Origin of the sequence: Bradyrhizobium sp. Rc3b, assembly GCF_900114915.1 — a bacterium.
Lineage (GTDB): Bacteria > Pseudomonadota > Alphaproteobacteria > Rhizobiales > Xanthobacteraceae > Bradyrhizobium.
Window position 1 is genome coordinate 1 of the sequence record NZ_FOUS01000027.1, and the last position, 52764, is coordinate 52764.

General features: G+C 57.9%; 32 protein-coding genes and 12 pseudogenes. 30 read left to right on the forward strand and 14 right to left on the reverse strand.

Going from position 1 to position 52764, the window contains the following annotated elements; genetic code table 11:
* Positions 1-206 precede the first annotated feature (206 nt).
* The 7 genes and pseudogenes from BM190_RS41450 to BM190_RS37925 form a co-directional block, all read left to right on the forward strand.
* Positions 207-817 (forward strand): annotated as a pseudogene (locus BM190_RS41450) (CoA transferase); the annotation flags it as partial.
* Positions 818-2020: 1203 nt separating this feature from the next.
* Positions 2021-4114 (forward strand): 3-hydroxyacyl-CoA dehydrogenase NAD-binding domain-containing protein, encoded by a 2094-nt coding sequence (locus tag BM190_RS37895; protein ID WP_092262890.1) that lies wholly within the window; start codon positions 2021-2023, stop codon positions 4112-4114.
* Positions 4115-4558: 444 nt separating this feature from the next.
* Positions 4559-5746, forward strand: a complete 1188-nt coding sequence (locus tag BM190_RS37900) for an acetyl-CoA C-acyltransferase (RefSeq protein WP_092262892.1) — start codon at positions 4559-4561, stop codon at positions 5744-5746.
* A 165-nt stretch (positions 5747-5911) separates the two neighbouring features.
* Positions 5912-7102 carry a pimeloyl-CoA dehydrogenase large subunit gene (pimC, locus tag BM190_RS37905; RefSeq protein WP_092262894.1) on the forward strand — a complete coding sequence of 397 codons (1191 nt, stop codon included), beginning with the start codon at positions 5912-5914 and terminating at the stop codon, positions 7100-7102.
* A gap of 159 nt (positions 7103-7261) precedes the next feature.
* Entirely contained in the window at positions 7262-8404 is a 1143-nt protein-coding gene (gene pimD / locus BM190_RS37910) for a pimeloyl-CoA dehydrogenase small subunit (protein ID WP_092262896.1), read from the forward strand.
* Between the two features lie 298 nt (positions 8405-8702).
* Positions 8703-9688: pseudogene (locus BM190_RS41455) on the forward strand (aldehyde dehydrogenase family protein); the annotation flags it as partial.
* 232 nt (positions 9689-9920) lie between these two features.
* Positions 9921-10753 (forward strand): annotated as a pseudogene (locus tag BM190_RS37925) (LysR family transcriptional regulator).
* Between the two features lie 174 nt (positions 10754-10927).
* Here BM190_RS37925 and BM190_RS42015 read toward each other — a convergent pair.
* The 4 genes and pseudogenes from BM190_RS42015 to BM190_RS37950 form a co-directional block, all read right to left on the reverse strand.
* Entirely contained in the window at positions 10928-11299 is a 372-nt protein-coding gene (locus BM190_RS42015) for a gamma-glutamyltransferase (protein ID WP_502687026.1), read from the reverse strand.
* A gap of 451 nt (positions 11300-11750) precedes the next feature.
* On the reverse strand, positions 11751-12200 hold the full coding sequence (locus BM190_RS37940; protein WP_092262907.1) for a bile acid:sodium symporter: 450 nt from the start codon (positions 12198-12200) through the stop codon (positions 11751-11753).
* Positions 12201-12572: 372 nt separating this feature from the next.
* Positions 12573-13148: a GAF domain-containing protein gene (locus tag BM190_RS37945; RefSeq protein ID WP_143109179.1), complete on the reverse strand. Its 576-nt coding sequence runs from the start codon at positions 13146-13148 to the stop codon at positions 12573-12575.
* 254 nt (positions 13149-13402) lie between these two features.
* Positions 13403-13634 (reverse strand): annotated as a pseudogene (locus BM190_RS37950) (IS66 family transposase); the annotation flags it as partial.
* Positions 13635-13997: 363 nt separating this feature from the next.
* Between BM190_RS37950 and BM190_RS37955 the strand changes: the two are divergent.
* From BM190_RS37955 to BM190_RS37990, 8 genes and pseudogenes are all read left to right on the forward strand, one after another.
* Positions 13998-15587 (forward strand): ABC transporter substrate-binding protein, encoded by a 1590-nt coding sequence (locus BM190_RS37955; protein WP_210189104.1) that lies wholly within the window; start codon positions 13998-14000, stop codon positions 15585-15587.
* Positions 15584-16561, forward strand: coding sequence for an ABC transporter permease (locus tag BM190_RS37960; RefSeq protein ID WP_092262912.1), 978 nt, complete (start codon positions 15584-15586; stop codon positions 16559-16561). The genes BM190_RS37955 and BM190_RS37960 overlap by 4 nt, the downstream gene beginning before the upstream one ends.
* Positions 16558-17484, forward strand: coding sequence for an ABC transporter permease (locus BM190_RS37965; RefSeq protein ID WP_092262914.1), 927 nt, complete (start codon positions 16558-16560; stop codon positions 17482-17484). Before BM190_RS37960 ends, BM190_RS37965 begins: the two co-directional genes overlap by 4 nt.
* A gap of 2 nt (positions 17485-17486) precedes the next feature.
* Positions 17487-19205, forward strand: coding sequence for a dipeptide ABC transporter ATP-binding protein (locus BM190_RS37970; protein WP_092262917.1), 1719 nt, complete (start codon positions 17487-17489; stop codon positions 19203-19205).
* 214 nt (positions 19206-19419) lie between these two features.
* On the forward strand, positions 19420-20730 hold the full coding sequence (locus tag BM190_RS37975) for a CapA family protein (protein WP_092262919.1): 1311 nt from the start codon (positions 19420-19422) through the stop codon (positions 20728-20730).
* Positions 20731-21641: 911 nt separating this feature from the next.
* Positions 21642-22925 carry a methylaspartate ammonia-lyase gene (locus tag BM190_RS37980; RefSeq protein WP_092262921.1) on the forward strand — a complete coding sequence of 428 codons (1284 nt, stop codon included), beginning with the start codon at positions 21642-21644 and terminating at the stop codon, positions 22923-22925.
* Positions 22922-23573 (forward strand): annotated as a pseudogene (locus tag BM190_RS37985) (CaiB/BaiF CoA transferase family protein); the annotation flags it as partial. The gene BM190_RS37980 and the pseudogene BM190_RS37985, both read left to right, overlap by 4 nt.
* Before the next feature lie 35 nt (positions 23574-23608).
* Positions 23609-23950, forward strand: a pseudogene (locus BM190_RS37990) (NAD(P)-dependent oxidoreductase); the annotation flags it as partial.
* A 386-nt stretch (positions 23951-24336) separates the two neighbouring features.
* Here the strand turns inward: BM190_RS37990 and BM190_RS40965 are convergent.
* Positions 24337-24441, reverse strand: a pseudogene (locus BM190_RS40965) (ATP-binding protein); the annotation flags it as partial.
* 1107 nt (positions 24442-25548) lie between these two features.
* Between BM190_RS40965 and BM190_RS38000 the strand changes: the two are divergent.
* Together BM190_RS38000 and BM190_RS41805 are read left to right on the forward strand one after the other, a co-directional pair.
* Positions 25549-25740: pseudogene (locus tag BM190_RS38000) on the forward strand (transposase domain-containing protein); the annotation flags it as partial.
* Between the two features lie 93 nt (positions 25741-25833).
* Positions 25834-25977 carry a hypothetical protein gene (locus BM190_RS41805; protein WP_349516947.1) on the forward strand — a complete coding sequence of 48 codons (144 nt, stop codon included), beginning with the start codon at positions 25834-25836 and terminating at the stop codon, positions 25975-25977.
* Positions 25978-26454: 477 nt separating this feature from the next.
* Here the strand turns inward: BM190_RS41805 and BM190_RS38015 are convergent, their stop codons facing one another.
* On the reverse strand, positions 26455-27837 hold the full coding sequence (locus tag BM190_RS38015; RefSeq protein WP_092262979.1) for an amidohydrolase family protein: 1383 nt from the start codon (positions 27835-27837) through the stop codon (positions 26455-26457).
* Positions 27838-28138: 301 nt separating this feature from the next.
* On the opposite strand from BM190_RS38015, the gene BM190_RS38020 reads away from it, so the two are divergent.
* Positions 28139-28714: a LysR substrate-binding domain-containing protein gene (locus BM190_RS38020; protein WP_349516949.1), complete on the forward strand. Its 576-nt coding sequence runs from the start codon at positions 28139-28141 to the stop codon at positions 28712-28714.
* 113 nt (positions 28715-28827) lie between these two features.
* Here the strand turns inward: BM190_RS38020 and BM190_RS38025 are convergent, their stop codons facing one another.
* The 5 genes from BM190_RS38025 to BM190_RS38045 all read right to left on the reverse strand — a co-directional run bounded on the left by BM190_RS38025 (position 28828) and on the right by BM190_RS38045 (position 35694).
* Complete coding sequence (locus BM190_RS38025; protein ID WP_092262931.1) at positions 28828-29796, reverse strand: CobW family GTP-binding protein; 969 nt, start codon at positions 29794-29796, stop codon at positions 28828-28830.
* 9 nt (positions 29797-29805) lie between these two features.
* Complete coding sequence (locus BM190_RS38030; protein ID WP_092262935.1) at positions 29806-31452, reverse strand: amidohydrolase; 1647 nt, start codon at positions 31450-31452, stop codon at positions 29806-29808.
* 334 nt (positions 31453-31786) lie between these two features.
* Positions 31787-33442, reverse strand: coding sequence for an amidohydrolase (locus BM190_RS38035; protein WP_143109180.1), 1656 nt, complete (start codon positions 33440-33442; stop codon positions 31787-31789).
* A 28-nt stretch (positions 33443-33470) separates the two neighbouring features.
* Complete coding sequence (locus BM190_RS38040; RefSeq protein ID WP_092262943.1) at positions 33471-34517, reverse strand: CobW family GTP-binding protein; 1047 nt, start codon at positions 34515-34517, stop codon at positions 33471-33473.
* Between the two features lie 556 nt (positions 34518-35073).
* The gene (locus tag BM190_RS38045; protein ID WP_092262982.1) at positions 35074-35694 is read right to left on the reverse strand and encodes a helix-turn-helix domain-containing protein; all 621 of its coding nucleotides are present in this window, start codon (positions 35692-35694) and stop codon (positions 35074-35076) included.
* A gap of 243 nt (positions 35695-35937) precedes the next feature.
* On the opposite strand from BM190_RS38045, the gene BM190_RS38050 reads away from it, so the two are divergent.
* From BM190_RS38050 to BM190_RS40115, 9 genes and pseudogenes are all read left to right on the forward strand, one after another.
* Positions 35938-38415 carry a GcvT family protein gene (locus tag BM190_RS38050; RefSeq protein ID WP_092262946.1) on the forward strand — a complete coding sequence of 826 codons (2478 nt, stop codon included), beginning with the start codon at positions 35938-35940 and terminating at the stop codon, positions 38413-38415.
* A 12-nt stretch (positions 38416-38427) separates the two neighbouring features.
* On the forward strand, positions 38428-39357 hold the full coding sequence (purU, locus tag BM190_RS38055) for a formyltetrahydrofolate deformylase (RefSeq protein ID WP_092262949.1): 930 nt from the start codon (positions 38428-38430) through the stop codon (positions 39355-39357).
* Positions 39358-39382: 25 nt separating this feature from the next.
* Positions 39383-40273 (forward strand): bifunctional methylenetetrahydrofolate dehydrogenase/methenyltetrahydrofolate cyclohydrolase FolD, encoded by an 891-nt coding sequence (folD, locus tag BM190_RS38060; RefSeq protein ID WP_092262951.1) that lies wholly within the window; start codon positions 39383-39385, stop codon positions 40271-40273.
* Between the two features lie 407 nt (positions 40274-40680).
* A complete protein-coding gene (locus BM190_RS38070) occupies positions 40681-41925 on the forward strand; it encodes a D-2-hydroxyacid dehydrogenase (protein ID WP_244550892.1) in 1245 nt (414 codons plus the stop codon).
* A gap of 556 nt (positions 41926-42481) precedes the next feature.
* Positions 42482-42979: a GNAT family N-acetyltransferase gene (locus tag BM190_RS38075; RefSeq protein ID WP_092262957.1), complete on the forward strand. Its 498-nt coding sequence runs from the start codon at positions 42482-42484 to the stop codon at positions 42977-42979.
* A 280-nt stretch (positions 42980-43259) separates the two neighbouring features.
* Entirely contained in the window at positions 43260-44276 is a 1017-nt protein-coding gene (locus BM190_RS38080; protein ID WP_092262959.1) for a cysteine synthase family protein, read from the forward strand.
* 726 nt (positions 44277-45002) lie between these two features.
* Complete coding sequence (gene tnpB, locus BM190_RS38085) at positions 45003-45233, forward strand: IS66 family insertion sequence element accessory protein TnpB (protein ID WP_092262961.1); 231 nt, start codon at positions 45003-45005, stop codon at positions 45231-45233.
* Between the two features lie 135 nt (positions 45234-45368).
* Positions 45369-45523: pseudogene (locus BM190_RS40110) on the forward strand (IS66 family transposase); the annotation flags it as partial.
* A 624-nt stretch (positions 45524-46147) separates the two neighbouring features.
* Positions 46148-46876, forward strand: coding sequence for a hypothetical protein (locus tag BM190_RS40115; RefSeq protein ID WP_143109181.1), 729 nt, complete (start codon positions 46148-46150; stop codon positions 46874-46876).
* A gap of 95 nt (positions 46877-46971) precedes the next feature.
* On the opposite strand, the pseudogene BM190_RS38095 reads toward BM190_RS40115, so the two are convergent.
* From BM190_RS38095 to BM190_RS41470, 3 genes and pseudogenes are all read right to left on the reverse strand, one after another.
* A pseudogene (locus tag BM190_RS38095) lies at positions 46972-47915 on the reverse strand (IS3 family transposase); the annotation flags it as partial.
* A gap of 441 nt (positions 47916-48356) precedes the next feature.
* Positions 48357-48572: a hypothetical protein gene (locus BM190_RS41680; protein ID WP_092262968.1), complete on the reverse strand. Its 216-nt coding sequence runs from the start codon at positions 48570-48572 to the stop codon at positions 48357-48359.
* 212 nt (positions 48573-48784) lie between these two features.
* Positions 48785-49096 (reverse strand): annotated as a pseudogene (locus BM190_RS41470) (transposase); the annotation flags it as partial.
* A gap of 986 nt (positions 49097-50082) precedes the next feature.
* Here BM190_RS41470 and ectB point away from each other — a divergent pair.
* The 3 genes and pseudogenes from ectB to BM190_RS38120 all read left to right on the forward strand — a co-directional run.
* The gene (ectB, locus tag BM190_RS38110; RefSeq protein WP_092262985.1) at positions 50083-51336 is read left to right on the forward strand and encodes a diaminobutyrate--2-oxoglutarate transaminase; all 1254 of its coding nucleotides are present in this window, start codon (positions 50083-50085) and stop codon (positions 51334-51336) included.
* On the forward strand, positions 51333-52175 hold the full coding sequence (locus BM190_RS38115) for a 2OG-Fe(II)-dependent halogenase WelO5 family protein (protein WP_092262972.1): 843 nt from the start codon (positions 51333-51335) through the stop codon (positions 52173-52175). The genes ectB and BM190_RS38115 overlap by 4 nt, the downstream gene beginning before the upstream one ends.
* Positions 52176-52435: 260 nt before the next feature.
* Positions 52436-52764 (forward strand): annotated as a pseudogene (locus BM190_RS38120) (transposase); the annotation flags it as partial.

Here is a 52764-nt window from a genome sequence, read left to right on the forward strand (position 1 = left end):
TTGCGGAATCATGCAAGCAAGCGCGATGGCGCCTCGTAATATTTGCATGAGTCGGCTCGATTGATTCCGGGGTAGCGCTACTGACCAGGAACAGGGCACTCCTGGTTCAGGCGATGCGGGCCATCGAATTCGAACAAGATTACGAACGGAGCTGGAGGCGCGAACGGGCGTGTTCCGCCTCAGAAGAGTCATTAGGGAAAGCCTATATGTCGGCCCTGGCGCTTTCTGGCGTCGAGATCCTTGATCTCACGCGTGTGCCCGCCGGGCCCTTGTCGGCCCAGATGCTGGGCGATCTCGCCGCGGAGATGATCAAGATCGAGCGGCCCGGCACCGGCGACGACGCGCGTGCCTACGGACCTCCTTTCCTGGTCGATCCATCGGGCAAGGAGAACAACAAAAATTCGTTCTATCTCTGCCCAAACCGGTCGATCGTGGACTACATGACCGGCATGAACCCTCGATCGACATCTGTCGGCCCTCTATCACCGCAAGGTCAATGGGGGGGCCGGGCAGCACATCGACTCTCCCTGCCCGACACCGTGATCGCCTCGCTGAGCCACTATCTCCAAATGTATCTGGTGAATGGACTAGCCCACCCCGCCGCGGCACATGGGCAATGGTGCGTTGCCAGTCGGCGTGTTTCGCTGCGCGGACGGTGGGCTGATGTTGGTGTTTGGCAATGACGGTCAGTTCGCCCGGACATGCGCCGTTCTCGAAGCCACCTGAACTCGCTACCAATCCAAAATTCCTCAAGAACAATGATCGCGTCGCCAATGGCAAGGAGATCCTGGCGATCTTTGCTGCTCTTCTATTAAAAATACGGTCGCACGTCTTCCATTCCGCCCCTAGGTACAAGCTCCAAAGCGCCGCACACGTATCGCGCTGGCAGCGGAGCCCTCATCGCTGTCCTGCTTGTCGTGAGTGCAAGCGCTTGAGGGGGCATAAAAATCGCAGAGCCGCCTTAAACGCAAGCGCTCGTCCGAACATACGGATTTGAGACGTTGGCTGATCTCTGTGAGTACGGACCTAAAGCCGGACCCCGCTGGACGGGGGCATTGACTTGCCTGATCCTGGAAGATCCGCGTCCCAACGATTCTTCGAACTATCAATCCAGCTGTATCGCGGCCGCATCGACCGCATAATCATTCTCTCGCTCGTGTTGATGGCCGGTGCCGAGTGGCTCCTGCCGTCGCGCAGCGGCCAGCAATGACCGACACTTGCCCATAGGAACCACCAAGCTGATTCGGAGCCGCGCAGGCGCCACCTCAGGCTTGGCCGCTGCTGTAGATCGTATGTGCGAATTGCTGGCGAGTCGCATTTAACCTCATCAGGCGGCGCAAAAACTGTCCGCGCTAGGATGATGGTACAGAGTTTCGCCGACACAGCGCATCAGCTTGACAGAGTTCAGTGCGCGGTCCCACGTAACGCCGCGACGGACGTAGGCAATCGGCACTTCGCAAAGGGCTCAAAATCCTTCGAATGGGATTGCTCGGAATCGACTAGCTCGGACAGGCTCAGATCAACGTAGGCCCAAAAAGGGCAGCTTGTGCAGAATTTAAGCGTAAATCTCCGGGCCATTGCATTAATCGATATGGGCACCCTGTTACTTTACTACCTCCCAGCCGACCATGTTCGGATGGGTTCCAATAGGGACGGTTGTCCGAACGACATGGTAACTGGGCATGGTTAGACGCTTTCACCGCTTCCGCATGGTCAAGTATGCCGAGTGTTCTGGAGCAGCAGGCGGGATATGCAGCAAATGATCCGGTGGCGGTGCAACCTGATGCTGCTCGGAAACGAACAGCGCGGCTCCGGGTGGCCCAACAGAGCGACCCAACTAATCCGGCAATGAATCACTCTCCCGGAAATCGTCCCTTCGCGACTCATGCGACGGCAGATCGCAGTCGGGCACGTCACCATCGCCACCCTAGCTCGAAGCATCGCACAGAGCCTTTGAGTCTTGCTAGCTAGACTGATCCGCTACCCACCCGATTTTTATTGTTTCACCGAGGAGCCCAGCGTGAGCGAAGTGGTCAAGCTTGAGCGTCATAATGAGATCGGGATTGTCACGGTCGACAGCCCTCCGGTCAACGCGCTGAGTGCCGCCGTTCGCGGCGGCATCCTGGAGTGCATCAAGGCTGCGATTGCCGATCCCGCCATCAAGGGCATCGTGCTGACCTGCGCCGGCCGCACCTTCATTGCCGGTGCCGACATCACCGAATTCGGCAAGCCGCCGAAGGCGCCCGCCCTCAACGACGTGCTGTCCGAGATCGAGAATTCGCCCAAGCCCGTGGTTGCCGCGATCCACGGTACCGCGCTCGGCGGCGGCCTCGAGGTCGCGCTCGCCTGTCATTTCCGCGTCGCGGTGAAAGAGGCAAGGCTCGGCTTGCCCGAGGTGAAGCTCGGTCTTCTGCCGGGCGCCGGCGGCACCCAGCGCCTGCCCCGCGCGGTCGGTCCCGAGCTCGCCGTCAAGATGATCGTCGGCGGTGATCCCATTGGTGCGGCGGAAGCGCTCAAGAACGGCCTGATCGAGGAAATCATCGAGGGGCCGGCATCGGGCGGCGAGGCCTTCGTGCGCAAGCTGCTGGCCGAGAAGCGCCCGCTGCGGCGCCTGCGCGACGACGATTCCAAGATCGCGGCGGCCAAGGCCGACCGCTCGATCTTCACCAATGCAGTCGCCGCCATGACCAAGAAATCGCGCGGCCTGGAGGCGCCGTTCGCTGCCGCCGACGCCGTGGGCTACGCCATTGACCTACCTTTCGACGAAGGCCTGAAGAAGGAGCGCGAGGGTTTTCTGAAGCTCGTCGCCAGCGATCAGTCGAAGGCGCAGCGTTATGCGTTCTTCGCCGAGCGCGAGGCTGCCAAGATCGCGGGCGTTCCTGACGGCACCAAGTCGCGTCCCGTGAACCGGGTCGCCATTCTCGGCGCCGGCACCATGGGCGGCGGCATCGCGATGTCCTTTGCCAATGCCGGCGTTCCCGTCACCCTGATCGAGACCGGCGAGGAGCAGCTCAAGCGCGGCATGGGCATCATGCAGAAGAACTGGGAAGCGACCGCCGCGCGCGGCGGCATTCCGGCCGACGCGCCCGCCAAGCGCATGGCGCTGATCAACGGCGTCGTCGGCATCGAGAATGTCGGCGATGCCGACCTCGTCATCGAAGCCGTGTTCGAGACCATGGCGGTGAAGAAGGAAGTGTTCGGCAAGCTCGACCAGTACGTCAAGCCCGGCGCCGTGCTCGCCTCCAACACCTCGTATCTCAACATCGACGAGATCGCGAAGTCGACCAAGCGTCCGCAGGACGTGCTCGGCATGCACTTCTTCTCGCCGGCCAACGTCATGAAGCTGTGCGAGATCGTGCGCGCCGACAAGACCGCGCCGGACGCGCTGGTCACCGCGGTGAATATCGCGCGAAAAATCGCGAAGGTGCCGGCCGTGGTCGGCGTCTGCGACGGCTTCGTCGGCAACCGCATGTTGGCCCAGCGCGGCAAGCAGTCCGAGAAGCTGCTGTTCGAAGGCGCGCTGCCGCAGCAGGTCGACGCTGTCGTCACCAAGTTCGGCATGCCGATGGGGCCGTTCGCGATGGGCGACCTCGCCGGCCTCGACATCGGCTGGCGCTCGCGGAAAGACCGCGGCATCAAGTCGGAGATCGCGGACGCGCTGTGCGAAGCCGGCCGCTTCGGCCAGAAGACCGGCAAGGGCTACTACAAGTACGAAGCCGGCAGCCGCTCGGCGCTGCCCGATCCGGAAGTCGAGAAGCTGATCGACGAGACGCTTGCCCGCCTCGGCCGCAAGAAGCGCGTCGTCAGCGACGACGAGATCCTCGAGCGCATGATGTATCCGATGATCAACGAGGGCGCGAAGATCCTCGAAGAGGGCATCGCGGCGCGTCCCTCCGACATCGACGTGGTCTGGCTCTATGGCTATGGCTGGCCGATCTATCGCGGCGGCCCGATGTTCTGGGCCGACAGCGTCGGCCTCAAGCACATCGCCGATCGCCTGGCCTTCTACGCCAAGGAGACCAACGACCCCAGCCTCGAGCCCGCACCGCTGCTGAAGAAGCTCGCGGCCGAAGGCAAGACGTTTGCCTCGCTCGCGGCGTCGAAAGCGGCGTGATGGCGACTGCCAATTCATTCATTGTTCAACGTTGCGCGATTGCGCGTCGTGGGGGGCTCGAAGGGTCTGCCCGCGAAAGCATCTCGCCTTCGAGTAGGCTGCTCGCTGGACTCTCTGATGCGCATTGCGCGTTAGAGCTCGCGACCGAGCTTGTCATCGAGCGCGCTTTGCGGGGGGGCGGTGGTCGCACCCTGGAATGATGAGTGATGTGTTGCGGACCATGACCCATCCCGGCGACCAATGTTATCCTGAAGGCGCGCGTTCGGACAACAATATCGTGCAGGGCACCCTCCTTAACCAATTGTCAAAGGCCGCCCCTGACTACGGCTCGCGCACGCGCTGGAGTTTCGCGGCCGCCAGATCAGCTGTACCAAACCCACGGCGATGGCCAACGCGGCAGCAGAAATGGTCACAATCTACCCAACTCGCATCAGGAGATCGTTCTTGACCGACGCTGTCATCGTTTCCACCGCCCGTACTCCGATTGGCAAGGCTTATCGCGGTGCGCTCAACGCCACCGAGGGCGCGACGCTGCTCGGCCACGCAATCGGCGAGGCCGTCGCCCGCGCCAAGATCGATCCGAAGGAGATCGAGGACGTCGTGATGGGAGTAGCGCTCCAGCAGGGTTCAACCGGCAGCAACATCGCGCGCAAGGCACTGCTGCGCGCGGGGCTGCCCGTCACCGTTGCCGGTAGCACGGTCGACCGGCAATGCGCCTCTGGACTACAAGCCATCGCGCTCGCCGCGCGTTCGGTGATCTTTGACGGGGTAGAGATCGCCGTCGGCGGCGGTGGCGAGTCAATCAGCCTCGTTCAGAATGACAAGATGAATTCGTTCCACGCGCGAGATCCGGCGCTGCTCAAGATCAAGGGAGATGCCTACATGCCCATGATCGACACCGCTGAAGTCGTAGCGAAGCGCTATCGTATCTCGCGCGAGCGGCAGGACGACTATTCGCTGGAGAGCCAGCGCCGCACTGCGGCCGCCCAACAGGGCGGCAAGTTCAAGGAAGAGATCGCGCCGATCACGACGCAGATGGCAGTCACCGACAAGGCGACCGGCGCTGTGTCGATGAAGGACGTGACGCTGTCGCTGGACGAGGGGCCCCGCCCCGAAACCACGGCCGAAGGACTCGCCGGGCTCAAGCCCGTGCGGGGCCAAGGTCATACCATCACAGCCGGCAATGCCAGCCAGCTCTCAGACGGCGCCAGCGCTTGCGTGATCATGAGCGACAAGGAAGCGGCCAAGCGTGGCCTGCAGCCGCTCGGCATCTTCCGCGGTTTCGTCACCGCCGGCTGCGAGCCGGATGAGATGGGCATCGGCCCGGCCTTCGCCGTGCCGCGCCTGCTCAAGCGCCACGGCCTCACCGTCGACGACATCGGCCTCTGGGAGCTCAACGAAGCCTTCGCGGTGCAGGTGCTCTATTGCCGCGACAAGCTCGGCATCGACCCCGAGAAGATCAACGTCAACGGCGGCGCGATCTCGATCGGCCATCCCTACGGCATGTCCGGCGCGCGCCTGACCGGCCACGCCTTGATCGAGGGCCGTCGCCGCAAGGCCAAATACGCGATCGTCACCATGTGCGTCGGTGGCGGCATGGGCGCGGCAGGTTTGTTCGAGGTCCTGCCGTAAGTCTCATCGTCACTGCCAAGTTGCGCAGTTGCGTTCGCGCGGCCGGGCCCCATACTCCGCAGCCGGAGTTTGGGGGCAGGGACGGAAGCGGCTTTCGTAACAACGAACGCTGGCGGTTATGGATCCAGCCTTCGGGACGCCGCAGGAATCTCACAGGAGGATCCAATGGATCTCGCATTCACCAAGGAAGAGCAGGCGTTTCGCGACGAAGTGCGGCAGTTCTTCCGCGACAACGTGCCGCCGGATACAAGGCGCAAGCTGGTCGAGGGCCGCCCCCTCTCCAAGGACGAGATGCTGACGTGGTGGCGCATCCTCAACAAGAAAGGCTGGGGCGTCAGCCACTGGCCCAAGGAATATGGCGGCACCGGCTGGACAAGCGTGCAGCAGTTCATCTTCACTGAGGAGCTACAGTCCTATCCGGCGCACCCACCGCTCGCCTTTGGCGTCGGCATGGTCGGTCCCGTCATCTACACCTTCGGCAACGATGAGCAGAAGAAGAAGTACCTGCCGCGCATCGCCAATGTCGACGACTGGTGGTGCCAGGGCTTCTCCGAGCCGGGCTCCGGCTCCGACCTTGCCTCGCTTAAGACCAAGGCCGAGCGCAAGGGCGACAAGTGGATCATCAACGGCCAGAAGACCTGGACCACGCTGGCACAGCATGCCGACATGATCTTCTGCCTCTGCCGCACCGATCCTTCCTCCAAGAAGCAGATGGGCATCTCCTTCATCGTCTGCAGCATCAAATCCAAGGGAGTCACGGTACGTCCAATCCAGACCATCGATGGCGGCACCGAGGTCAATGAAGTGTTCTTCGACGACGTGGAAGTTCCTTACGACAACCTGATCGGCGAGGAGAACAAGGGCTGGGATTACGCAAAATTCCTGCTCGGCCATGAGCGGACCGGCTTGGCTCGCGTCGGCCTCTCCAAGGAGCGGCTGCGCCGCATCCGCGATTTGGCCTCAAAGATCGAGTCCGGCGGCAAGCCGCTCATCCAGGATGCCGCGTTCCGCGAGAAGCTGGCGGGCTGCGAGATCGAGCTAAAGGCGCTCGAGCTGACGCAGCTGCGCGTCGTCGCCGACGAAGGCAAGCACGGAAAGGGCAAGCCCAATCCGGCGTCCTCGGTGCTGAAGATCAAGGGCTCCCAGATACAGCAGACCACCACCGAGCTCTTGATGGAGGTCATTGGCCCGCTCGCCGCGCCCTACGATGTGCACGGCCATGATGCCTCGAACGAAGCCATGGACTGGATCGCCCAGATCGCGCCGAGTTACTTCAACAACCGAAAGGTCTCGATCTACGGCGGCTCCGACGAGATCCAGCGCAACATCATTGCCAAAGCGGTGCTAGGACTTTGACCCGCGAATTACGCAATTGCGCGGTGGAGCGGGGACCCAGCACGCCTGGCCGTCCCGAGCACGGCGGGCAGCCGCCTTTATTGGATCCCCATCTTCGCGGGGTTTGACGTCTCAGGGTGAGGCGACGGCAGGGCAATTCCCGCCGATTTGGAGAGCAACATGGATTTTGACTTGAACGAGGAGCAGCGGCTTCTCAAGGAAAGCATCGACGGCCTGCTGACCGATTCCTACGATTTCGAACAGCGCAAGAAATACATGGCGGAGAAGGGCGGCTGGAGCAAAACCGTCTGGCTCAAGCTCGCCGAGCAGGGCCTGCTCGGTCTGCCCTTCAGCGAGGCCGACGGCGGCTTCGGTGGCGGCGGCGTCGAGACCATGATCGTGATGGAAGCGCTCGGCAAGGCGCTGGTGCTCGAGCCGTATCTCGCGACTGTTGTGATCGGCGGCGGCTTCCTGCGCCATGCCGGCACCGATGCGCAGAAGGCCGCGCATGTGCCAGGGATCATCAACGGCAGCAAGACGCTGGCCTTCGCCCAGCTCGAGAAGAACTCGCGCTACGATTTGTTCGACGTCACCACCACCGCGAAGAAGAAGGGCGACGGCTGGGTCATCGACGGCGAAAAATTCGTCGTGCTCAACGGCGAGAATGCCGACACCTTGATCGTCACCGCGCGCACCAAGGGCGACCGTCGCGACAAGGCGGGCACCGGCGTGTTCCTGGTGCCGGCCAATGTCAAGGGTGTCGCGAAGAAGTCTTACCCGACTCAAGACGGCCTGCACGCCGCCGACATCACCCTCACGGGCGTCGAGGTGGGCCCCCACGCGGTGCTTGGCAACCCCGAGGATTCCCTGGCGCTGATCGAGCGCGTGGTCGACGAGGCCCGCATTGCGCTCTGCGCCGAAGCGGTCGGGCTGATGGACGAGTCGCTCAAGACCACGGTCGACTACATCAAAACGCGAAAACAGTTCGGCGTCGCGATCGGCTCGTTCCAGTCGCTGCAGCATCGCGCCTCCGACATGTTCGTCGCGGCCGAGCAGGCCCGCTCGATGTCGATGTTCGCCACCATGGCGAACGATTTCGAGGACGCCAGGGAGCGCGCCAACGCCGTCGCCGCGGCCAAGGTGCAGATCGGCAAGTCGCTGAAATTCGTCGGCCAGCAGTCGATCCAGCTCCACGGCGGCATCGGCATGACCATGGAGGCCAAGATCGGCCACTACTTCAAGCGCCTGACCATGATCGAGAACACCTTTGGCGACACCGACTACCACCAGTGCCGCGTCGCGGACGCGGGTGCGTTGATCTGACACTGGTCGTCATCCCGGGGGCATCGCGACTTGTTCGCCGAAGCTCAAAGAGCGAAGGCGGAAGCGCTGAGCCCGCGTTCTGGCGGTACATCGTTATTGCGAGCGAAGCGATCCAGTATCTTTCCCGCGGAGACAGTCTGAGATTGCTTCGTCGCTTGCGTTTCCGGCAAGGGTGGAGCGGGCGGAATCAGGGTCGACTGCAGTTTCTGCACAACAGAGCCGCACATTCGCTCGTTGATGCACAATTCTATGCGCTGCATACCAACGGCGATCAAGCTCTGTTTGCAGGGAATGCGCAATGTCGACGAAGATCCCGAATTTCATCAATGGCGAGCTGGTGCCGAGCCGCGGCACTCGCACCGCAGCCGTATACAATCCCGCGACGGGTGAACAGTCGGGAACGCTTGGATTGGCTTCGGTCCAAGACGTTCGTGCGGCGGCAACGGCGGCGCGAAAGGCGTTTCCGACCTGGGCGAACCCCTCCGTTGCGCGGCGCCCGAATTCTCAACCATTTCCTGCGAATTCTGGAGGATCGGATCGACGAACTCGCCCAAGTGATCACGGCCGAGCACGGCAAGGTGCTCTCTGACGCAAAGGGGGAGATCCAGCGCGGCATGGAAGTCGTGGAGTTCGCCACCGGCGTACCTCAGCTTCTCAAGGGAGAGGTCACCGAGAACGTCGGAAGTCGCGTCGACAGCTTCTCTCTACGTCAACCGCTCGGCGTTGTTGCCGGGATTACACCATTCAATTTCCGGGATGTGGATGTTCCCGGACGCCCTCGCGTGCGGCAACACTTTCATTCTCAAGCCGTCCGAACGCGATCCGTCCGCCTCGCTTATACTGGCGAAGTGGCTGAAGGAGGCCGGATTGCCTGATGGCGTCTTCAATGTCGTTCATGGAGACAAGGAAGCGGCCGACGCCATCTTGTCCGATGCCGACATAGTGGCCGTGAGCTTTGTCGGCTCCACTCCGATTGCCCATTACATCCACGAAACGGCCACTCGAAACGGAAAGCGCTGTTAGGCGCTTGGCGGCGCCAAGAACCACATGATCATCATGCCGGACGCCGACATGGATCAGGCGGTTGACGCGCTGATGGGCGCCGCCTACGGCGCCGCGGGCGAGCGTTGCATGGCGATTTCGGTCGCCGTCCCGATCGGAGACGCGACCGCCGACAGGCTAATCGAAAAACTTGCGCCCAAGGTTCGCGCTCTGAAGATCGCCCCGGAAACGGATCCCGATGCGGAGATGGGGCCACTTGTGACCAAGCAGCATATCGATAAATGCTTCGTGCACTGGGCGTTCCGATGTCTCCTACGCCGGGCGGCCCAGGGAAGTCCGCTTCTCGTTCTTCCCAGGCGTCCTTGCAAAGAAAATGCACAGTTCATGGCGCGGCTGGAGCACGTAACGACGGCCACCTTAGCTGGGAGATCGAACGGGTCATTTTCATTGTTGTTGCCTTCGGGACTGGGAACGGGTTCGAATATTTCTTGAGGTCGCGCGAGCTGGACAAATCCTGAAGGCCTCGAAGAGTCTTCGATTGAATCATGCAACGGTAGCGCGTCAACTTAGTGCCCCAGAGCGAAGCTTGAACGCCAAGCTGCTCGAACGACATACGTCCGGGTGCATCCCAATCGCGGCGGGCGAGTCGTTGGTTACGGCAGCGGAGCACGCGGAGAGCGAATTTCTCAGAGTAGGTTCCGGCAGCAGCGGTGCGAGCCAGGCCATCACAGGTACTGTGCGCGTCGGTGCACCTGACGGTCTTGGCAACTATTTCCTTGCCGATCGGCCCGGCATGCTCGCCGCGAAAAATTCGAGGCTCGTCATTCAATTGGTGCCGTTACCACGAACATTTCCGCTGTCGCGGCGAGAGGCCGACATCGTTGTGACGTTGGATCGCCCCAAACAGGGGCGACTAATCCTGTCGAAGCTGACCGACTACACACTCAGCGTCTATGCGGCGGAGCAATACCTCAGGCGCGAGGGCCCGATCATAAGCCAGGACGAACTAGCCGGCCGTTTGTTCGTGACGCATGTCGAGGACATGACTTACAGCCGCGCCTTGGACTATGCTTCCGTTCTCGGTCGCCTCATGTCACGTCGATACGAATGCGGCAGCGTGGTCGCGCAATTGGAAGCGGTTCGCGCCGGGCATGGCATAGGAATCCTCCACGACTATGCAGCGCAACGGTATCCGGAACTGAAGCGCTTGCTACCCGAGGTCCGGTTCGTGCGCAATTACTGGATCACCTCTCATCCCGATACGCACGACACTCGCCGGGTCCAAAGGTGCATCGGTTCATCTCCGAATCCGTGAAGGCCGCGAGGGCCTCGTTCGTATCAGACTGAGATGGCCCCACCAGAGGTTGATGCATCGAACGGCTTCTCAGATTGTCACCCGCTTAGTGGACAAGGCGGCGTCAGATGGCGATCAAAAGCAGAAGGGATTCAGGTGCATCGGCTCGGTACGGCTGGCCCGGATCGAGAGAGATATCGTCATCACCAGGACTATCGCGAAACAATCTAGACGAACGTTCGTTCGCGCGATGTCGCCGCGATAGAAGGCGTCCCGAGCAACCTCAGGCCTTCGACGCGCCTCCGGCTTCGTGCCGCCGTCTGGCGGACGACTATGTACTGCAGAGTCCGGCCAAGATCGGACTGGACGAGCACATCACGGACCTCGGGCCGTCCCCCGGCCAGATAGATCGCCGCGGAGCTGGGCCATCTCGCATAGCTGTTGGCGTAGGTGTGCAGCAGCTCCGCCATCCGCGGATACGTCACGAAGCCATCACGTGCGAAACCGATGGCGCTTCGCACCACCTCCGAGAAGCTCATGGTGCCGTAGCGGGCCAGAGCCGTGATGCAGGCTCTCGCGCGGCTGGAGCGACAGTCCACAGGCCCCTCCGGGTCGCGCCGCCGTGCTCGTGCATGAAAATATCTGGATCGAGGGCGCGAGGCCAGCAGCCCAGGCTGCTGATGGTGATTACCTCGTCGCGTTCGGCCAGGTAGAGAATGATCGGCGCGACGTCGGCGAGGTTAACAAGCTCGTTCTGCACGACGCCCAATACCGGGCTCGCGGCCACACCAGCGTCGATGGCGTTGCAAACGCTTTCGAGGATCTGCAGCGTGGACTGCGCCGTAGACAGTGGCCCGCGGAGACGACATGGCTCGTCCCACGATGGTCGGACGTAACGAGGGTAAGCGGTGGGCCGGGTCCAGCCCCGACAGGGAAACGATACTCATCGCGCGACCTCGCCCGGGATTGCCGCCGCGCGAGCGGTGTGGCACTGAGCCAGTGCGGCGCGGACGGCGAGCTGGATCTGGCGGAAGACCACGAGCGGCAGGATCACCCCGGCTTGACGACCGCGGATGGAAAGAACGCGCCTGCGATCGGCACACCGGGCGCCGGGCTCTTCTTGGAGCCACGGGAGGCGATGGCGATCTCGTCCTCCCGGGAAGAGCCGAGGTGGCGCGCGCCCCTGATCCTGCCGACCAGCATAACGGCGAGCAGCATGCCACCGAGAACCCCGACCGGCATCAGGTCGCCCACGGAAACCCGCGCACAAAGGCCGTGGACCGCCCCGGCGCCGAATGCCCCGTAGGCAACCAGCAGGATCGATCCGCGATCAATAAGGCTCAGTAGTTGAGGAGGGCGGTCAACCCAGCCGCGGATGAGGGGCCGCAGGGCGTGCCCGGCGGTGAACGGGCCAGCAGTTCGAACAGGATGATCCGCACCGGGCTCCAGGAGAGGCCGGCGCCGCGGGCGCTCATGTACAGACGACCAAGAGCGACGCATTGAACAGGCCGAAGACGTAGGGAAGCGAGGCGCTGCAAACTGCCGCCGACACACTGCTGCGGGCGATGGGGCGAAGGCGATCGACGACGGCACGGGCGACGGAAGCACGGTCAGGTACAGAAAACCGGCCGCCAGCCTTGGGCCGAGAACGGGTGCGGGCAGGCGCCCGATGGCCAATCCCACTAACCGCGGCACAGGACAGCCTCGCCCCGTGCAGGAAGAACAGCAGGCCGATGCCGGTTTTCGAGGCCTAGCCGAGCATGTGTGCGGCCTCGCCGCGACTGGGGACCAGGAGCCGAACACGAGAGGCGCCAGAATGCCGGCGGTGAGCGAGCCGCGCCTCCGGCGGCGGAGGGTGGTGACAAAGCGTGGTCATGCGGCGAGCAGCAGTGGGGTCAGGAGATAGGCGAGCGGCTTGGTGACCGCGTCGTCGCCAGGGTGATACCGGCCGGGCTCGTGCAGAAGGTTCAGGGCGCCCAGGCAGCGTCCGTCGAACAGGATCGGCGTATTGATCACCGAGCCCAGCCCGAGATCCGCCAGTTTCGCATGGTCATCGAAGGCCCATTCAAGGTCGGGGGGGTGGGTTCCGATGAACACCTCGCCCCGCACCAGCACATGCTCGGTCCAGGGCAGGCCGCGCTTCGACTTCCTGCCTCCGGCGGGATAGGCCTCGGCGTGGCTGCTGTAGAGGCGCTCGAGCTCCACGGTCGCAGCGTGCAGACGCATCACGGTCAGCAGCCGATGCCCCAATAGACATTGCGCGATCTCGTCGATGACCGGCAGAATCGCCGCTTTCGGGCCAGTCCTCGCCGCCTCCGTGACCCGCGCCAGGTCGTCGCCGCCGATCACAGGAGCATCACGCGCAAAAGGGCCTCGATTGGCGTGGGCGGCAGCGAGACCGTGTTCGGCTCGTGCATCATCTCCGCGATCACAAATTTTCTGCGCCATGCCTCAGTTTCCCTTTCCCGCATTCCTGACATCCCGCTCCACGGACGTCCAGCCCTGCCGGAGATCCATCGCTGATCCGCTGTCCACGGCTGGCTCGGGCATAGCAACCCGGGCGCAAGGCAAAATACATCTGGGCCGCACGGTTTTCGGGCGAAGTTCATCCATCAGCGCGGGATTGCAGCCGGGCCGCCACGCCTAGCGCTGGAAATGATCGACAGCGGGCGTTGCCACACCTGGACGAGCTGGGGCGCTGATTGGTCGGCGAGCGTCGAGAAGCTTAGCTCGACACGTTCCCACGCATTCGCGCACGGCCTGTCGGTTGAGCGGCTGGTGCTGCCCGTACTTCTCGAACAGGATCAGCGCCAGCAGGCTCGGCCCGGCAAAGAGGACATGGAACGGCGCTGGCACATGAGTGATCTTGTTACAATGCCGGCAAGTCAACTTCTCACGCCCGTGTTGCATCAGCTTCCACTGCCGCGGATCTTCGCCGTCGCGCGTGACGTCGATGGCCACACGAACTCGCCGCGTTCAGCACCCACCCGCGGGACTTACTTTCGGCGGAAAGATGGCCTTCGGGTCTGCAACAATTAGCGGCCGAATGACAGTAGTAGCCCGCCGGCTTTTGCGGCCCCGGCCTAGAGGTGGCGACGACCGGTAGCGACCCGGCTAGCCACTAGCCACACAGAGATCCGGCGTCATTGCGGCGAAGTCTGCACAATTTCTGCAAAAAGCTGCTTTAGTTCGCAGACGACGGCCGACCCCGAAGGGGCAGACTGCAGCAAAACAAGAAAAGGCTCGACCCACAGGTTGGGGCTTTTTGACCCAATCGTCCAGAGAGAGGAAATGTCAATGCTCAAATATATGGCGCGTCGTGCGAACGTGCGCCTTGCACGCTTCCTGGGCGCGGCGGCGCTGCTTGCGATTGCCTCTTCCGCGAACGCGGAAACGCTGAAATGGGCTCGCCGTTTGGACGTTCAAACGCTTGACCCCTATGCGTATAACGAGGGCACCACCTATACGTTTAATCAGCAGATCTATGAACCCCTCGTCTCACGAGACGATAATGGCAAGCTCATCGGTGTGCTGGCGACAGAATGGCGCATGCTCCCCGACAACCCTGACATATGGGAGTTCAAACTTCGCCAGAACGTCACCTTCCACGACGGGACTCCTTTCACGGCAAAAGACGTTGTATTTTCGATCCGACGAGCGATGGCGCCGACGTCGAACGTGCGGACATACGTAAATGCGATCGAGTCCGTCGTGGCAAAGGATGCCGATACCGTGCAGATCAAGACCAAGGGTCCTAGCCTCCTGATGGCCGAGAATCTGACAGCCGTCTTGATAATGAACGAAGCTTGGGCCGAGAAGAACGATTCCGCGGCCCCGCAGGACTATATGGCGAAGAAGGAAAACTATGCGGCGCGCCATGAAAACGGCACAGGCGCATACCGGCTCGTCAGCCGCGAGTCCGATCGCCGGACAGAACTGGTAGCATATGATAAGTACTGGGGTATCGGTCAATTCCCGCTGAGCATCGATCGAATTATCTATACCCCTATCCAGTCGGACGCGACACGCGTATCCGCTTTGATCAGCGGCCAAGTCAATTTTCTGCAAGACGTTCCTCCCCAGGATGTTTCGCGCCTCGAACAGAACCCCGATCTGCGAGTAGTTAAGGGCCCTGAATCCCGTACCGTTTTTCTTGGCGTCAACATGGGGGAGGACAAACTTATAAGCGGAAACGCGAAGGGAAATCCGTTCGCGGATAAGCGGGTCCGTCAAGCCATGAATATGTCTATTGATCGTCAAGCTATCCAGACGACGATCATGCGGGGTCAGTCCATCCCACTTGGGACGATCCTTTCGCCATTTGCCAGCGGCTTTACTCAAGAAATGGGAAGAGTGCCAAAGTACGATGTCGCAAAAGCGCGGCAACTCATGATGGAAGCGGGCTACGGCGATGGTTTTTCTGTAACCCTTAATTGCACCAACGATGGCATGGTGAGCGATGAGCGCATTTGTGAGGCGCTAGTGGCGATGCTGGCGAAGATTGGCATAACTGTAAACCTGGACGTTCAGCCCTCCGCCGCAGTCTGGCCGCTCGTTCTTCACCGGAAGACCGACTTCTACCTTATGACTTGGGGGGGGGTTAATTCTCAAATTCTTTTTGAAAACCTTGTGCGCTCTCGGGGCACTTGGGCCGGGGTTGAATTCAAGAACCCAGAGATCGACGCGAAAATTGATTCGCTTAGCTCGGAGGCCAGCATTGAAAAGTACAATGCCACCGTCGCTGAAATCTGGAAGGTCGTCCAGGACGAATGTTTCTACCTTCCGATTCACGCGCAAATGTTAGCGCGTGCAATGCAGAACAAGATTCACGTCACATCACACGTCGGCAACATGATCTACGTAAAGAACGTCAAGGTAGTTAAATGACTGGCTTCTTCCTGCGCAGACTGGCGTCTGTTTTTCCGGTGATGCTGGTAACGGCCTTCCTGTCCTTCGCCGCCTTTCATTTTATCGGTGATCCGCTGCAGAACATGCTGGGGCAGGAGGCCAGCGCGCAGGACCGCGCACGCTTGGCGGCCGAACTGGGTTTCGACCGCCCCTTTTACATCCAATTCCTCAAGTTCGTCGGCTTTGCACTTCAGGGTGATTTTGGCATTTCTACTCGCGTGGGACGGCCGGTATTGGATCTAATCCTTGAACGGCTGCCTGCGACACTCGAGCTAGCGCTACTGTCGTTTTTCTTCGCGATGTCGGCAGGCATCGCGCTGGGGGTGATGACTGCGTTGCGTCCGAGCTCCGCACTGTCTCGGGTGAGCATGACCGGCTCGCTGATTGCGGTATCGTTACCTAACTTTCTGATCGGCATCGGCCTGATCTATGTCTTTTCGATTAAACTTGGGTGGCTGCCGTCATTCGGGCGTGGCGACACAGTAAAGATCGGCTGGTGGACAACTGGATTACTGACCAAAAGCGGTTGGAAGGCCATTCTCCTGCCGGCAATTTCACTGGCGGCTTACCAGCTTACGCTGATCTTGCGACTGGTTCGCGCTGAAATGCTTGAAGTCATGCACTCCGACTACATTCGGTTCGCGAGAGCGCGGGGCTTACCTAAGCGGCTCATCTATTTCTCGTATGCATTGAAGAACACCATGGTCCCGGTGGTCACGGTTGCAGGCCTGCAGTTAGGATCGATTATCGCATTCGCCGTAGTAACGGAGACGGTGTTCCAGTGGCCCGGCGTCGGGCTGCTCTTCATTAATTCGATTCGATATTCAGATGTGCCGATCATGGCAACATACCTTCTCATTGTGTCGTTTATTTTTGTTGCCATCAATATGGTGGTGGATTGCATCTACTACCTCTTAGACCCTCGTTTGCGCGCAGTAGGGGGCATCAAATGAAGAGATTGACCAGAAAGTTTGCGGCGCTGTTCGGTTCAGATATCGGCCACTCTTACTTGCGCTCTCCCGGGGCACTTTTCTCGACCATGGTCCTGCTGATCCTCATTGCTGCCGCCTTGGGCGCCCCTCTGCTGGCTCCCCAGAACATTCTCGACCCGCGCACGCTCGACCTCTTATCGGCAAACACACCCCCGTGGAGCGCAAACGCTCTTACCGGACATTTTTACAGTTTTGGCACAGACGACCAGGGTCGCGATGTTCTCTCAGCGACTCTTTACGGAACGCGAGTTTCCCTTCTGGTGGCCCTTGTCGCTGTCCTGTTGTCCATGTCGATCGGCGTCACACTAGGTCTGATATCAGGGTATTTCGGCGGGCGTACCGACGCGGCAATCATGCGTATTGCAGACGTTCAGTTGTCTATCCCTGCGATCTTCATTGCTCTGTTGATTTCGGGCTTGTCTCGCACTCTTTTGGCTCCCGGAGTTCGCGATACGCTCGCGATCTACATGGTCATTTTGGCCATTGGAATTTCCGGATGGGTCACCTACGCACGCACGGTGCGCGGCGCCGTCATGGTGGAAAAGCAGCGCGAATATGTCCAGGCAGCGCTAATGATCGGGCTGCCCACGCGCACGATGCTTCTGCGGCACATCCTTCCCAACGTGCGCCGTCCCATTCTCGTTATCGCAACAATCTCGCTTGCGCTTTCCATCATTACAGAAGCCACCTTGTCCTACCTCGGCGCGGGTCTGCCTCCCACCCAGCCCTCTCTGGGAACGTTGATACGCAGCGGTCAGGACTTTCTGTTCGCTGGGGAGTGGTGGATTCTATTTTTTCCTGCCGCAACACTCCTGACGCTTGCGCTCGCAATCAACGTTCTAGGGGACTGGTTGAGGGATGTGCTGAACCCGAGGGGCCTTTGAACATGACATCCGGCCGCCCCCCCGTTCTTTCAATTCGCGGGCTCTGCGTTGACTTTCCTAGCCGTCATGGCACGCTTCGTGCTGTCCGCGATGTCAGCCTCGAGATAGCACCTGGCGAAATTCTTGGGATTGTCGGCGAGTCCGGCGCAGGCAAATCAACCGTAGGGGCGGCGATCACGGGCTTGCTCCAGGCTCCAGGACAAATTAGCGCGGGCGAGGTTCGGCTTTCCGGCGACATCATCGATACGCGAGACGCCAACGCTATGCAGGCGTTGCGCGGGAGACGCATCTCGACCATTTTCCAGGATCCGTTGACCAGCCTCAATCCACTCTTCACGATTGAGAGGCAACTGGTTGATACGATCCGGGCTCATCGGGCTTTGTCACGGGCTGAGGCGCGAGTCGAGGCGGTGCGTCAGTTGGAGGCCGTCGGCATCCCTGAGCCTGCCCAACGAATGACGAACTGGCCGCATGAATTTTCAGGCGGCATGCGACAGCGCGCGGTCATCGCGCTCGCGCTCTGCTCGCAACCCGAACTAATCATTGCGGACGAGCCGACGACTGCACTCGATGTAACCGTCCAAGCACAAATTTTGAAATTAATTCAGAACTTGGCTCGTGAACGTCGGGTAGCGGTGATGCTTATCACCCACAACATGGGAGTGATTTCCCAAATCACCGACCGTGTCGCGGTAATGAAATCAGGGGAAGTCGTTGAGCTAGGAAAGACGTCGACAGTACTAAGTCGTCCATGTCACGAATACAGCCAAGCGTTGCTATCGGTCGTTCCGCGTGGTGACGTGAAGCTTAGTCGTTTTCCGGTCGCTGGGTCCGCTAGGAATATCGATGCCGCCATGAAGTGGTTGCTGGAATCTAACTCGCAGCACGGCTCTGGAGGCGCTGATGCACTTGTGGAGCTGCGCCGAGTCAATCGGGTTTTTGGAGTTCCGCGGCTGTTTGGAAGTGTGACGCACGGGGCATTCAAAGCGTTGGACAATGTGAGCCTATGCATCCGCCGCGGAGAGGTGATGGGGCTTGTCGGCGAATCCGGGTCCGGGAAAAGCACGATCGCCAAGATTGTCGCTGGCCTGAACCCTCCGAGTACCGGTGAGCTGCTTTTCAATGGGGAGGATGTGTACGCCGCGAGGTTCGAGGTGCGCCAACATATCCGCCGCCAGACCCAGATGGTGTTCCAAGACCCATACTCGTCGCTAAATTCGCATATGCGGGTGGCAGACATAATCATGGAGCCAATGATTCACTTTGGACTCGAAAAGAATAGGCAACTGGCAGAACCATTAATGTTGGAACTCCTGAACGCTGTCGGGTTAGAAGCAAGCGCGGCCCGCCGATATCCGCATGCGTTTTCGGGCGGCCAACGGCAACGCATTTCAATCGCCCGTGCCTTGGCTAGCCGTCCGAGCTTTCTGATTTGTGATGAACCGACGTCGGCATTGGACGTCTCAATTCAGGCTCAAATTTTGAATCTTCTGAAGGACCTACAAGAAAAGCTATCGCTGACCATGCTGTTTATCAGTCACGATCTGCCTGTGGTTCGTCAAATGTGCGACAGAGTCACGGTGCTGCAAAAGGGTCAAGTCTGTGAGATTGGGGAGGCGGATGATGTGTTTAATCATCCGCGACATCGTTACACCGAGACGCTCCTTTCGATGATACCGAGCATGCATCGTCCGGTCGAGCTCATCCAGGCGACTTCCTAAGGAGCGTATCGATCGAGCTGGCTCGTGATGCTTAACGACCTAACACCATATTCGTAGGCTCCTGCAGCCTCTCTCAAGTTGCTGCGCTGATGGAAGCAGCAAAATCTTGCGCAGAGACAATCAATCCTCCTAGTCCAACCCAATCCCAAGTCCATCGCGCACCGGGTTCCCCCTAGAAGTACAACCCTCTCAAACTGACCCGGAGATCTAAGCTATGCCCCCAAAACTTCCACGCACCGCTATCGACATTTTTCGCGCGAGTCCCGAAGTTTTGGAGACTATTCGGAAGGCTAAGCTATTCGGCTGGTGGGATTATCCGCTTGAGGGTGCCGCCACGGACAAGCCAGAAATGAATGACGTCGATCGGGCGTACTGGTTTTACAAGTGCGCTAACCCCATTACGCGAACTTCAAAGGAGGTGTCTGACGCGCTCTTTTTGAATGATAGTTCGATCATCAAACTGCCTGATCGGTTCGAAAAGAGCAGCTCAGTGACCATGAGCGCGGTTGGAGACTTGATCCAGGCCAACGGACTAGAACACTCCAAGGACCTACTCTTCGACGGCGTTGAAGATGTTGTTTTTGGGAAAGACATATCGTTCGGAAACTATGAGTCTCCTGTGGCAGAAGAAGCTGTCGTCAGGGATGCCATGGGGGATGGTCGTTCAGCCACGACGTGTTGCTCGCCCGCCCAATATTCGGCGCTGACGCAGCATCTGGGGAGGCACTTTTCAGTGCTCAACTTGGCGAACAATCACTCACTTGACTTGGGCGTTAAAGCGCTCCAGGTCACCCAAGATCTCTGCTCGCAGAACGGAATTCTAGATATTGGCGCACCGCGACGTGCCGAAGAGTATGGCAAAGGTCGGCTTCTTACCAAACAAGGCATCAAGATCGGGTTTGTGTCGGCCACTTTTGGTCTTAATGCCCATCAACTGCCGGACGGTCATGGCCATCGAGTCCATGTTTCAAGGCTCGTCTCGAAACACGTGCCAGCTGACTTGGAGCTTCTTAAAGCACAGATCAGAGATTGCAAGGAGCAGGGCAGTGACTTCATCGTGGCGTCCGTCCATTGGGGTTTCGAGCATGAATTTTTTCCTAGACTCTCACAAATTGAGGCCGCCCATGCGTTGGTTGAGGAGGGTGTCGATCTACTGCTTGGACATCACCCGCACGTGGTTCAGCCGGTCGAATATTACAGAACACAAAGGGATCCGTACCGTGTGGCCACCATTGCGTACTCCTTGGGAAGCTTGACTTGGGACTGGTGTACGGCACCACATCTCATTCTGAGCCTAATTTTGGATATCGAGTTGGCCAAAGGCCAGATAGATGGCGCAAATCGTACTTACATCGCGAAATGTGAGATAGTCCCTGTCTTCCGAAGCATCTTTTACCGTGGTGACAAGAAACTGATGCGCATCGAAAAACTACGACAGCACATCGCCGCCGAGAGCAACGGCGTAGGCGGCTTGAAGGAAATGGAGCACTACGTCAATCTGATCTCCGGCCAAGCTGGATCCTGACTGCCACAGTCTCGATTGACCCACATTCAGTGTTCGTATGACCTGATCGCGGAGCCGGCTGCACGCTCGCGGCTCCGCGCGTCGAGCGGAGCCATGCCGTAGGTAGCCTATGGCTACCGTGCGGCCGCGCTGGGGTAGTCTGTCGCCAGTTGTCTCGATCGATGCTCCATGTCCGTGAGGCTCGCATCAATACTGCCGTCGCATTGACCGGCCGTGCTTACATCCGCGTCACCTTTGCGCCGCTGAAATCGCCGATGGCTGGGTCGCCGGTCGCTGCCACCACGGCGGACGATCGCCGTAGTGAAACGGTCGCTCGAACGCTGAACTCAAGCGTCGACACCTCATTCTTCGGTCGAGGGGTTCTACTTCGTCTCTGTTGTTCCGTGCAGCAGCGATCGGAAAATTCTTGTGTAATGAAGTAATCAGGCGAAAACTGAAGCGACAACGCACGGAAACGAAGGAGAAGCTTACGATCGAGCGGTTTCCTGCTGGCTTTTACCATTATCCTGACGGCACATGAATCGTCGCAGCGCACGGCGAATGCGGGTGATCTGGGTCCCGCAAAAAGGGTAAGCCGCTGGCAACAGCTAAAGCTGAAATCCTATGGCTCAGATTTTCATGGAAACGGTGACGGTTAGGGAAGGCGGAGTGGAAGGGTTGAGGATCTTCCAAAATCTAAAGCGCGTTAACTCGACCAATGCTTGGCCGCTGAATGAACCGCCTCGTCTTTTCCTCGACAAAAATGGCGCGCGAGCGGCGACAACGTGGAATGCATCGGGGGTGTAAAACTAGACTCTGTCCTGCACGCTTTGAACGGGCTTGGAACGCTTATTCCACGCCGTCAGAAAGGCATTTCCGTTCTTTGCTTCAAAGGCACTGCAGCCGGCAATCGAACTTAGAGTGAGCACGCGATGAGCATCTTCCCCACAATAAGAGACGTTATCCTTGCTTCTGGGAACGGAAGCTTCTTTTATGATGATCAAGCTGCGATACGGGCTGGCGTTGTTCAGGATGGTTTTCGTTATCTCGGGGCACCGGTGACGCCAGGATTCACCACGATTCGTATGCCATCTCGGTCGCTCAGCATTGGCCTTGTGTTGTCGGACGATGCGATCGTCTGGGGCGATATGATGAGCGTACAATACTCAGGCGCAGGCGGTCGTGACCCACTGTTTCAAGTCGACGCAATTGAAAGACTCGCCAGATCTGTCGTAATCCCGCGGCTTCTTTCCGCTGACGTGTCTAGTTTCCTCGGTGCTTGTGACCGCGTCCTCGCAAGCCACAACGAGACGCGATTACCGCTTGCCATCGAATACGGTGTGAGCCAAGCTTTGCTTCGCGCTACTGCTCATTTTGCACGGACCACACTCGCCGAGGTGATCTGTTCGGAATTCTCTTTGCCATTGCCGGATCAGCCTGTTCCAATCTACGCTCAGAGTGGGGATTCGAGAGAAGTCAACGTCGATAAGATGATCCTCAAGTCTGTCGACATCCTTCCGCACGGATTGATCAACTCGCGAGAAAAATTCGGCGCTTCCGGCGAGACGTTTCGTGACTTCGTCAAATGGGTCGCCAAACGCATAGCGGAAGTTGGAGAGCCCGGGTATCGTCCTATCTTGCATTTTGACGTTTATGGTTGGATCGGTCTCGAGATTGGAATGGAAGCGGTGAAAATCGCTGATTTCATCGCGCGGCTTGCGGACGAAGTCCCCGGTTACCGAATTCATATTGAATGTCCGGCAGACTTCGGGTCAACGGAAGCTCAGCTTGACGAATATGCAAGGATCGTCGCGCTTCTCGACAGGCGCGGCACAGAAGCTCGGATTGTGGTCGACGAGCGATGCAATACGCTTGACGAAATCCGGCTCTTCGCTGAAGCAAAAGCGGCTCACCTGGTTCAGATTAAGATGCCGGACGTCGGTTCGATCGCCGATAGTGCCAGCGCCGTCCTGGTTTGCAGGGAAAATGACGTCGGCGCATACGTTGGGGGAAGCTGTACCGAAACAGACCTGTCGGCGAGGGCGGCGGTCAACATCGCAGTTGCGACACAGGCTGATATGATGCTCGCGAAGCCTGGGATGGGGGTTGATGAGGCCATCTCAATCGTCGGGAATGAGCAGAACAGATTGCTTTCCGTTCTTAATTATCGGCGTTTCCGGAACCCGATCCGCAATGTCGGGACGGCATCCGCATGAGAAAGCCGCTCGAAGGTATTACTGTCGTTACGGTTGAGCAAGCGGTAGCAGCGCCTTATGCTTCTTCGCGCCTTGGGGATGCTGGGGCACGCGTCGTCAAAGTCGAACGCCCAGAAGGGGACTTCGCGCGAAGCTACGACAAGCTCGTTAAGGGCCAGAGTGCGTATTTCGTTTGGCTAAATCGCGGGAAATAGTCAATCTGCCTCGACCTGACCCTCGATGAAGACCGAGCAGTTCTCGATGCGATGGTTGCCGAGGCGGATGTTTTCATCCAGAATCTAAAACCCGGTAGCATCGCAAGGCTTGGTTCCGCAGATCTTCGCAAGCGCTTTCCCAGCCTGATAACCTGTGACATCTCTGGATTGGCGGCGAAGGCGTCCTATCGCATTTGAAAGCGTATGATCTAATCGTGCAAGCGGAAACTAGGCTTTGCGCGATACCGGGACAGTAGATGGCCCGGCGCGCGTCGGTGTCTGTGTGTGATATTTCAGCTGGCATGACCGCTCTGAATGCCATTTTGCAGGCGCTCCTCACACGTGAACGCACCGGAGAAGGAGCGACTATTCAAGTCTCGCTTATATTCCGGTCCTTCAATACGATTACAGCGGCTACCACAGTGCGCGGGCGGGAGTAAACCACCCGAAGATCTGCAATCGTTTCCTGAGTTTTAGCTTCCGCATGTTCCAGAAACCGCCAGGCTAATCGGTCGGGAGCAGCTTCAGTTCGTGCGGCGCGACGCCTTTCTGATCAATATCGCCTGCGGCTCGTTAATTGCAGAACACGAGCTCATCGAGGCACTCCAAGCGGGCACCATTGCCGGAGCCCTCCTCGACGTATTCGAGCGAGAGCCACTTCCGGCGGACAGCCCGCTGTGGACGATGCCCAACGTCATCGTCACTCCACATGTTGCCGGTTGGCTGAGTGACTACAACACTCGCGTACTGGAGATCTTCAGCGACAATCTGCAGCGATTCCTCGAAAAGAAGCCCCTGCGGAACGTGGTCGACCTGAAGCGAGGGTACTAACCAGCGCGCTCAGTACTTTGAGACGATCGTGGTCTGGTTCAATAAAGAGGAAACGAGAGCGTAACATCGCCGCTGCGATCTGGCCGCGGCCTATCGCCTGATTGCCCACTTCGGCATGGATCATCTGATCTACACTCATCCGTCGGCACGTCTGCCTAGCAAGGAACATGGTTTCCTGCTCAATCCGTAGCACGGAATTGCGGCTTGAACTCTTCTGTTTCTGTTTCTGTTTCTGTTTCTGTTTCTGTTTCTGTTTCTGTTTCTGTTTCTGTTTCTGTTGCGGTTGCTGCGGGCATGTGGCAGCGCCTTGGCGTTATCCAAGCGCAGCGACATGGCCACAGCGTCACGAGCTCAGCTTTCGGGCGGGTTTGGGGCTTCGGCGCAGGGCTCTCGCCGGTGAGGTCGAGCCGATGAGCATTGTGGACGAGGCGGTCGAGCACGGCGTCGGCATAGATGGGATCTCCAATGAGCACATGGCACTGGTCCACGGGAGGGCGTTGAGGCGATCGAGGGTCGCGTGGTCTCCTAATTGTAGTAACGCGGTCCGCGGATGTTGGCATGCAGGATCGGCGCATCGTCCGCGGAGCGTTGATGAGTGGACGCCGATCGAGATTGCTGGCGAGGATCGACTTGACCGAGCCGTAGGTGCGCGCGCCGATGTCGATTGCCCGCGCAGGCGCGACGTCCAGCCGTTCGCGCCCATAGGAGGCGGCAAGCCTGAGGATGCTGAGGCAGGTGGGGAAGCCTTGCTCGGGGTGCGAACGCTCGTCGAGAATGAGGTCGCACAACGTGCTGGTCGCCGGCCCGATCGCGGCAGTCCTGGCGGATACGCGCAATGGTCCAGCCGGCGTAGCGCCGATGGCTCGAAGCCATGTGTTCCGGCCCGTGGTCTTGCCGCTCATGCGCTGATGCGCGGCAATCCGCTCGCCCTTGTGGAAGATCTCGAAGGTGCGGGTGGCGAACCGCACCTCGACCTCAGCGCGGGCGAAAGCCATGCGGGACGCTGTAGTACTGCTTCTCCACTTCGACGTGATAATCGAGGCGGACACTCGGCGTAGGGGCCCGCCGGCAACGGCTTGAGCGCCAGCCGGTCGACCTCCTCAAGAAACCTGCGGCGCGGTACGCCGAGCCCCCGGATCAACCGCTCCTCGTTGAGCCGCATGAGCAACTCGCCAATCACCGCATTGACGTCGGCAAAGGCTGTAGAAGGTGCGATGGCGCAGGCGACGAGGAGCCAACGCTGGACAATCAGGACGGCTTGCTCGACCTTCGCCTTATCGCGCGGCCACGCCGGCAATATGGCAGTGCCGTAATGCGCCGCCATCTCCGCGTAAGTGCGATGATCTGCGGGTCGTAGAGGCGCGCCTTGATAACCGCGATCTACGGCTGGCGTGCGATCTCGACGACAACGACGCGATGATCCTAAAACACCACGGCTCGCTCACGGTCGGGCGCCGTGGCTGAGGCGTTCTAAAACTTGTACACTTGGAGCGAACCTGCCGCATCTAGATCGCGGCCACGCAAGGCGGGAAAAGTAGTCGCACAAACCGGCTCAACCGTTGGGAGGGCTTTACCACGCCCTGTTCTCGACGGAAGGGGATCGCGGCGCCGAGCGCGCTGCGGTGATGGCCACGCTCATCATGACAGCGCGTCTCGATGACATCGACCCGAAAGCCTGGCTTGCCGACGTATTCGCGCGCATCGCCGATCTGCCGCAGAACCGTCTGCGCGAGCTGTTGCCCTGGAACTGGACGCCTTCTGCGCAGACACCCTCCACCCAGGAGGCGTAGCCATGCATGTCAACGAGATTTATGCCTCTTCACCTTTGCTTCGCTAAGGACCTCGGAGAAGACGAGGAATGTATCTGGGACGTGGCCAATGGAATGGACACAGAGGATGGCGTTGCCTGGGTTTACGCAATTGGTGACGACCAGGTCATGGCGTTCGCCGTCTTCGGCATCCAGAGCCTGACCGAGCTCATCAGGCACAGGGAGGACCCCGGACTCCTCAAGCGCTGGAATCGGTGAGCCCCCTGTCCGCGGTCTAGCTCGGATGGATAGACAAAAAAGGTCTTGCACTACCTGATCAAGATCGTCCCCGGCTCGGCGGTTATCCGGTTATCCTGCCCGCGCCAGCGATCCGCCGCCCGGCAATACCGTCGCGTGGCGCAGGCTGTCACGCCTCACCGGCATCGCGCTGGGCGTCATGGTCGGACGAGAATTTGTGGGTAATTGAAAGCTCAACCGGAGGAATACGCAGCGAGTGATCCGCCTAATCATGGATCGAAGCGCTTGTTGGCGCGCGCTGCCAAGGGCACGCGCGCCGGAACAAGCCGCAGACGCGCTCCGCGATAAGTACGAGCTCGGCGTCCACATTGTGAACCGCGGTTCCAATCGCCGATCAACGCGAGCGAGTATGGTCGCGAGCCCGTTGCTTATTGTTCAGGTCAGATCGAAGAAGTCGGTTTCGTCCTCAGAATTATAGAAGACGAAATAGCCGTCGGTTCAATCCAGCTTATAAAGCGATCTGTTATTCTTATATAGTATCTTTCTGGCGCCCTCAATTGCCTCATCGAAACTAAGGCTTCCTCCCACAACGTGTTCAGTGAGAGCCTGTGCCAAGTATCGCTTACCCCAGCGACCAGCGAGCCAGTAGAGCTCAGGAATCTGAGAGGCGTCACTTGCGTACATTATTTTGGAGAGTGGAACGACCTCCATAACTTGCATGTATCGCTGGAACAGACTCTGATGCACAAATGGTGTCATGACCGACAATTCAAAATAGCAGTTTGGGTACAAATGACTAAGCCAAGCGGCCTTTCCTACTGACGGATAACCTGCATGTAGAGGAATTATTTTAGGCATACGCATTACGTCATCTCGGTCGAAGCGGCACACCTCCTCAAGAAAAAAGGGATCTTGATTGCGAAGTATCACAAAAGGAGCTTCTCCATCTCCGGTATGAATCTGCATTGGAATGTCGCGCTTTAGGCACTCTTCTAGTGCGATTGTGAAATTGTAGCGGCGGAGATCTTTCGAGATGTTGTAAACGGCTTCTCGATCTCTGGGAGGAATCTTGTGAAAGGACTCCCTAAGAGTTTTCCAAGATTCCCGAGCCACCTCACGATCATAAAGTGGCCTGATCAAGCCTATAAATGGGAGAAGATAGGACTTCATTCCATAGGATTTTCTTCCATAATTTCCTTCTCCTCCTCCATCGAGCATTTCGTGCATCCTCGTAACGAAGCGATGCTCGTACTCCTCGAATGAAATGTCGAGAGGAAAGAGCTCTCTTTGGATCATCTCTATTCTGGCGAGACGGTTGGTGCGGCAGGGCAGTATGGCTTCTTCAAACCGCGATATCTCGACCGCCCCACAACCTTCAGAAAATCCCGTATCCAGCATAATGTTCTCGTAGTTCACATCCCGGAGCAGGCTGTTTACGTAAGCCCAGTAATTCTTTCCCCGTTCATTCCTTGCCTCTATGACCGCCTCAAGTCTTGGCTCACAGCTCAAAAACTGCGAGAGCTCCTTAACAAGAAACTTCATGAATACGCTTTCAGCAATATCACGAGTGATGCCAGCGACCTTGTTCTGGATATCAAGTGCCTTGTTGAGGTCGTGCCTCGTTTCCTCGTCACCATTTAGCCACCGATCATACACGCCCTCTGGAAAGTAATATGCGATACCATAAGCGCCCAAAGATATGCGCTCCACATAGCGCTGCGGAGTCGTTACGGCATCTCGATCGGTCATCATGTGACAATGCGTGTCGTCGATCGGCAGATTGTTCACTGCCTCAAACACCTTAATGAACTCGGGATGCTGCTTAGAGAGAAACAGCGGGAGATGATCAAGTTGACTTGAGGGGTTGATTTGGGCGGTCATCGTCTTCGCAGCTCCCAGTCGGTGGCTCTTTGGCCGCAACGTCAATACGAGATGAAGTGCACACTCGCTACGGTTCCAGAATAAGAGGCGCTTTCCGAGCGAACCGAGTGCGCGCCTAAGTGTAGCATGCATTTCTGAGGATGCTTTGAGCTTTACATCCGTGGGCGACGATGCATTTGTGCATGTACCGCCCCTTTTGTGCAGCTTTTGACCAACAAGCCAAGTCGGCGGGTTGCACTGCGCCGGACACCTTCAGATCGGCTGGGTAGGATCGATACATTCGTGGCTCGTCATTCAATTGGTGCCGTTACCACGAACATTTTCGCTGTCGCGGCGAGAGGCCGACATCGTTGTGACGTTGGATCGCCCCAAACAGTGGCGACTAATCCTGTCGAAGCTGACCGACTACACACTCAGCGTCTATGCGGCGGAGCAATACCTCAGGCGCGAGGGCCCGATCATAAGCCAGGACGAACTAGCCGGCCGTTTGTTCGTGACGCATGTCGAGGACATGACTTGCAGCCGCGCCTTGGACTATGCGTCCGTTCTCGGTCGCCTCATGTCACGCAGATACGAATGCGGCAGCGTCGTCGCGCAAATGGAAGCGGTTCGCGCCGGGCATGACATAGGGATCCTCCACGACTATGCAGCGCAACGGTGTCAGGAACTGAAGCGCTTGCTGCCCGAGGTAAGGTCCGTGCGCAACTATTGGATCACCTCTCATCCGGATACGCACGAGACACGCCGGGTCCAAGAGGTGCATCGGTTCATCTCCGGATCCGTGAAGGCCGCGAGGGCCTCATTCGTATCGGACGACATGGCGAGGGAAGCAGAGGCGGAAGCATTGCACGGCTTCTCCAGATTGTCATCCGCTTAGCGGACGAGGCGGCGTCAGATGGCGATCAACAGCAAAAGGATTCAGGTGTATCGGCTCGGTAAGAATGGCCCGGATCGAGAGAGATGTCGTGATCACCAGGACTACGAAACAATCTAGACGATAACGGAACTGGTCCAATGGGCGTGCTTGGAAAGAGCCGCCTCAATAGTCTCTCTTTGCAGGTTCGTATTATCACCGCTCAGGACAACCACCAGTACACTCTCATGGTACGCATCCAACGGATTGGCCGGCGTTAGCTGAACGTCGCCGCTCGCGATTTGAACGAGATACCTATTGTTTGCTTGCTCAGATGTGACAATAACACCCTTGATCCGCTCTGCTATTTTTGCCAAATGAGTCAAAGACCGGCGTATCCTCGGTTGGTCGACCAAATCTTTCGTGCGCAGAACCATGGTGCTGAATGAATTGTCGGCGATCTCAGCGTCGCTCGCGGCGGGAAGCACTTTTGAGGGGCGCCGCGTCAGAGTAGGTGTGCCGTCCCGCAAGCAGATGGCACTGGCATCGACTTGGCTACGATGGGCGCGTACAATGATCACCTCTGGGTTGAGCTCATGCAAGATCGCGTCGACATGGGAGAGCCGACTTGCAGGTACAAGGTCGATCTTATTCAGGATCAGCCCGTCGGCCGCTTCGATTTGTCGCTTGACCAGATTGCCGACAAACTTGTCGTTCAAACGATCGATGATAGTTGAAGCGTCGACCACAGTAATCATGGCTTTGAGGCTCAATTCTCGCATGCCTCGGCTATAGTATGAAATGCGGCAAGGGTCGCCAACGCCGCTGGCCTCGACCAGAACGCGCTTCAGGTGGGGGCGAAAGGCGACCATCCAATCGAAGGCTTCTCCGAGGCGATCGGTGACGGAGCAACAGACGCAACCATCTTGAATGCCTAGCATTAGTCCAGCCCCTTTAATCACATGTTGAGCATCGACGTTGATAGGCGCGAGGTCGTTTACGATAACTCCTGTCTCTTTCGGGTCCCACGTCTGTAAGAGATGATTGACAAGGCTTGATTTGCCCGAGCCGAGATATCCGCCAATTATGATGACATCTAGCGTCATTGATGTGCTCTAATAGCTACTAGGAAAGTACTTTCCTTCGAAAACGGTGCCGAGGACCTTGATTTCTCGGATGCACTCGGGTGGCACTCCGAACGGATCGCTGTCCAGCACAGTGAAGTCCGCTTTCTTGCCCGAGCGAATACTGCCGACTTCGCTATCCATTCCGAGTATGTAGGCGGCGTCGATAGTGATGGCTTTCATCGCCTGCTCGACCGAAATGCGCTCATGTTCTCCCATAATCTTACCCGTTTCGCACAGGCGGTTGACCGCAACCCAGGCGTTCACCAATGGTGCAGCGGGCGCCATGCTGAAGTCTGAGTGCAATGAGAAGCGAATATTGTTGGATGCCAAAGTGCCGAGCCGGGACATCTGCGATGCCCTCTCATAACCGAGTATACCCTTGTAGAATCGGTCGCTCAGCTCATGAACGTAGTAGATGTTGACCGAAGCATTGGCTCCGAGCTCGGCAGCACGCTGGATTTGCTCTGGTGTGCTCACTCCCATATGCTCGATCACGAGCTTGCGTCCAAATCGCGGGCGCCGAGCTTGCAGATGCTCGAGCGTGTCGAGAACAAGTTCCAGACCTAGATCGGCGGAGGTGTGAACATGAATGACGTTTCCTGCATCCCAATAGGCCTCGGCACCCTGGCGTAGAATCTCGGGCGACGTAATCCAGTGGCCATCTTGGCCCTCGATCCGACCCGGCCAGTTGAGTTGCATCAGGTTGGAGAAGAATCCGCCGTCGGCGAACAACTTGACCGATTTGCCGAATTGCGCGCGGACGGTTTTCTTTGCACGAATAGATTTGAGATCAGCCATGCGCGCAGGAATGTCGACCGAGTCCGCGCCGAAGGGAATCCCGACGGGGGTCATCTGCACTCTGAACGGGGTATTTTCGTCGAAGGCTTCGTGGCAAAGCTGCCATTCCAGCTCTTCTCCGCCGATTTTGCCAAAGGCCATGTCGCCGATCGTGGTGGTGCCCCCAGCATGTATAACGTCTCTGAAGGCTCTATATCCAGCTTTGATGCGTTCGGGTTCGAGGAGATGGTTCCGCAAGCGTGACAGCACCATGGCCATGCCGCTTTCGTAAAAGAACTGTCGCTCAGCATCCACTTGAGGGTGCTTCTCCGCGTCCTCACTTGTTATGCGGGCCCATGCCATCGCGGCGTCATTGAGGTAAAGCGAGTGAAAGCCACGGTGCCAGACGACGATTGGCCGCCTGCTGGAGATACGCGAAAGCACGCCTCCACTCAAAGGTCCGTGCCACAACTCGTGATAACCCCAGCTCACGAGCGGCTCACCCTCAGGAAGCTGGCTTTCAATCTCCGTCAGGCGATTGAGGAATTCATTTTGCCCACGAACGGCTGTAAGCGCGCGGCCAGGCAATTTCCAATCCACGCCAGTGATCCAATGCATCGGAAGGAGAATCGAAGCCAGAGCAGGGTGCACATGCGGGTCTATAAAGCCGGGCATCAGCACGGCATCTCGAAAGGTATCGTCGATCTGAGGTGTTTGGCCTGCGAACCACGGCCGCACGGACTCGGCCGTACCAACCTCGAGTATCCGAGAGCCTCGAACCACCACAGTATCGGCGACTGGGAAGGATGGGTTCATCGTGCGGATGGTCTTCGCCCTGTAGATGGTCGTCTTTTCCACCGCGATCTCCTTTTAATTAGGGGTGTGAATGGCCTCGCTGTGCAGCGACCGCGAAGACTTGGTGCGAGTTCGCTAGTCGGAACCGATGTCGCCCACAAAATCCTTGGGATGGAAAGCTTGTTCTTGCTCGCGAGTGCCAAGGGACATCAATGCAAGCGACGCTTCCATTCGCTCCCTCATGCACTCGCCTCAACGAGCTTGCCACCGCTGCTTGCGGTCAGCTCTTGCTCACTGTCCAGCCGGTCTCAAAGACCAAGGCCCACGGCACGATGGCCTTCCAGGGGTGCGCCCGATAACTTCTCGTAGTGGTCGGGACAATGGCCAGTCGTCCATCCTACGCCGCATCCCGTCCGGTCGGCGCTTCATCAGCCGAGCACTCCCAAATTCGTTCGCCCTCGACATACGTGCCGAGGACCTTTAGGTCGAGCACGTGCTCGGGATCGACGGTACGTGGGTTCTTATCGAGGAGCACGAAATCTGCATATTTGCCGATCTCAATGCTCCCGAATTCGTTGTGCTTTCTGAGGTGGAAGGCGGCGTCGATTGTCACGGAGCGGAGGGCCGAGTCGATGTCCATGATTTGATCCGGACCAATGACGTTTCCGGCGCGGCTTCGACGAGTGGTCGCTAGATGTAGGCAAAGGAGCGCGTGCGGCCAAGTCATTGGCGGATCGCAGTGGAGCGAACTCCGCATCCCCATTCGGACGGCGCTCCCGGCTGGCACAAACTTCGCGGCCGCTTCCGGTCCAAGGAGGGCGTCCCGGAGTGCTTCGCCCCAATAATACAGGTAAGGCAAGAAGAAGCTGCAGACGACGCCCAGTTTGTTGCAGCGGTCTATTTGGTCTTCGCGCAACGTTCCGCAATGCTCGAGCCGAAATGGACGCTTTGCTTCGGGAAACTCATTGAGCGCCACCTCGTACGCATCCAGAACCGCGTCGATCGTGCGATCGCCATGCGTATGGACCGACATTTGATGCCCGCGGGCCGCGTAAGCCCTTATTATTCGCTTCAGCTCTTCGGGCTTGTAGTTCATATGACCGACGCTATCGCGCGGAAGTCCCATACTCGTAAGGGTGATTTCGTTGTTGAGGTATGGCTTTGTCAACCACACGTTCCCCATGAGGACGGACCCATCACCCCACATCTTGATACCGGCCATCGCGAACCGATCGTTTCCTCCCTCAAAGGGAATCGTCTCGATTCCTTCGGGAACGGCTCTCTGATAGCAAAAGACCCGAATGGGCATTTGCTCGCGCTCCAGAGTCTTCTTGTAGAAGACGCTGGTCATTGGCGTCAGTCCCATTTCCGAGCTGGTTGTATATCCAGACTTTGAGAACTTCCACAGCCAATCTCGTAACGAGTCGATACCCCGCTGCTCGCCACAGATCGCATAGAAACTCTCGACGATGTAGTCGCGCGAGCGCTCCTCAAATTTCCATGGTTCACCATTCTCATCGTAACGAACGTGCCCGCCAGGAACGACGGGGGTCACTCGTGTAATTTTAAGTGCCTTAAGTGCCGCCGTATTGAGAAATATTCCATGCATGTTCGACACCTGCACGGCGATCGGAATCGTCGGTGAGAGTTCGTCGAGCTCTGCTTTGCTAGGCTCTTTGGCGCCCACGTGGAGCTGGGCGTCAAGGCCAAGGAACCAGAGGAAATCTCCCTGCTTTGCCTTGCTAACTCTTCTTCTGATCTTGGCGAGAGCCGCCTCGTAGGTAGGCGTATGCACTGATCGAATATCGACCACCGGATCGCCCCAACACAGAGCGCTAAGCAGAGGATGGCCATGTGCTTCGACGAAACCAGGTAACATCGTGCGCCCGGCGAGATCGACCATGGTGGTTTCGGAATCACGGTAGCTACTGACGGCTTCCCAAGATCCAGCGGCGATTATTTTTCCCTTGGATATCGCGACCGCTTCAACTTGCATCTGGTCGCGGTCCATCGTGACGATCGGACCGCCGTGAAAAATCTTGTCTGCACCCATCTGTGCTCCTTCTGCCTGCTTCCGGGCGTCACGCGCCGTTGGTTTGCCGTTCAAACATTTTTGTTTGCGGTTCAAACAATTCCGTGAGGCTGCCGGTTGGCAGTTCGCCGCGCATTCCTATGAATACGAGCTCGCTTCTCTGATCGGCCGAGGATGAAAGGCGTAGATCGATCGTCGAGCGCTTGCCGATCAGCTGGAAAATGCCGCTCTGATCGGTCAAATCCGAAAATCGAACGATGCCCTTCGCGCGCAGGATCGAGGCAGGAAGAGCCTTTACGATCGCAGCGAAGTTGGCTTGGCTACCGACACTCCCTGACCAGGACCAGCTCTCAAACGTGTAGGAGTGATCACGAGTCGTGTAGGTCGCGCTGCAGGCGGCACAGGCTCCATCCCGGCATGGGCTTTCGGTTTGGTCACACCGAAATGTTGTCTTCCGCCTCGAACAAATCTGGTGTGGCGCCTCAACGTCGCTATCAGAGAGCAACATGAACGCCGGAAGGACAGCATTACGCGTTCTTATAATTCTCATCATAGGCAACGCGCCGCGGAGCGTCGCGATAACTTCGTCGACGACTGCCGGCGTCACTAGGTCGGTCTTGTTGAGTAACACATAGTCCGCGACCGCGGCCTGATCGATTGCCAACTCAGTGTTTTCGAAGTTGAGGCCCGGAAAGTTCTCGGCATCGACAACGCAAATCGTACGATCAACTTTTAGCCGGCAGGACACCGCCGGCTGCATAAATGCATCGGCGATTGCCATCGGATTCGACACGCCACTCGTCTCGAGCAAAACTCCGTCGAACCTGGGTTCTGAAGACGCGATAGATAGAATTGAACTTAAGAGATCATCCTTGATGCTGCAGCACACACATCCATTTGTAAGAGAAATGATGGAGTCGCTCTGCGATGCAACGAGCTTCACATCAATATTGAGCGCGGCAAAATCGTTGACGAGAACAGCCAGCCGCTGCCTAGTCTGCTGCAGCATGTTGTTCAGAAGGGTCGTCTTACCGGCACCTAGAAACCCGGACACGATCGTAACCGGTAATTGTTGCTCCCGGGCGAAGTGTAACATCGCGGCATATCCTCGGAGCCTGCGGCAACGGTTACGCTCGTCCGTCGCCCGCCACACTTTTCCTGTACGAAGTGCGCGTGGTTGGATCACCAACGAAATCCGCAGCGACGAAGCGATTGCCTGAATAAATTATCATAACAATTCTGTCAATGGTGAATATTTACGCTATAATTTCATGAATTGACTATGCTCGACGTGCGGCCGAAACGGCCGTCGTCACTTTGTAAGCTAAGGCGGATCGCCGTCGCACTACCTAAAGCGCCAGGTGGGGAGAGGCTCGCTACGCCGGCCAGGTCAGACGCTTCAATTGACGTTCGCCTCTTCACAGTGCCGATCGCGAGCCGTTCGAGCGTATTCAATTCTGTTGGGGCCGCTCCCTAGCTACGGCCTTATCGTGGGCATCGCCGCCGTCCCAAGGAGCCCGGTTGTATAAGCCGGCGGCCGAAGGGAGGGGACGATTGGTTTCCTGCGCTCCCTTTTCGATGAGGTTGCGTAAGGTGCGGCGTGTGTTTAAGCGACTTTTGGATGTGTCTCGCTTGCGAAAAGGTGAGCATTGCTAGTAGTGCGGAGGAGTGATCACCCACACGACTTTAGCAGGCACCGTCCCGGGGTTCGCGCAGCGATGTTGCGAAGTGCTGCTAAAGGAGAAGCTGTCTCCTTCCTCGAGCTGAAACAGCTTCCCGTCGACCCACAGGTCCAGTTGTCCCGCGATTAGCACCCCCGCCTCATTGCCGTCATGGCTGTATTCCCCGCTATCGGCCCCCGGCTCAATTGTACTCATGAGAAGTTCTAGCGGCCCGGCGAGATTGGGAGAGAGCAGCTCCTCGGCGATGCCGAGGCCGGTGAAGGTCAATCGTCGGCGGTACGCCTTGCGAACGACGACGTCGCGTTCGTCGGCGGTCGCCTGCATGTTGCCATTGAAGAACCAGTTCATGTGCACGCCGAGAACGTCGCTCAGCTTTTTCAATACCCCGATCGGCAACTTCGATTGGTTTCGTTCCAGCTGACTCAAATAGCCGACCGAAATGTCGGCGGCTTGAGCAAGCTGGGCCAGCGTCAGCTTCTTGATCTTCCTTAGCTCGCGAATCTGTCCGCCCACGGCGGCTTCTAGATTCAAGTCGCCTTTCGCTTCAGAGCTCGCCCATTCGTCAGCCGCCCGTATCGATCTAATCGCCATCGTCTCTCGTCCCTCCGCAGGGCGCGTTGCCGTTACGACAAGCCCCCCTGCAACCCAGTCAAACAACCAACCCTCGATAGTCATCAAGGCTTGATCGTTCGAACCTGTGCATACGCAGCGACAAACGGTCCCGATTCTCTATACGGGACAACCGCAGAAAAAACACCTACAAGCATGAAAAGACTATTCACATTTGTGAAAAAATAATGAATAATTTCACAATCGGTCGTTGGAGCTCTAAATATGACTCTTCCAAAGTCGGCTCAAGTCGTCATTGTTGGCGGCGGTATCATGGGTTGCAGCCTGGCGTACCACCTAACTCTTCGCGGTTGGACCGATGTCGTTCTGTTTGAACGCAAGCAACTCACCTCCGGGACGACATGGCATGCGGCCGGTTTGGTTGGCCAGCTAGGAGCAACCCACAATCTGACGCGGTTGGCCCAATATACGACTGAGCTCTATGGGCAACTCGAACGAGAGTCGGGTCAAAACACCGGTTATCGCCAGATCGGGTCGTTGGCAATTGCGACCAATCAGGAGCGCTTCGAGGAATTGAAGCGGGGGGCCTCAATGGCTCGCTGTTTCGGGCTGGAAGTAAACGTCCTTACGGCGAGGGAGGCGGGCGATCTTTGGCCATCAATGGCAACCGAAGATCTTGTAGGTGCAGTTCATCTTCCTAAGGATGGTCAGACCAATCCGGTGGACACGACGCATGCGCTGGCGAGGATGGCCAAGCTCCGTGGCGCGAAGATTTTTGAGCGCACTGCCGTAACCGAGATAATGATTGAAAATGGCCGCGCGGTCGGTGTTCGCACCAAGAATGGCGAAATCACCGCCGAATTTGTCGTCAATTGCGCGGGCATGTGGGCGCGGGAGCTCGGTGCAAGCGCGGGTGCGACGGTGCCGCTTCACGCGGCCGAGCACTTCTACATTGTCACCGAGCCGCTGCCCGACATCAAGAGGCACCTTCCCGTATTGCGTGACGCCGATGCTTGCACCTATTTCAAGGAAGATGCCGGCAAGCTGCTGGTCGGCTGGTTCGAACCCGTTGCCAAGCCTTGGGGGATGGAGGGAATACCCGAGAGTTTCGAGTTCGATACGCTACCGGATGATCTCAATCACATCGAGCCCCTGCTTGAAGGTGCGATCCGTCGCGTTCCGGCGCTTGCGAAGACGGGAATCCAGTTGTTTTTCAATGGACCGGAGAGTTTTACTCCGGACGATCGCTATATGCTTGGCGAGACGCCGGAGGTACGAAATCTGTTCGTGGCGGCGGGCTTCAATTCCATCGGTATACGTTCTGCGGGTGGAGCAGGCAAGGTGCTTGCCGATTGGATCGTCGATGGTCACCCGCCGATGGACCTGTGGGACGTCGATATACGGCGCGTGATGCCGTTCCAATCGAACCGTCGCTATCTCCGGGATCGAACGGTCGAGTCGCTTGGCCTGCTGTACGCGATGCACTGGCCGTTCCGACAGCCGGAGACAGCGAGAGGTGTCCGACGTTCTGCGCTACACGACCGCTTGCTCTCGCGGGGGGCCTGCTTCGGTGAGGTCGCGGGCTTCGAGCGACCCAATTGGTATGCGCCAAAAGGGCGCGAGGCCAAGTATGAATATAGTTTCGGGCGGCAAAATTGGTTCGACTATTCCGCGGAGGAGCATCTCGCGGTGCGCGAGAGGGTCGGGCTGTTCGACCAATCCTCCTTCGCCAAGTTCGTGTTCGAGGGCGAGGACGCCGAGCACATTCTCAATCGAATCTGTGCGAATAACGTCTCGGTTCCGGTCGGGCGCATCATCTACACCCAGTGGCTCAATGAGCGTGGTGGCATCGAGGCGGATCTGACGATAACCCGCGAAAGCGAAAAGCGCTTCCTCATCGTAACCGCCGTCGCCACGCAGGTCAGGGACTTGGCCTGGTTGAAGCGCAACATTCCGGAAGGTGCACGGGCATTGGCTGTCGACGTCAGTTCGGGCTACTCGGTGCTCGGCGTGATGGGTCCGAAGTCCCGGAGTTTGTTGAGCAAGTTGACGGATGCCGATCTGTCGAACGTTGCGTTTCCATTCGCGACCTCGAAGGTCATCGATCTTGGTTATGCCAAGGTGCGGGCAAGCCGCATTACCTATGTCGGCGAACTCGGATGGGAATTGTACGTTCCGACCGAGTTCGTCCAGGGCGTATTCGACGTTCTTCTCGAGGAGGGGGCTTCATTCGACATGCGCCTCGCTGGCTACCACGCGATGAATTCTTTGCGGATGGAGAAGGGATATCGGCACTGGGGCCACGACATCACCGACGAAGATACCCCGCTGGAGGCCGGGCTCGGGTTCGCCGTCGCTTGGTCCAAGCCGCAAGGATTTATTGGGCGCGATGCCTTGCTGCGTCAGAAAGAAGACGGGCCGAAGCGCAAGATGGTCCACATCGCGCTAGAGGATCCCGCGCTGCTGCTCTACCACAACGAACCGATTTGGCACGATGGTCGGCTCGTAGGGCGCGTCACGTCTGGCATGTACGGTCACAGCATCGGAGCCTCTCTTGGTCTGGGTTACGTCGAGAATCCCGACGGCGCAGGAGTGGATGCTGCCTATTTGCGGGGCGGCAAATTGGAGGTCGAGGTCGCAGGCGTGCGCGTGCCCGCCCGTGCTTCGCTACGCGCGTTCTACGATCCCGCCAACAATCGGGTGAAGGACGTCGAGGTGGCCGTGTCTGTGGCGGCTTCCTGATCGGTAGGTATCATGTCCGAAATCAGCATCGTATCCGCGTGCCCCCATCCACAGAGCTCGCCTGTCTCTGGATCCTCGAGAGGACGAATCAATCGTCCTGACTTCGTCTTGACGTTTTCTTGTCCGGATCGGATCGGCATTGTTCACGCTGTCTCTGGCTTCCTGGTCACCCATGGATGCAATATCCGAGACAGTGCTCAATTCGCTGATCGCAGCGTCGGCAAACTGTTTATGCGCATTTCGTTCGACGCGCCAGATAACATTGCAATCTCGCATTTGCGGTCGGAGTTTTCCGGGGTCGGAAAGTCGTTCGACATGAATTGGCAAGTGCATGATTCCCGCTCGAAGCCACGGATCATGATTATGGTTTCCCGCGCCGGGCACTGCCTAAACGACCTTCTGTTTAAATACTCCACGGGAATGCTCGATGTCGAGATTCCGTTGATCGGTTCGAATCATAAGGACTTCCATCGCCTCGCGGCGTCCTACGACATTCCTTTTCATCATCTACCCATCACCCCCGAGACAAAGCTGGCCCAGGAAGCAAAGCTAATGGAGCGGGTCGAGCAGGAACGCATCGACTTGGTTGTCTTGGCCCGATACATGCAGGTTTTTTCGGATGGGCTCTGTCAGAAGATGTCCGGACGGGTCATCAATATCCATCACTCCTTCCTGCCAAGCTTCAAGGGAGCGCGCCCTTATCATCAAGCCCAGTTAAGGGGTGTCAAGTTGATCGGCGCGACGGCCCACTATGTCACCGCGGACCTAGATGAGGGGCCGATCATCGAGCAAGACGTATTGCGCGTTGATCACTCCCTCACGCCCGAGGAACTCTCGGCAGTGGGACGAGATGTAGAGGCTGCAGTATTGACGCGAGCCGTTAAGTTTCACGCAGAAAACCGGGTTCTGTTGAACGGCAACCGCACCGTGGTCTTTCGGTGAGTATAACGATCTGGGCAAACGGGACATGAGCGCAGTGTTGATCAATGGCGTTGTTGTGGCGAGACAGCTTCATGCTGAGTTGCGCGGTGCCGTCGAAATTCTCGTGGAGCGGGGAGCGACCCCTGGTCTTGCCGTTGTGCTTGTAGGCGATGATCCTGCAAGCTCGGTTTACGTTCGCAACAAGGTGCGCAGGTCGGTCGAAGTGGGATTGCGCTCGTTCCATCACGAGTTGCCAGCCTCAACCAGCGAAAGTGATCTTCTGGCATTGATCAAGCGCCTGAACGCCGCCGAAGATGTTGACGGCATTCTGGTTCAACTGCCGTTACCCTCTCACATCAATGCTCAGAAAGTAACCGCGACGATCGATCCGGCAAAGGACGTGGACGGTTTCCATCCCAATAATGTCGGCAACCTGTCGCTCGGCGCTCCCGCTTTGGTCGCCTGCACGCCCCTGGGGTGTATGCTTTTGATCAAAAGCGTTCGCAAGAATCTTGTCGGGCTTTCCGCAGTCATCGTCGGCCGATCAAACATAGTCGGGAAGCCGCTATCACAGCTCCTGTTGCAAGAAAACTGTACGGTTACCATAGCGCACTCAAGGACTGAGGATCTTCCTTCGGTCTGTTGTGGTGCGGACATTCTGGTTGCCGCGGCTGGACGCGCAGGGTTCATTCGTAGCGATTGGATCAAGCCTGGTGCAATCGTCATCGATGTCGGCATCAATCGCATCGAACGCGATGGTAAGCAACAATTGGTCGGCGATGTGGATTTCGAGGGTGCGCGCTGCGTCGCCGGTGCGCTGACACCAGTCCCGGGCGGAGTAGGTCCGATGACCATCGCGTGCTTGCTCAGGAATACGATCGAGGCCGCCTGCCGCCGCCGCGGGATTTCTTCGCCGCTTGCCAATGCCGCGGACTAATCACCGCAGCGCAGGCTCCCTTCGGGGGCAAGCGCTTGTCCTTCCAATATTGATCAAACACAACTTCCAACGGGGATCTTGGAGGAGCCGCGGGCCCGACGCTCCGTTGCCGATGCGGCGTTGTTCGCGCTGCGCGCTCCACTTGTACTAGACTTGGCTAAGGACGTCCATGATGCTCAATGTCTTTCTATCGAAGACGAGGCCGAATGGGCCTGGAAGGCGCAGCACTGCGCAGTCGCGTGCCCGAGTTGTGCAGCCGCGAACAGGCTTGGTTGTTATAGCTACAAGACCATAGACCGATCGAAGGAGCTGGAGGTTTGTGTGCTTCTCGCCGAATTGGTGGCGAGCTTCCTCGGCCGCCTGCACTGTCTCTTGATCTGCCAACAATCGCGCGGCAAGGCCGAAGCGTGAACAAATTCGGTGGAAACAATTCAACGACGCAGACTTTTCCAGAGAGTGGTGGCGTCACATCAAAGAATTTCAAGAATTGCTTTCCGGTAGGCTTTCGCTGGATGGGTGGAACGGCATTTGCTGAGGCGAATCCCAGGCGCCTTGCCGAATTCACGAAGGCCCAGATGCTGCGTCCTACGATTCGGTGTGTAGATCTTCGCCCTGATTCAGCAGGAGGGTATCTCGGCCGAACAAGAATTGGTGTCGGGGCAAAGCCAATGCACAGCCATGAAGGTAACATGTCGATTGAAAGCACCCCCTTTACCATTGTCATCAACCACCCTCAGGCCGAAGCTTATGCGCCACTGTTGGGTGAACGTTTTCCGCAAGTCCGTGTCATTGTGGCGCCGGATTCTGACGGGCTAGAGCGATACATAGGTGAGGCGGACGCGCTGCTTGCTTTTCATTTTCCAGTTGAATTGTTCGATCGGGCAACGAAACTGCGTTGGTTCCAATCCCTTAGTGCAGGTGTTGATTCAATGTTACCGGTCCGTGACAGGGTGGATGATATAATCGTGACCAATGTTCGTGGTATGCACGGCGGCTTAATCGCCGATTACGTGATGGGCGGCCTGACGATGCTGAATTGGGATTTCCGCAAACTTCTGAGCGAGCAGGCGGAGCGCAAATGGAATTTTCGATCCGTGACGCCATTGGCCGACAAAACGCTTGGCGTTGTCGGGTTGGGTTCGATCGGGGTCTCAATCGCTCGGCGCGCGAAGAGCGCGGGCATGACTGTTTTGGGTGCGAAGCGGGATATTTCAGTCCCGGTCGAAGGTATAGACCGATTGTTCGGCTCCAATGAGCTCAAGGACTTACTGCCGCTCTGCGATTTCGTGGTTCTGGCCGTGCCGGCTACGCCGGAGACGGTCGGTCTTATTGGCGTCGACGAGATCGCATGCATGCGACGTGATGCATTCCTAATCAACATCGCCCGGGGCTGCGTCGTCGTGGAGTCCGAATTGATTCGCGCTCTGCAGGCGGGCAGACTCGCGGGTGCGATGCTCGACGTGTTCGAGCGCGAGCCACTGCCCCAGGACAGCCCGCTATGGGACATGCCGAACGTGATTGTAACGCCCCATATTTCGGGAATCGTTATGGACTATGTGGAGCGAGCATTTGAAATCGTCGCAGAGAACATCGAACGCTACCTGAAAGGACTGCCGCTGAAGAATTTGATTGATCTGCGACGCGGCTATTGAGCGCCTGACGCGAGCACCGCTGAGGATTTGCGACTGCTTGTCGCAAAGGTGACAACTTTGCTGGCTTAGTAAAGCTAGCACAAGGCCGACTTTCTGGTGGGTGAAACGGGGAACGCCGGAGCGGCAGTGTGATAGTTGAGTTGTAACAGGGCGCCGCTAATTCCAAGCCTGCTCTTGGCGATTGCATTGACTGGATGGTCGCGCCACAGAGAAAACTAGCCTTGGCGGCCTTAAAATTGAACCGGAGAGTTGGCGACAAGCTCTCACCTTGCAAGGCACGACGAATACTCGTCGTAGGAATGCCCAACAATCGTCTGTTCGGTTTGTCGAGTCCGCGACAAGTACTATCGGCGCCTCGCCTATTGTCGCCCCTCATAGAAGCCCTTGAAATTGGTAGGTATAATAGACATCCATTGATCTTAAGCAATTGGCACGAGTCTTGAGAGACTGCCGTCAGAACGCCAAGAAGCTACCAGCGATATTCACCTGGGGAGCGAGATATCATTCTCCCTCTTTTGGCCAAGGATTGAAACGTTGGTTGATACGGAGACGTAGTATGCCCGCGGCGCTGAAAAGCTTGTCTCATTTTGATTACGCGGTGGTCGCCCATTTAAAGGTAGAGCCCGAGCAACAAGACTTTGTAGATTCGTTGGACTTAGTTTTTTCCGAGCTTCAAAATAGCCCGCGGCCCGACCTTGAGCACGCCTTCTCGATCGTCGCCAGCAATGAGATCGTCGGCTTTTTTGTTCTCCGGGAAGGGACGGCGTTGCCTGAATGGGCTCCTCCAAAGGTCATGACCTTGCACAGCCTTTGCGTGGATCGAGCATACCAGGGCAATGGATACGGCGGGGCCGCGATTGAGCTCGCCGCTCGATGGGTCTCTACAAACCGCCCATGGATTAACAGTCTCATGCTTGGCGTCAATGTACGCAATGTGACAGCTAGAGCTGTTTATTTGAAGTCTGGGTTGCGGGATACGGGCGCCACTCACTACGGCCCAAGCGGCACTCAAAACATTCTTGAATATAAGATCAATTTCGGAGGATGCGTGTGACTTGTGTTCCATTTGACCTTGCGGTGGCCGGGCATTCGCCGCACCCACATCTGAGCCTACGTTGCTGTCGCGACTGCCGGTCATTGCCTCCTTGAATGAGGACGTTCTCTGCAGCAGATTGCGGATCTTCGCCCGCGACGCAAGCTACTGAGTAGAACGCGCCAATTGCGGTGGCGGTTGGGTCATCTCGAAACGAAATCCACCGGTTAGCCCCCCGCCCGCGTTGCCGTGCAGCCGCACAAGGGACGCCCACTCACCAAAGAAACAGGAGAGGCATGCTATGCTGCACAAGACCATAACCGAATTGATCGGGCAGACGCCGGTAATGTCGATTGACATTCCCAACCGGGACACCAGATTGATGCTAAAGATGGAAAAAAATAATCCCGGCGGCTCGATGAAGGACCGCATGGCGCGAAGCATGGTCCTGGCTGCGCTGAAGGATGGGCGCGTTGCTCCAGGCGGTACGATCGTTGAATCCTCTTCTGGCAATACGGGTATCGGCTTGGCTCTCTCAGCGTTGGACTTTGGCCTGCACTTTATCGCCGTCGTCGACCACCATGCGGCACCCGACAAAGTCCGGATGATGGAGGCGCTCGGCGCCGAGATCCGGTATGTTGAAGGCGAGTTTGCGGAAAACGAAGTGGCCGTTGTCGAGAGGGAGCGCCTAGCGGCACAGCTCGCCGCAGATCTTAGCGGCGCGCTATTCATGAACCAATCTGACAATCCCGCAAATCCGGAAGGCTATGCCGCTCTCGTCGACGAACTGATCTCGCAACTTCCCAGTGGCATTGACGCCTTTGTCGGATGCGTTGGCACCGGCGGCTCCATGACCGGTATTGCGCAACGGCTAAAGCGTCATAAGGCGACGGTGCGCACGATTGGCGTGGAGCCGGCTGGATCCATCATATTCGGAAAACCTGCGCATCCCTATTACCAATCGGGCACTGGCATGCCGGCGGGTGATGCGGTCGGCAAAGTCCTGGACTATGGATGCATCGATGAGGGCGTACAGGCGACCGATACTCAAGCTTTCGAGACCGCGCGTTACATCGCCAGGCGCAAAGGACTTCTAGTCGGTGGGTCTTCAGGCGGAGCTATCTACAAAGCCTTGGAATTCATTGCGGCAGGCAAGCTCACCGGTACGGTCGTAACACTGGTCGCTGATGGGGGCGAGAAATATCTGAGCACGATTTTCGACGACGACTGGATGGCTAAGCGCAGCTTGCTCGATCCAACGATCGCCGCCCAGTTGGACAAGTGGCTCTTCGCAAAGGGAGGACGCAACCTAAGTTGACGATAGTGCCGCCGCCCGGAAACCCAGCATCGGGAGGTACCTTGCATCGACCTTAGCGAACGGCTGGTCGAAGCGGCGGCAGCAAACTGCGGCGTTGCGGTTTTTCCCTGTGGCCCGACATTCAACGGGCGACCGGCGCTTCACAGAAATTGGAACCATGGCCAAGTCTCATAGAGGGCCGATAATTCACGTGAACCTGGCGCCGCCGACTTCGCGCAAGGAACTTGCTGACCCGGCTTTGTGGACCAGTGATGGAAGCGGAGCCGATCAAAGAAGACGCACCGTCCGGGAAAGTGATCATTGTGGAATTGACACCGATCTGTAAATCAGACCCGGTCGAAATATCGCGGTCCCGCGCGAACTGCGCCACAGGATGCCGTCGCCACCTGTGCAATGATCCGACATCGTTCATCCTCGCTCCATCGCCGACGGCGTTCCGGCGGCGTCGGCAAAGAAGCAGCTTCAGGATCAAGCGGTTCGGGCGTTCGACGCGGGCGCTGGCGGGGGATGGCGAGGCGGCCCACGAATTTGGTTCACATGCACCTGGTAGGCTGCGCTAGATCCTTCAGCGTTAACTTTTTCTCGCAGCGCCTCCAAGGTGATTGTTCCTGTTGAACTCCAAGGTGCACGGGTGGAGGTACGCGGGACGCCTGGCATCGGTGCTAAGTGGTGTGTTCATGGCACTGCGATGGACACGTTCATTCATGCTGACGGACCCCTGGTCTCATGATTTACGTTGCAACCCGAACTGTAGACTTCCGAAAGCGAGCGGACGGCTTGGCGCTATCAGCGAAGGAGAGGCTGGGCCACGACCCGATGAAGGGCATGGCAGTGGTGTTCCGTGCGAAGCGCCTGGATCGGGCGAAGATTGTCGTCTGGGATGGAAGCGGCTTTGTTCTGTATCGGAAACGGCTCAAAGGCAGCGCCTTCAATGGCCTCCTGTTGTTGAGGGCCTGATGGCGCTGCTATCCGGACTTCTGGCCGGCATTGACTGGACACGCATGCATGCGCCTCGAATCCCGCAGCCGAAGCACTTGCGTAAGGAATAATATGTCCGCTGCATTGGGCGCGGAGCACAGCAGACTCGGGCCAATGAGTGATTTGCCCGATAAGCTGCCAGCGATCCCGCCGAGTTGCTCGCCTTTGCTGCAGCTCTGCTGGAGCGCTGTGCCATGCTCGAGCGGTTGCTCAAGCTTGCGAAAGCTGTGCAGTTCGGTCGGTCCTCGGAAAAGCTGGGCGCGGATCAGCCGCCCGTGTGGCGCTGGCGTCACAATGTCTCGACCCTGTTGGCAGGGGAGGTTGGCCTTGGCGATGAAAGGACCTTGATGAGGATCGCGCAGGCGCTTCACATCTTCTGCGCGGAACCGCTTGACCCATTTGGCGTCGGCCTGTCTCAGCCCGCTCTCGACCACGCCTCGCCCTAGCCTGTCGACCTTTTTGGGCGTCAAAAGGCGCATCCTTATGGACGCGCATCTGGTCTCTCGTGGAACGTTGAAGCCTCGCAACCTCAGCTTCTTCGGTTCAGACCAGATGGACAACCTTCTGAGAAACCAAAGAGACAGTCGAAGCTGTTCATAGAGCCGAGCACTATCTGAGACAAGGCCACCGCGCTCACGACGCGATGATCCGGGGTCCTGCGGACAGTTTGCGACTTGTGACAATCGGGTCGCGCTAGCGCCGGTCGAATGGGCGTGCCGCATCGGGATGCACCGCTTTGGCTACCCCAAAAAGGGACCTGTGGCTCTAGTAGCCAGTTATTCCGATGTTCCTCACCAGAGTAGGTAGTGTCTCGAATTTTGTAGATTGTCTACGTTTTGAACGGCTAGCCCGGCACGAACGTACGCGGTTATTACAAGGCTGTGAGGTGTACCATGCAAAGCGCGATCACTCCGATAGACGTCTCACAATTTCTTCATCTTTATGATAGGCCCGCTTCCGAAAAGAGCATCAAACTCTCGATAGGATTTAACTTCCATGAGTACGTCGCGATCACACGTACTCTCCCAACCAAAGGGCCGACATATCCAATTTTCCGACCTGATCGCTCACCGATCAGATTGGGCGAGGGATATTGGATCATCGGCGTGGACGACAATAACATGGTTGCGCTTGTAGAGGCTGCTCGACTTTATGATCTCTCGCAAAGCAACTTAGCAGAACATCTCGAATCGCTAAAGTTCTTTTACGCTGACCCGGCTAGACACGCACATCCGAGCGACCGTTGTATTTGCAGAGCACCCACCGCGAAGAAGATTACCGGGAAAGTCGTTTTCCACGGCGATATTTGGGTTCGCAAAGACTTTCGGGGACAAGGTCTTCCAAAGATTATGGGAAGAATAGCGCGCTGCGTGTCTTTTGCTCTGTGGGCTCCCGATTTTTCAGTTGGTTTGGCAGGGAGGTGGTCAGTCGATAAAGGCGTATACGATCCTCAGCATTGTGAGCCCGGAGGATCGATATTGCGTTTGCAGGAGGACAACCTTGTGGATGACGACTGGCTGTTGTGGCGGACAGGTGAGGAGTTGAAAACCCTCGTTCATCGCGACCGAGGCGAGCTGAGTGTTGTAGCAGGCTTGTTGCCCCCACATTCGAGCGGTACTTAGGTGGGTCAGGACGCTGGCCAAGATGCACGTGCAAGGCGGTGACCTCCCACAGATGAGCGAGACAGTGAGCTGCTGCCCGTTCGATGGACACCCGGTTAAGCTAACCCCAGCTTGCGCTCGAACTCAACCAGGCCGAGATAGCCGATCGTCGGATGCCTGCGGGTCGTGTTGTAAAATCTCTCGATGCAGTCGAAACATCGGCTGTCGCCTCGTCTCTTCCTGTAGGTTTTGCTCTCCGTCCGTTCGGTCTTGGGCGACGAGAAGAAGCTCTCCATCGCCGCATTGTCCAGACGCTGCCGGAACGGCTCATGCAAACGATGCCGTGGTCGGCCATTAGGGGCTGGAACTGCTCGCTTGTGTACAGGCTGCCCTGGTCCGAGTGGTGCAACGGCGCATCCGGCTTACCCCGCCGCCAGACTGCCACTACAAGTGCGTTTGTTACGAGGTGTGCCGTCATGGCGGCGCTCATCAACCAGCCCACCACCCAGCGTGAGAACAGGTCGATTACCGCTGCGACATAGAGCCAGCCCTCGGGCGTCCAAAGATACGTAAAGTCGGCGATTCACTTCTGGTTTGGCCGCTCTGCGAGCGAACTGCCGGTCAAGGAGGTTCGTCGCCACGGCCGCTGTTGTTCGGCAAGCGCCGGCGTCGCGGCCGCGCCCGCAAAGCGTTGCAGCAGCCGTTCGATTTGATGGAGGCCACAGTCCGCCCCATCGGCGAGCAGATCACACCAATCTCGGCGCGCACCATAGGTGCGATCACTCCCCATGAAGCTGGCTTTGACCTTGCCGCCGAGCTCTTCGTCGCTGCGGGATCTGGCGCTGGGCGAGCCGTTCAGCCAGGCATGGAAGCCCGAATCGCATAGCCATGCCACCGGCCAGATCGCCCGGTGCTTCGCGATGAAGACGAACTTCATGTCGCTTCCTTCGCGAAGACACTGCGGCCTTTTTAGATATCTGGCTCGGCCTTTAATGGCGACCTCACGGCGCAACCGCTCGATCTCCTGCTGCTCCGGCTACATCTGCCCCGTGGCCGGGAATCTCGGTGTCCGGCAGCAGCTCACCGGAAGGCTCTCTGCGCTATGCGGCGCGCCGATGGAGCTGACGCTCTACCTTGACGACGGGCACACGGACGTAGTCGAGCCTGGGAGGCGGGAAATCAAGCTCGAGACCAAGAGCTCCCCTTCTGCGGTGGTTGCGACGAGGACGCCGAGAATTGGACGTAGTCGGCTTTGCTGATTAACACGTGAAATCTCAATGGCGTTGATGCCGAGGCGCCGACTTGCTGACGTCCTCGCGAAGCTCCTCGATGGTTGGTGTCAGGCACCATTAGATGACCTGCTCCCTTCGGCGCGACTTACACGATATTTACCCGCAGGTCGACGCTGGACATGAGTCTCAACCGACCGCTCGGCAGGGGCCCCTCCGGGCGCAGAGGGGTTCCATCTAACGTCACCGGTCGGTGCTCCAGGCCGCCGCCATTACATTCTCCAGAGAATGGAAGCCGGCGGCGATATCACTCGGTCAAGATAAACATGACGCGCGAATAAATACGCCGCCAAGCTATCCTTCGCGCCGCTCGAGCGCGCCGTAGACTTGCGACTCGTGGAGAGGCCGCTCATGCCCATCGCCTGCACCAGGTCATCGACCGAGTGGGTCGAGACCCCCTGCACATGGGCTTCCTGCACCACGGCCATGAGCGGCCTGCACGGGCAGCTAGCCCACTATTCAAGCCTGATCGCGAACGCCAGCGGCGGACCCCCGGGCACCGCCGGACGCGCGCCCCAGAAGCGCCGCCGTAGCGCGGCGGAGGCTTCTCGCCATAGGCCACCCCGGTCTGGCTTTCGACTTCCAGCTCCATCAGGCGCTGGGCCGCACAACCGATCATCTCGCGCCACGCCGCTCAGGCTCTGCGGATCGAGACCTGCCATTCGTTGCGGACTTTGCACCGGTCAGGCCTCATAGCTTTCGGCAGATCACGTCCTGCGGCATCTCCTTGTGGACAGGTCCGCCACCAGCGTCTTCAGCCGCCGTTCTCCTTCCTCCGAGCTGCTTTAGCCGTGCATCTCGGTCGACAGCAGTCCGTCATACTTTTTCTTGCAGTTGAAGTAGGTCAACCTGGCTGATCCCGGCCCTGCGGCAGATCTCCGCCACCGCAATCTCGTCACTGCCCTGCTTCAGGATGAAATGCGTTGGCCGTCCGAAAACGCGAGGCCTTCATCGTCCGTCGTCTCCTCCAGTGGGGGAATCGATGTGAAAAACTTCAGCCAAAAATGGTCCAGTTTGCCGGCATGAGATCAGTCCAAGGACCAGCGGGCATCGGACTTGACCGCATCACGTCGAGGCTTCCCATGGCCTTGCGGTCGGCCGGTAGCTTGCGCGGGGTGAGCCCTTCCTGCCGATGAAGCCGAAATGTCCGTAGATCCCCAACGGCTCACATTCCCGAAACGCCGTTACTCGTTGGTGAGATCGCACGATCGGGCCGTGTCTCGAGGTCGCTGGAGCAGGAACTGGATCATCTTCCCATCCGCGCAGATGATCGAAAACGCCCGCCGTTTCGAGAAGGGTGACGACCGCTCGCAAGGATCATTCCATTCTTGCGAGCCAAGTCGGCCATCTAGCCTCAGCCTCATGTGCTCCTTCGGCACAATCTGCTCTTCCGTGAACCTTGCTCCGTCCTAACTCCATCTGGCAGGCCATGCCATCTCTGGCTTCCGCAATAGATGGAGACCTGGACAACAGGATTGGAACGTACGCTCGAAACATAGCAGACTACCACGATTGGTAGCTTCGTTGTTTCGCTCTTTTCACGTAGTTAATTGGCCACTGCGGTAGATACGCGAAACTTGCACTAGAACGCGCACAGCGCCGGCCCTGAATTTAGCCAAGATCGCGCAAATCCGTGAACAGGATTGCCTGGTCGATGAACGGCTTCCTTGGAAAGGAGAGTCAATGTCGAGCGGCGAGCCAATTATTCGGAGGTCGAGAATCATCAAATCTTCGCCGACACTCAGATAGTGAGCGCAATCTCCTTTGATGTTGGCAATCCAATCCGCAGCCGTGCGCCTGCTCACAACTGAAGGCGATTAACGAGGAAATGGGTTCCGGTAGTTTTAGTTTCGCACGACTGCTGAAATGGTCCCAATTAATGCTTCGGGGTAAGAACGTCTATCGTCAATGCGAGGCTCGTAACAGATGGAAAATGAAATGAATACTGATGTTTTCACGGCTTATGAGTCGAACGTTCGTCGGTACGGACGATCGTTTCCAACAGTCTTTACAAAAGCAATTGGAGCGACAATTCAGGATGAGGCCGGTAAGAATTATATTGATTTTTTTGTAGGGTCCGGCGCGCTCAACTACGGACACAACAATCCCAACATTATAGCCCCGGCAATAAAATATCTTGCCGGCGGGAACATCCTTTTGTCGCTTGATATGTATACAGCCGCAAAGCGTGAATTCATCGAAGTGTTTGTCGACTCGATATTGAAACCAAGAGGACTATCTTACAAGATACAGTTTCCAGGACCCACAGGTACAAACGCGAATGAAGCGGCACTGGCGTTGGCCCGAAAATATACTGGCCGCGCAAATGTTATGGCGTTCACAAACGCATTTCATGGGATGTCGCTTGGTTCTCTGGCTGTTTCGGGGGCGGCTTCGACAATGCAGCTGGGCGGAATCGCTCGCCACAATGTGATCCGCGTCCCTTATGAGGGCTATCCAAGTCATGCATTTGATTCTGCAGCTTACATCGATTACCTGATCGGCGATCCAGGGAGCGGGATAGAAAAGCCAGCGGCGATCATTCTGGAGACCGTCCAGGCGGAAGGCGGCATGAACACTGCATCCGCAGCTTGGCTGACAGAAATTCAGGGCGTCTGCCGCAAGCACGGCGTTGTTTTGATCGTCGATGACATTCAGGCAGGTGCGGGGCGAACGGGCGATTTCTTCTCTTTCGAGTTCGCCAAAATTGAGCCTGACATTGTGTGCCTTTCGAAGTCACTAAGCGCGTCCGGCAATCCGCTCTCGGTTGTTCTGATCCGCCCCGATATGGACATATGGAGTCCCGGAGAGCATAGCGGGACTTTCAGAGGCAATAATCTCGCGTTCGTGACCGCAGGGGCCATGTTCAAAATGTGGTCAGACAGACTGTTTACGGCCAGCGTCGAGCGCACAACGGCGAAGCTGCAAGCACATCTAGATCGCCTCGTTGAGAGGTTTCCGAAGTGCATCGAGCAAAAGCGCGGCCGCGGTCTGATGGCAGGCCTCAAGTGCCGCTCACAATCCGTTGTTAGCCGCGTGCACGACATCGCATTTCAAAACGGACTGTTAATTGAAGCGTCCGGATCGAATCGCGATGTCATCAAAGTCTTGCCGCCGATAACCATCACAGAGGACGAACTCGAACATGCGATGTCGATCCTCGAAACTGCACTACAGGGAGCAAGCCAATGACGACCGCGCAATTATCCGAAACGGCAGCCATTTCGCCTCTTGTGATTAGAGAGCGAACAGGTACGATCTGCACTGCTGAGATCATCTCGGTACTTAAAGGTGAGATCACCGCTTTACACATCAAAGGCGGGTTTAGTATCGAAGTAGCGGACCAGATAACCGCAAACTTTGTTTCTAATCCCGCTCTGAAGGAGCGGAACGACGGTGTTCCCGGACAATATGTCGGCGCATCTCACTACCAAAAGGATGCTGCGTCATATTTCGCAGAATCAAGAAATGCGCAAACCTCCGTCGGCGCCCTCTTCGGGACTTTGGTTGATCCGGTCCGCGGATTATTCGAGGCGCTAAAACGTGATCTTCACACTCAGGGCATTGAATTAAGGCTGGCTCGTGCGGCTCACGCTGAGGCAAACATTTGCCGCGCTCTCTCTTGGTCTGGCGCAGGTCCGTATGTGTTGGAGGCTCACGACGACGTAGCTCAGGTCCTATGCGCCGGGAAAGACTACGAGCTTGCTGGGGTAGCGAGAAATACCGTCGTCGCGCTTAACTTTTATGCCAGCATGGCCGAGAAGGGAGGCGACCTGCGGATATGGAGCCATAAGCCCACCGCTATTGACCGAAAGTCCCAAGGTGTGGAGAAAACGGGATATCCCTATTCGATAACCTATCTTGAGCCGATTCCCTATCACGATTTCAGCCTCAAAGCAGGTGACATCGCCCTGATCGACGGCGGTTTCGTTCACGCGGTGACTCGACAATCAGCGAATGGAAAGCGTCGCCTTGTGCTGAACTGCTTCCTGGGATTTGCGCGACCGGATCTCGTCCTCTGGTGGACCTAAAGTTTGATCGGCCAAATGGATTGGTTTCCGCCGCAGTTCTCAGTCTGAGCTGATTCACAAAAAAGCAAGTATTAGAGGATGATTGTGTTAAGCTGAATCGAGTGAAGATTCCCAAACCAGCCGGTTCTGGGCTGGAGGCGAGCATCCATGTGACGAGCCTATTCGCTTGAGCTCTTCGACCGGTCGTTGCTGCGGTGTGACCTGCCACTGAGTATTTCCTCCAGAAGGAGTTAGAGTCCGGCCCAAAAAAGGACGGACAGATGAAGCGAGCAAGGTTCACGGAAGAGCAGATTATCGCAGTATTGAAGGAGCATGATGCTGGGGCGAAGACGGCTGACCTGGCACGCAAGCATGGGATCTCGGAAGCGACGATCTACAATTGGAAGGCCAAATTCGGCGGCATGGACGTTTCCGAGGCGAAGCGGCTGAGGGCCCTGGAAGAGGAGAATGCGAAGCTGAAGAAGCTTCTGGCGGAGCAGATGCTCGATGCGGCCGCTCTTCGCGAGCTTCTTTCAAAAAAATGGTAGGGCCCGCCGCCAAGCGCGCTGCGGTCGCGCATCTGCAGGCCGTCATGAGCCTGTCGGAACGG

What these genes read in the sequence shown, in the direction of transcription:
- pimC (WP_092262894.1), top strand. Translation starts at nt 5,912, where the DNA reads ATGGATCTCGCATTCACCAAGGAAGAGCAGGCGTTTCGCGACGAAGTG.
- pimD (WP_092262896.1), top strand. Translation starts at nt 7,262, where the DNA reads ATGGATTTTGACTTGAACGAGGAGCAGCGGCTTCTCAAGGAAAGCATC.
- BM190_RS37940 (WP_092262907.1), bottom strand. Translation starts at nt 12,200, where the DNA reads ATGCGTCGCTCTTGGTCGTCTGTACATGAGCGCCCGCGGCGCCGGCCT.
- BM190_RS37945 (WP_143109179.1), bottom strand. Translation starts at nt 13,148, where the DNA reads ATGGCGCAGAAAATTTGTGATCGCGGAGATGATGCACGAGCCGAACAC.
- BM190_RS37955 (WP_210189104.1), top strand. Translation starts at nt 13,998, where the DNA reads ATGCTCAAATATATGGCGCGTCGTGCGAACGTGCGCCTTGCACGCTTC.
- BM190_RS37960 (WP_092262912.1), top strand. Translation starts at nt 15,584, where the DNA reads ATGACTGGCTTCTTCCTGCGCAGACTGGCGTCTGTTTTTCCGGTGATG.
- BM190_RS37965 (WP_092262914.1), top strand. Translation starts at nt 16,558, where the DNA reads ATGAAGAGATTGACCAGAAAGTTTGCGGCGCTGTTCGGTTCAGATATC.
- BM190_RS37970 (WP_092262917.1), top strand. Translation starts at nt 17,487, where the DNA reads ATGACATCCGGCCGCCCCCCCGTTCTTTCAATTCGCGGGCTCTGCGTT.
- BM190_RS37975 (WP_092262919.1), top strand. Translation starts at nt 19,420, where the DNA reads ATGCCCCCAAAACTTCCACGCACCGCTATCGACATTTTTCGCGCGAGT.
- BM190_RS37980 (WP_092262921.1), top strand. Translation starts at nt 21,642, where the DNA reads ATGAGCATCTTCCCCACAATAAGAGACGTTATCCTTGCTTCTGGGAAC.
- BM190_RS41805 (WP_349516947.1), top strand. Translation starts at nt 25,834, where the DNA reads ATGGACACAGAGGATGGCGTTGCCTGGGTTTACGCAATTGGTGACGAC.
- BM190_RS38015 (WP_092262979.1), bottom strand. Translation starts at nt 27,837, where the DNA reads ATGACCGCCCAAATCAACCCCTCAAGTCAACTTGATCATCTCCCGCTG.
- BM190_RS38025 (WP_092262931.1), bottom strand. Translation starts at nt 29,796, where the DNA reads ATGACGCTAGATGTCATCATAATTGGCGGATATCTCGGCTCGGGCAAA.
- BM190_RS38035 (WP_143109180.1), bottom strand. Translation starts at nt 33,442, where the DNA reads ATGGGTGCAGACAAGATTTTTCACGGCGGTCCGATCGTCACGATGGAC.
- BM190_RS38040 (WP_092262943.1), bottom strand. Translation starts at nt 34,517, where the DNA reads ATGTTACACTTCGCCCGGGAGCAACAATTACCGGTTACGATCGTGTCC.
- BM190_RS38045 (WP_092262982.1), bottom strand. Translation starts at nt 35,694, where the DNA reads ATGGCGATTAGATCGATACGGGCGGCTGACGAATGGGCGAGCTCTGAA.
- BM190_RS38050 (WP_092262946.1), top strand. Translation starts at nt 35,938, where the DNA reads ATGACTCTTCCAAAGTCGGCTCAAGTCGTCATTGTTGGCGGCGGTATC.
- purU (WP_092262949.1), top strand. Translation starts at nt 38,428, where the DNA reads ATGTCCGAAATCAGCATCGTATCCGCGTGCCCCCATCCACAGAGCTCG.
- folD (WP_092262951.1), top strand. Translation starts at nt 39,383, where the DNA reads ATGAGCGCAGTGTTGATCAATGGCGTTGTTGTGGCGAGACAGCTTCAT.
- BM190_RS38075 (WP_092262957.1), top strand. Translation starts at nt 42,482, where the DNA reads ATGCCCGCGGCGCTGAAAAGCTTGTCTCATTTTGATTACGCGGTGGTC.
- BM190_RS38080 (WP_092262959.1), top strand. Translation starts at nt 43,260, where the DNA reads ATGCTGCACAAGACCATAACCGAATTGATCGGGCAGACGCCGGTAATG.
- tnpB (WP_092262961.1), top strand. Translation starts at nt 45,003, where the DNA reads ATGATTTACGTTGCAACCCGAACTGTAGACTTCCGAAAGCGAGCGGAC.
- BM190_RS40115 (WP_143109181.1), top strand. Translation starts at nt 46,148, where the DNA reads ATGCAAAGCGCGATCACTCCGATAGACGTCTCACAATTTCTTCATCTT.
- BM190_RS41680 (WP_092262968.1), bottom strand. Translation starts at nt 48,572, where the DNA reads ATGGCCGTGGTGCAGGAAGCCCATGTGCAGGGGGTCTCGACCCACTCG.
- ectB (WP_092262985.1), top strand. Translation starts at nt 50,083, where the DNA reads ATGAATACTGATGTTTTCACGGCTTATGAGTCGAACGTTCGTCGGTAC.
- BM190_RS38115 (WP_092262972.1), top strand. Translation starts at nt 51,333, where the DNA reads ATGACGACCGCGCAATTATCCGAAACGGCAGCCATTTCGCCTCTTGTG.